Raw genomic sequence first — 57,671 nt, forward strand, 5'->3', positions numbered from 1 at the left:
TGTTGCAACTCTTGCAGCAACTGATGTTGACGGCGATGCCCTTACATACACACTCTCAGGCGAAGGCTCTGAGAACTTCACTGTCAATGAGAACGGTGAAGTGGTTGTGGCTGAAGGTGCTGACATCAACTTTGAAGAAGTAACAGAGTTTACCTTAAACGTTGAGGTTACCGACGGAAACGGCGGCACAACATCTGGCGAACTTGCAATCGACGTCACAAACGTCAACGAGACACCAATCGATCTTGTAGCAACTGGCGGCGATGTTGCTGAGAATGTTGAAGCAGGCACTGTGGTTGCTAACCTATCAGTGGGCGATACAGACGCAAACGACACACACACATTCGAACTTTCTGGCGAAGGCTCAGAAAACTTCGCAATCGTGGATGGTCAAGTGGTTGTGGCTGAGGGTGCAGACATCGACTTTGAAGATACTTCTTCATATGACCTTACGATCACGGCGACAGATGCTGGCGGCTTGTCAGTAGATACATCGCTGGTTGTGAACGTAGGTGACGTTGATGAGAACGTTGTTCCGATTGCCCAAAACGATACGGTAAGCGTGGATACGCCTGACAATGGCTTCTTCTTCGTGAACTCATCGCAATTTGGTACATTCGACCCGGAAACTGGTACATCTGAAGTATTGGGCGACACAAATGGCCAAGTATATAGCGATGTGGCAGTCAACAGTGATGGTGAAGTCTTCGCCCTCGTCTTCCCAGCGGGTGACTTGGTAGAGCTTGACCCATCTAATGGTGATATCATTCAATCAATCCCGTCAGATCTTCCATTTGGTACAAACGCTCTCGTGGTTGCACCAGACGGTGAGGTTTATGCAAGTGCCTTCAACAGCACTGAACTGTTCAGTGTTGACCTGGAAACCGGTGAATCGACTGTGGTCGGCGATGTAGGAGCTCAATCGGGTGGTGACTTAGCAATTGTTGATGGTGAGTTATATCTTGCAACTCTCGATCAAGAAATTATCCGCATTGACCTGGACGGTGCAGAAGGTGGTTCAATCCCAACTGAGGTCGTTGCGAGCGATTTCACTAACGGCGAGAACATCTTTGGTATCGCGTCAAATGGTGATGGCGAACTGATTGCAATTGATACAGAAAACCGCGTTTACGGAGTTGATATTGAAACAGGTGAAACTGTTGAAGTACAAGACCTGAGCGACGCTTTGGCTGGTGATGTCTTTGGCATTGCAGGTCAGTCAGAAACAGCAGGCTTTACAAGCGGCAACGTATTGGCAAACGATACAGATGCTGATGGCGATGCTCTGACGGTTACAGCAATCGAATTTGATGGCCAATCTGTTGAGGTTGGTTCTGAAATCGAGGGCGAATTTGGTACCTTCACATTGGAAGCAGATGGTTCATTTACTTTCCAAATCAATGAAGAAGCTGATGCATTCGCAGCGCTTGATGGCGGTGAAATTGCTGGCCAATCATTGACATACACAGTGACTGATGCTGCTGGCGAATCCGCTACAGCAACCTTGACTGCAAATGTTACTGGTGACAACGACGCTCCTGTGGACATCAACTGGTCTAACGACACAATTGCTGAAAACTCAGCTGCCGGTACTGTTGTTGCAACAATCAACATCGTGGATGTAGATGCAGGTGACAGCCATACAATTGAATTGTCAGGCGAAGGCGCTGATCAGTTCGAGGTGGTTGATGGTCAATTGGTTGTCGCAGAAGGTGCAAACCTCGACTTCGAAACGGCGACATCACATGATTTGACTTTGACGGTTACAGACGAAGGCGGCAACGTTATCACTGAGACTGTTTCGATCAATGTCTCAGATGTTGTTGAAAACCAAGCGCCAGTCGATCTAGTTGTAACCGGCACTGTACAAGAGAGCCAGACCGGCCAAGGCGAAAACCTTCTAGTCAACGGCAGCTTCGAAGCTGACGATGTTCGTGATGGTGGCTTTGCTCAATTCAACGACATTGAAGGTTGGCAGGCCTCTGACAAAGCCGAAATCTGGGATAGCTTGCAAGGCCGCGAAGGCAGTGAAGGCGAGCAGTTCTTGGAGCTTGATGGCCGCGCTGGTGAGCAAAACAGCATATCACAAGATGTTCAAACGGTTGACGGAGAAACATATACTCTGACATTCGACAGTGCATCACGCAGCACAGACTATAGCAACGAAGTTGAAGTTTATTGGAACGGTGAATTGGTCGACACAATCGATGCTAATTCAACAGAGTGGCAGAACTTTAGCTTCGAAGTTGAAGGCACTGGTGGACTTGATACGCTTGAGTTCCGTGAGCCTGCTGATGATACTGACTCTGTTGGTGGCTTCCTCGACAACATCTCATTGGTAAGCAACAATACGCTTGTTGAAAGCAGTGAGGGTATTCAGGTTGACGAGAATGCAGTGGCTGGCACTGAAGTTGCTGATCTTGCAGGTATCGATCCAGATGCTGGTGACACCCTCACCTTCACTTTGGTGGATGGCGAAGGCAATCCAGTTGAAGACGATAACTTCGAAATCGTTGGCGACAAGATCGTTGTCAAAGATGGTGCAGATATCAACTTTGAAGCAACTGAAAGCCTATCACTCAACGTTCAAGTTGCTGACCAAGATGGCGCCACTCATGTGGAAGAAGTTACAATCGACGTCAATGACATCACTGAAGTAGCAACAACGATCACGCTTTCATCTAACGATGTTGATGAAAATGCTGAAGGCGCTGTGGTTGGTCAGTTGAGCACTGATATTGGCGATGCGGGTGTAACGTTCCAAGTTTCAGATGAGCGCTTTGAGGTGGTTGACGGTCAACTACAAGTCAAGAGTGATGTATCATTTGATTTTGAAACAGAACCAACCGTTGATGTGACAGTCTCTGCTGTTGAAAGCGCGGGCCCTAGCACTTTGTTCACTGAAGATTTCAGCGAAAACAATAGTGGCACTCAAGACTTTAGCCGTGTTGGAAATGATCGTACATCGGAGTTCAAAACCGAAACGATTGATATTTCAAATGCTGAAGGTGTGTCGATCTCGTTCGAACTGTCTGGCCAAGGTGGTCTTGATGAAAGCGGCCGAAATGCTGACAACATCACGGTTTATGCCAACGTCGATGGCGAGCGTATCGAACTTGTCAATGACAACGGCACAATTGATAATGGTCCATCTTTCACCTTCGATAATATTCCTGAAGGGTCAGAGCTCACCATCGAAATTGAAACCGATGTATCATTCAGAGGTGAATCTTACAGCGTCGACAACATTAAAGTTGAAGCCCAAGATGTTGTGCAGGAAGTACTCAGCGAAACATTGACTATCGACGTCAATGACATCGAGGAAGCGACTGCTGCGACAGTTGAAGCACCATCGATTGATCTTGGTCAGTTTGATCAAGCCGACGGTGGCCGTGTCTTCGACCTCGACAATGGAAGCAACCAGCGTAACTTCTCGACTGAAAATCAAGAGACTAACCTTGATGGATCACGGACAGTTGGTGGCGAGCATTCAGGTGCTGGCGATGACACTATCCACGGCAATGGCGGCGACGATCTGTTGTTTGCTGGAGCTGGCAACGATGACGTTCGCGGTGGTGAAGGTAATGACGAACTGCACGGCGGCGAAGGCAACGATACGCTAGAAGGCGGCTTTGGCGACGACCAATTGGTTGGTGGCGAAGGCGTAGACCGTGCATTGTTCGATGGCAACCGTGAGGATTACACTGTCGCTGAAAACGAAGATGGTACTTTCTCTGTCACAGACAACCGTGACAACAACAACGAAGGTACGGACACAACGCATGGTGTGGAAGTCTTCCAGTTCGACGATGTAGCACTCGACACAGAAACTGTTGTTGATTACGACGCACCATCTATCGAGCCAACAATTGCAGATCTTGAAATTCAAACCGACAACACCATCCAAGGTGACCAAGGTGGCAATTTCTTGAACTTCAACAATTCAGGCAACGAGCACTTCGAAGGCCGTGGTGGCAACGATACAATCTTCGGCGGCAACGGCGATGATATTATCGATGGCGGACTTGGTAACGACACGCTTCATGGCGACGCAGGCAATGACCTGTTCACCTTTGAAGCTGGTGATGGCAACGACACTGTTCACGGTGGCGAAGGTGGCGGTTGGACCGATGCAATTGAGCTGGAAAATGTACCAGACTCAAGCTTCGGCAACTCATGGACGCTCACTCTCGATCAAGGTGAGATCACAGGCCAAGATGCTGGTGCGCTTACATTGTCAGATGATAGTGCTGGTACCATCAACTTCGACGATGGCTCATCTATCGACTTCTACCAGATCGAACAGATCCAGTGGTAATCGAGCAAACCACAAAATAACAAAGCGGCGCCTTAGGGCGCCGTTTTTATTTTGTCTGCCGGACAAATGGAGAGTAATCAGGCGCGTCTTTTAGCAGCCTATTTGTCTCATCAAAGTCGGTGTCAGAATTGTAAGGAACAAAGGAACGGTCACCCAACGAAGAAATCGTCCCACTCCAACGCTTTTCATAAGAATCAATAAAGGAGTTGGCCCCATCGTGCCCTTCGATGAAAGATACACCGCCAACCCCGTAAAACACTTCAGGCTGGTATACTTGAAAGCCAAGATAGCGAAACGGAAACAGAACGGGCCATAGATGCATCATGGTGTCGCCTTCTCGCCCGTTGTGAGAACATGACGCCTCACTCGCACCAGTGGTGACACAGGCAATCATTTTCTTACCCGCACAGATGCCGCGATCATAACGCTCTAAGCTCTTGTACATTTTGCCATAAGCAAAAACGCGGTCCATCCAGCCTTTTAAAATGGCGGGAGGACCAAACCACCAAAGCGGGAAATGAACGACCAGTAGGTCGCAGGCCAGAATATTATCAATTTCCGCCTGAACATCGGCAGGCAATGTACCCTCACCCGCATTATATCGCTGTTCTGTTTGGGCGTGAAATACCTCATCATTCGACCGATTGGTGAAATGCTCTGCTTTTTCACACGGGTCAAAGCCGATCTGGTACAGATCTGATTGGGTGACGCTATAGCCTTGTTGCTCAAGACTTCGAACAGTCAAATTTGCCAAGAGGCCATTGAATGATTTCACCTCTGGATGCGCGAGTACGATATGGGCTTTCATATGTTCCACTTTCTCAAGACATCGAAATAGAACCCTTAACCAGCCGCTTTTTCCATTTTTGCTTCTTGCGGAAAAATCAAAAGCTCATCTTCTGGCTTCCAAGGGTTTTGCTTGATCATAATGTCGGCAAATATTTTGGACGTTAAATGCCGCTCTAACCACGCTTGCAAATGTGGCAATTCGAGACCGTCAAACCAATCACGTTTCACATTGGCAAATTGGCGGACGAAGGGAAATATTGCATAGTCAGCAAGGCTGGCTTGTTCTGCTAGGAGGTTTGCATGGTGGGCCAAATAGCCGTTCCATTTTGTTAAAATCTCGACAGCAGCATCCCGACTTTCTATCGCATCAACACCCTCATAGCGGTTAGGGTATTTATAGCGATCAAGATGATGCTTAAAAGTTGTGTCGCACTCTTCGATCAGCTCATTAGAACGCTGGGTCATTTCAGCACTTAGCGGCAACCATGCATGTGGGTCATTTTGTTGAAGTGCCCACAGCATCACATCGAAGCTCTCATCGATCACCTTGCCATCAGGAGTTTGCACGACGGGGACGGTGGCCTTTGGTGAAATTTCCACCATATGCTCTGGCTTATCGCGCAGCACGAGTTCGCGCCATTCCATCTTGATGCCAGACGCATAAATCCCCATCCGCGCGCGCATCGCATAAGGGCAGCGGCGGAAGGTGTAGAGGACGGGTTTGTCTGTGGCATCAAGCATGAGAGTCAGGACCTAGCGACCAGTTTTCTTTTGTCCAAGATGCTCTTCACCGCGCAATTGAGCAAGTTCAATTTGTTTTTGGCGATCTGCAAAGCGTCGTTTTTGTTCATCGCTTTGTTCATCATGACAACGCGGGCAAGCGACACCCGCAATATAAAATTCAGATGCTTTCGCCTCTTCATCAATGGGATGACGGCAGGCATGACACATATCATAGTCACCCACTTCCAAGCCGTGGCGCACTGATACCCGCTGGTCAAAGACAAAGCACTCGCCTTCCCAAAGGCTCTTTTCTTCCGGCACATGCTCCAGATATTTCAAAATACCACCCTTGAGATGGTAGACTGTGTCAAAGCCTTCATTGAGCATGAAAGAGGATGCTTTTTCGCAGCGAATGCCGCCGGTGCAAAACATGGCGACTTTTTTGGTTTTCGCAAGCTCAGGATTTTCGCGCACCCACGTTGGGAACTCACGAAACGATGTCGTCTCAGGGTCAACAGCCCCTTTGAAGGTTCCGATTGAAACCTCATAATCGTTGCGCGTATCGATGACGATCACATCAGGATCTGAAATAACATCGTTCCAATCTTGCGGGTCGACATATTGGCCGACCGCTTGATTGGGATCGACACCCTCAACACCCATGGTGACAATTTCCCGCTTCAATCGCACCTTCATGCGGTAAAACGGTTTGTCATCTGCCCAGCTCTCTTTGTGATCGAGATCAGCGCAACCGGGTATCTTGGTTTTGATATGCCCAAGCACCGCATCAAGCCCCTCGCGTGAACCTGAGATCGTGCCGTTAATGCCTTCTGATGCCAAGAGCACAGTGCCCATTACATCATACGCATCACACACAGCTTGCAACGGCTGTTGATGGATTTCAAAGTCGGGGAGCGACGTGAATTTATAAAGGGCGGCAACGATAAATTGGGTCATGGGGCTGGTTTAATCCTGAATGACCCAATTTTCAATCGGTTAAACAACAAGGCCCAACACATCACGCAAACGATTCACGGTGCGATCGACATCAGCAAGCTTATCAAGGCCAAACAACCCGAGGCGGAACGTTTTAAAATCATCAGGTTCATCACACTGCAAAGGCACGCCAGCAGCCGTCTGCATGCCGTTGGCTGCAAATTTACTACCGTTTTGGATGCCGTCATCTTCTGTATAACTCACCACCACACCGGGTGCCTCAAAACCAGAAGCCGCAACGCTTTTAAAACCGTTGTCCGCAAGCAGTGCCCGCACACGACGGCCCAACTCGAATTGGCGTTCTTTAAGAACGTCAAAACCAATGTCACGGGTTTCAACCATCGTGTCACGAAAGCCGCGTAGTGCATCCGTTGGCATAGTGCTGTGATAAGCATGGCCGCCATTGATATAGGCTTGCATGATCTGGTGCCATTTCGCGAGATCAACAGCAAAGCTTGTGCTTTTTGTGTTTGGCAAAATCTCAAGCGCCCGCTCATTCATCATCACAAGACCAGCAGATGGTGAAGAGCTCCAGCCCTTTTGTGGTGCGCTAATCAACACATCCACGCCGATCTCTTTCATATCAACCCAGATGGCGCCTGATGCGATACAATCAAGGACAAACAGTGCACCAACTTCGTGAGCTGCGTCTGATAATTGTTTCATATAATCATCTGAAAGGATGACACCGGATGATGTCTCAACATGCGGCGCAAAAACAACCGCTGGCTTTTCTGCCTTGATGCGGGCAACTACCTCGTCAATTTCCATTGGAGCGAAAGGCGATTGGTGTTCATCGGCCAAACGCTGAGCCTTTAGAACTTCAGCAGAAGCTGGGATATCACCTGCTTCAAAAATTTGCGTCCAACGAAAAGAAAACCAACCATTACGTATCACCATAACTTTTTTGTCGGTCGCAAATTGGCGAGCCACAGCCTCCATTGCAAAGCTACCCCCCCCTGGGACGACGACGGCTGCATCTGCATTATAGGCTTCGTTTAAAATCGCATAAATGTCGCGCATAACACCTTGGAACGCCTGCGACATATGGTTGAGGGATCGGTCAGTAAAGACGACGGAATACTCAAGAAGTCCGTCGGGATCGACAGCACTAAAAGGCTTGTTCATAGGATTTTCCATTCTTGGATGTCAGGCTATTTGGGAGGTGCCTGCTGATGGAGCGTAATAAAATGATTAGGGTATGATGAGTCAAGGTTCCTATGAAGAATAGTGACGTAATAAATTCACAATTACCTTTTGTCGCAAAAAGCCCCGCACGAATGCGGGGCCCTGTATTGGATGTCATTCGACGTTTTCTTAAAGAGTGCCTGAACCCATTTCTTTTGCGATGTAGTCTGCCTGTCTAATGGCGAGCGCTACAATCGTGAGTGTCGGGTTTTCAGCGGCACCTGTGGTGAACTGGCTACCATCAGACACAAACAAGTTCTTGATGTCGTGCGTCTGGCCCCATCCATTCACCACACCGTCTGACGCCTTCGCACTCATTCGGTTTGTACCGAGATTGTGCGTTGAAGGATAAGGTGGCGTTGGGAAGGTACGTGTTGCCCCAACAGCATCATAAACCGCGGCCCCTTGCTGATAAGCATGGTCGCGCATGGCAATGTCATTTGGGTGATCATCAAAATGCACATTGGCAACGGGAAGACCGTGCGCGTCTTTCACGTCTCCATTAAGCGAGATGGCATTGCTTTCTTGAGGCATATCTTCGCCCACAAGCCACATGCCCGCCATATGGTCATAGGCATCGAGAGCTGTTGTGAACTCTCTGCCCCAACCACCTGGGTCAAGGAAGGCCGCCATAAATGGCAAACCAAGCGCCAATGTTTCCATCTCATAACCACCAACGAAGCCGCGTGATGGGTCATGACCAGCTTCATCGGTGATGATGCCAGCCATTGTGGTACCGCGATAGAAGTTCACCGGCTTATCAAATAGGCCATAAACTGAACCTGTCATGTGGCGCATATAGTTTTTGCCCACTTGACCAGACGAGTTCGCCAATCCATCAGGGTACTTGCTAGAGGCTGAGTTGAGCAGAATGCGCGGGCTTTCAATTGAGTTACCTGCAACGGCTACAACACGCGCTTTTTGACGATGTTGATTGCCGTCTTTATCTGCATATAGAACGCCTGTTACCTTGCCACTGTCATCATGTTCAATTTTGAGAACATGCGCATTGGCGCGTACTTCCAGTTTGCCTGTTGCTTCACCTTTTGGAATTTCCACATAAAGCGTCGACCATTTAGCGCCCCACTTACAGCCTTGAAAACAGAAACCTGTTTGTTGGCAGGCTGTGCGGTCATCACGGTCTTGGCTGTTAATCGCCATACGACCTGTGTGACATTCCTTATAGCCAAGCTTATCGGCACCCGCCTTCATGATTTTGAAGTTGTTATTACCCGGCAATCCCGGAATGCCGTTGGTGCGCGTCACGCCCATTTTGTCTTCGGCTTTGGCGTAATATGGCTCAAGATCTTTTAGACCAATTGGCCAATCAAGCAGGCTTGCCCCTTCAACTGCGCCGTAAGTCGTGAGTGCTTTGAACTCATGTTCTTGAATACGCAAAGATGCGCCAGCCCAGTGCGTGGTTGATCCACCGACCGATTTCACGATCCATGCAGGCAAGCCCGCAAAGTCTTTTGCAACCCGCCAAGAACCAGATGTGGTGCGTGCATCGAGCCAAGCAAGTTGACCGAAACTATCCCACTCGTCGTTGATGAATTCATCATATTCGTGCCGACTACCTGCTTCTAGGATTACTGTGTCGATACCCTTTTGTGCCAGCTCATTGCCGAGTGTTCCGCCACCCGCGCCAGAGCCGATAATGACGACAACGTTGTCATCGTTTAAATCATATGGTGCTGCCATGTTCGCCTCCTCTATAGCCACTCAATGTCGTCAAAACCGCGTCCTAAATAACCACCCTTGGAATAGCTCTCGCCTTCATATCCAAACAGGGGCCAAATCTCTTTCTGGTTATAAAGCGCCACCACAAGGCCGCCTCTTACCGCTTGAAAGAAACCGCTCTCTTCAATTTCACGAAGAATGGCGACACGGTCAGCTTCCCAACCAAGGCCGCGATAAGAACCGCCAGCTCGTTTATCGAGATCAGCAATACCTGCTTCGATCATGTCTTTATGGGCTGCATCCGTTGCCGCCTTTTCGTCATGGCCTTTAACGGCAATCGCGTAATATTTGTCTTGAAGGCGATCATGCGGGTAAACATCACGTGCCATCTCAATGAGAGTTGCCATCGTCTCAGGCTTCAAGGCTTTTGTCTCAAGTCCCCAAGCACGATCAGCGCTCAACACAGCTCCGCCACTTACAATAAGAGCGGCACCAATACCAAGCGTCGAACCACGGGTGAGAACATCGCGCCGCGATAAGCCCTCCCCAGATTCTCCTCGTTGGTTTTTATAAATCGTTGTCATATTCACCTCCTCCTCAAAATGAAAAAGAGCACCTCCTCAAGTGCGCTTTATTGAAATCTTCCGTGCCGCTGTAAAATCTCGATTTGATAACCATCAGGATCGGCCACAAAAAAGAACCGTCCGAACAAAACGCCGTCGCGTTCAAATTCAACAATTTTGCGTGGTTCTAATCCAAGTTCCGAAAACCGCGCATGTTCAGCGTCTAAATCATCAACGCAAAAGGCGATGTGGCCGTAGCCGTCACCAAGGTTATATGGCTCGGTCTGGCTTTTGTTGACGGTGAGCTCCAGCTCAAAATCAACCTCGTCATTGCGCAAATAATTCAGCGTAAAATTCTCAAAATCAAAGCGCCCGCAAGACTTTAGATCAAATGCTTTGTCATAAAATTCAACTGATCGCGCTTCATCCAGAACACGGATCATCGAATGGATTGCCTTTGCCAAATCGTCCTCCCAAACAATCAAACACAAAAATATAGGATCGATTATGACCTGTGTAAGCGGGACGTGGTGGCAGCGGACTACCACACTTATTTATCCAAGCTGTTTGTTGGCGCGTTTTGTCTCAGCCTTAATTACTTGCAAATATTACGTTTTTCCCCGACACTGACTTGGCAATGAGTGGTCTGCTTGGGAGGGCAACCATCAAACTGCACGAGGTAGGGAGGAAGACGAATATGTGTAACGTATTTTCAGGCCAAGACCCCGACGGATACAAAGCAATCAATCGATCTGTGCGCATTGGGGGACATTCAACATCGATACAGCTTGAAAGTGCCTTTTGGGATTTGCTTGATGAAATCGCCTTGTCGCAAGGGCTAACAACATCGAAATTCATGTCGACGCTTTACGACGAAGCCATTGAAAAGCAAGGAAAAATTCCAAATTTCGCATCCATGCTGCGAACTACCTGCGTTTTATATTTGCATGGTACAAGACCAGAAGAAGCAGAACTTCAAGCCCTTCATTCTTAAGGACAAATAGCAATCAAACTTATTGCTTTTTATCGGTCTTCAAGTTCATCAAACCAACCGTAACGCCTGTTGATTTAGAAACGATTTTGTAACTGCCATCAAATTGACGGTAGATTTTCGCGCATTTTGTTTTGCCTTGAGCCGCTTTTTTCCAAGTGGTGCAAATGCTGTCGCCTTGCACTTGCCAACGCCCGTCATCTGCCCCTTTACCGGTCACACGCAAAGAAGCTGTTGCATCAGGCCGTAGCGTGACTTCGCCCGAAAAGCCGATGCCTGTCCATGAGAAAGTTCGTTCAATCTTCAAGCTTTGCTCGAGAATATCTTTGGTTTGTAGCTCGCCATTGTTTGAACAGGCTGCGAGCGAAACGGTAACGAGTAAGACAAATGACCAGCGCAACAAGACGCACTTATTTTTAAGCAACCCAACCAAGCTCTAATCTTTCTGCTTGCATGATTTCGCGTTCTTCATCGGATGCAAGTTCTTGCTCCCAATAATGCAACATCGGCTCCACCTTAGCGTGCCAAATTGGTGGGATTAACGCGATGATCAACATGGTGAGATAGCCATGAGGCATGGTCGGCGTACCCTCCAAATTCTCCAATTGCCAAAACGGTTTATTCGCAAATTGATGATGATGTGAATGACGGGGCAAATTAAACAGCATCAAATTGGAAACGAACCGATTGCAGTTCCATGAATGGCGAGGCTCTATCCTTGTGCCGTGCATTCTGATCAGGCCGTAATGCTCGACGTAATTGACGAGTTCTAAAAATAACTTTCCAATCAAGCCGATGACAACAAAGAACAAAACACCCATCCAACCCGCGATAAGGTAGTGAGCGACTATCAAAGCGAGGGTCATGAATTGGCCACGGATTGCTCTATTTTTCCATGACATAGCCTTGTAACCACGTCTTTTGGCCCGCTCTTCTTCGATATCGAAAGCCCCTAAAAACGCACCAATAGTTGAGCGAAAAACGAAGCCCAACACATATTCGCCACGCCGAGCTGTTGCCGGGTCTTGCTTGGTGCCGACATTGCGGTGATGGCCATGCACGTGCTCAATCGCGAAGGTGGTATCAAGCGTGAAGGCAAGCAACCAGCGGCCCACAATGAAATCGCGTGCATTAACACGGTGAGTCAATTCATGCGCAACATTGGTCGCCCCCGCGCCCATCAACATGCCAGCGCCCAACACGCCGATTGTAAAATGAAAAGTGTTTGTGGCCGCTTTGTTAGCAGCAATATCGATGCCGATTGTCGCAAAAGCAGCTTCGATCGAACCGCTCAACGCGCCAACACCTGCATAATAACCGAAGACAATGGACAAGAGTGCAATCAGCGGCAAGCAGGAGAGCAGATAGAAATTCAACAAAGCAGTAAGATAAGGATGGTCTTTCTCTTGCTCACCGGCCAATTCATCGACGAAGGTTGCCATGATTGTTGGCAGAGCCAAAACCAACAGCATCCATGCACCGCCTGCAGCGGCTGCAAAAACACAAAATACCATGATGATTGGCAACAGTGCATATTGAATATGTGGCGTAAGCTTTGATGACATAACCGTCTCCGTTTCGCCTAGAACTTTAAGAACGAAATCAAAACTGTCAAAGGTAAAATTCAATACAGCTTCGCTGGCGGATTTTTACAATCCGTTCTGGCAGGCTCTAAGACAGACTTTAAAGTTCAGCCCAATCGCGGCATTGAGATGGTGCTATAACCCGAATCCACAAAGTGAATTTCACCGGTAACGCCAGAAGACAGATCAGACAGCAGGTACAATCCCGTGCCACCAACCTCAGAGATGTCCACTGTTCTGCCGAGAGGCGAATTCTCTTTTTGGTAATTAAACATCTGTCTCGCATCTGCCACACCGGCACCTGCAAGCGTTCTAACCGGACCCGCCGAAACGGCATTAACGCGAATGTTGTCGCGGCCATAATCTGATGCGAGATAGCGCACGGACGATTCAAGCGCTGCTTTTGCGACACCCATAACATTGTAGTTCGGCATCACGCGTGTTGACCCGCCATAGGTCAATGTGATCATGGAACCACCGTCTGGCATCATTTCTGCAGCACGCTTTGCAATCTCAGTGAAAGAGAAGCAGGAGATCACCATTGTGCGGGAGAAGTTCTCACGGCTTGTGTCTGCGTATTTGCCTTTGAGCTCATTTTTGTCAGAAAATGCGATGGCATGAACGAGAAAATCAATCTTGCCCCATTTTTCTTTCAACGTATCAAAGACCGCATCAACTGTTTCAATGTCTTCCACATCGCATGGCACCAAAATATCAGAGCCAACACTGTCAGCAAGCGGCTTCACGCGCTTACCAAAAGCTTCGCCTTGATAGGTGAAAGCCAATTCTGCGCCTTGGTCTGCCAATGCTTTGGCAATGCCCCAAGCAATCGAGTGATCGTTAGCTACCCCCATAACGAGGCCGCGTTTTCCTGCCATTAAACCAGACATGAAGCCTCCAGCCTTAAGATGAGAGTTTTTGGAAGACGAGCGTCGCGTTCGTTCCGCCAAAGCCAAACGAGTTTGAAAGCGCAACGTTCACGTCAACATTATCAATGCGGGCGCGGGCAATTGGAACACCCTCAAATTCAGGGTCCAACTCAGTAATGTGCGCACTTTCGCAAATGAAGGAGTTTTCCATCATCAACAATGAGTAGATCGCTTCTTGAACCCCTGTTGCACCAAGCGAGTGGCCTGTCAGAGATTTTGTCGCTGAGATATGCGGGATTTTGTCGCCAAACACTTCTTTGATCGCGCCAATTTCTTGCTTATCGCCAACAGGTGTCGAGGTGCCGTGTGTGTTGATGTAAGTGACATCTTCATTCACAGTTTCAAGCGCCATCTTCATGCAACGGATCGCGCCTTCACCAGATGGAGCCACCATATCGTGACCATCGGATGTTGCGCCGTAGCCAACGATTTCGCCGTAAATTTTCGCACCGCGTGCTTTTGCGTGTTCTAATTCTTCAAGAACCAAAACGCCCGCACCACCTGCAATAACGAAACCATCGCGGGATGCATCATAGGCGCGAGAAGCGGACTCAGGTGTTTCATTGTGCTTGGATGTCATTGCACCCATCGCATCAAACAAGTTCGACATTGTCCAATCGAGATCTTCACTACCGCCTGCAAAAACAATATCTTGCTTACCCATTTGGATCAGCTCGTAAGCATTACCAATACAGTGGTTTGACGTCGCACAAGCAGACGAAATTGTGTAGTTGATACCATGAATTTTAAAAGGCGTTGCAAGGGTTGCAGAGGCCGTAGAAGACATAGCCTTTGGCACAGCAAACGGGCCGATGCGCTTTGGAGAACCATTTTTCTGAGTTACCGCAGCCGCTTCCACAACCACGCGGGTTGATGGACCACCAGAACCCATCACAATACCTGTGCGTGGGTTTTGCGAAACGTCGCCCTCTTCTAAGCCAGCATCTTTAATGGCTTCTTCCATTGCAACATAGTTCCAAGCAGAACCTTTGCCCATGAAACGAGTAACGCGGCGGTCGACGACTTCGAACGGGTCTAGTGTCGGTGCACCCATAACCTGGCAACGGAAACCATTTTCCGCAAAGTCTGGCGCATGGCTTAGACCAGATTTTGTATGAATGAGGCTATCGAGAACCTCCGGTAGATTATTACCAATTGAGGATACAATCCCCATGCCGGTCACAACAACACGCTTCATTTTTTACTTTTCCTTCAATTCACCAAGATCAGGATCGAGTGATGCAGCGGGCTTTTAAGCCGCTTTTTCTTTTGATAGGCCAACCTTCAAATCTTTGGCCGTATAAATTTGTTCGCCGTCTGCTTTTAGCCAACCATCAGCGATGCCCAGCACGAGACGACCTCTCATAACACGTTTAAAGTCGACGCCATATTCAACTTGTTTGGTTTTTGGCGTGACCATGCCTTTAAATTTCACTTCGCCTGTGGAGAGCGCCATACCATATCCAGGTTCGCCGAGCCATCCAAGATAGAAACCTGTGAGCTGCCAAAGAGCATCTAGCCCCAAACAACCAGGCATAATTTCGTTGCCGATGAAGTGGCAAGGGAAGAACCAAGCTTCTGGATCTACATCTAATTCCGCGCGAATGAACCCTTTGTCATAGGCGCCACCCGTTTCGCTTACCTCTGTGATGCGGTTAAACATCAGCATTGGCGGCGCAGGTAGTTGCGCGTTGCCCTGCCCGAACAATTCCGAACGGCCACAGGCCAAAAGCTCTTCATAAGTAAAACTCGATTGACGGGGATCCATGTCTACTCCTAAAAATTCTCATATGCGCGGTGGTGCGCAGTGCCGCACTCACAATCGCCGTTAAGCGTGTACTTAACGAGTTTTTCTGCCAATGCCAATCTGATTTCGTTCACCAAACGACAACAACAGCTTTTGCAATGTACAATTTGTGGTGTTATAAGGTTTTCGATAGCAAAAGTTATCCATGGTTTTGACGTTGTCCTTAGGGGTAATGTGGGTCAAAATTGAAGAATAATAGTGGAAATGGTCATTTTATGATGATGCAGACGTCAACAGTTGAACAATTGCGCGAGGCAGGCCTTAAGCCTACACGCCAACGCATTGCTATTGCCGACATCCTTTTTAAGGACGGTCACAAGCATATTTCGGCTGAAGATCTTTATAGTGTGATCGAGCGTAGCGATATGCCTGTGTCACTCGCAACTGTGTACAACACCTTGCACCAATTCACGAAAGCGGGCCTTTTGCGCGAAGTGAGCGTTGATGGTGCGAAGACATATTTTGATACCAACACCCACGAGCACCAGCATTTCTTCGTTGAAGATACGAACGAAGTTTTTGATGTGGATGGCATTCAATTATCATCTGAAGACATTCCAAATGTCCCAGATGATATGGAAGTTGTCCGCGTGGACGTCGTTGTACGTCTTCGCAAGAAAACTGCTTAAGGCTAGTTAGCTTACAATTTGAAGATTTGAGATTAGCTTCTAGCGAATCGCATGACTGATTAATCGTGCGATTATTTTACTTTTTCACCGGGATAAACACCGTAAAGCTCTGCTGCTGGTACCCAGCCTGCATAGTTGCGGCCTTCAAGCTCGCACCAACTACCTTCACAGCTTACAATTTCAGCATATACGCCAGATTGTAGCTTGGCAGTCTTAGCTGCATTGCGAAGTGGATTTTTATGGACATTCACATAAGATTCGCCCTTAGACCAAGGAGCAACGATTGCAACGCGATTAGATGACAATAGCGCTTTATGAACCCAGCCTTCTTGATTTTCAGCGTCGCGAATCAAACGCCAAACTTCAAATTCTTGGATGACCTCAACTGGAACACCCGGTTTAACAAACACCCATGAGATGCGGTGATCGAAACTTGGACCAACACGCATATTCGTCCGTTTTGCTTTCAAACTCACAAAACGTGGGAGCGGCAAGCCCGTTTCTTTGCCCTGAATGGCACCAGCAATCAGCCTATCGATGCCACTTGCATCTTGTGCGTTTGCTATTGGCATAATTAATATGGACAAAGCACATAAAATTGAGGAAACAATTACAGGAAACCGAAAAGACGAAAACATTAACACGAGCAACAAACCACTAACTTGAATTTCACCGAACAACTTTCCCAGGAGTGGGATAGCGCTTGGTAAAGCTGCCAGACTGAGGTTAATGTCACCTCAATGAGAAAGGTTAACCGGTTATTAAATGACGAAAAAGAAGAAAATCATCATTGTAACGCGGAAGCTTCCACTCGAGGTTGAGTCTCGAATGCAGGAGCTGTTTGACCCGCAATTTAACGATACAGAACAACCGCTTAGCCAAGAAGAAATGATCAAAGCTGTTCAAACAGCAGAGGTTCTCGTTCCCACCGTTTCCGATAAAATTGATGCAGAATTAATTTCTCATGCTGGCACACAACTTAAGATGATTGCGAGCTTTGGCACGGGTACTGATCATATTGATGTTGCTGCAGCCTATGAAAAAGGCATCATCGTTACATCAACCCCCGGCGTTTCAACCGACGATACGGCTGATATGGCCATGGCTCTGATTTTGGCCGTGCCGCGACGCATCGCGGAAGGGGCCGCTTTGATGCAATCTGGCGAGAGCTGGCCCGGCTGGTCACCCACTTGGATGCTAGGACGTCGTCTAAAGGGCAAGAAGCTTGGCATTATTGGTCTTGGACGTATCGGGCAAGGTGTAGCAGAACGCGCCCGCGCCTTTGGCCTGTCGATCCATTATCATGGTCGCCGCCCTGTCGCCAAACAGGTTGAGGAGCAATTGGGCGCGACCTATTACGAAAATCTCGACGATATGTTGGCCGAAATGGACATCATTTCAATCAACTGCCCTTATACGCCGGAAACCTATCACCTGCTCTCAAAAGAGCGCTTAGCGTATATCAAACCGGAAGCTTATATCGTCAACACCGCGCGTGGTGAGGTGATTGACCAAGAAGCGCTGATTGATAGCTTACTAAAGCGTAAAATTGCGGGCGCTGCCCTTGATGTCATTGAAAATGCGACGGACGTTGATCCACGCCTCATTAAGCTCGCGCAAGAAGGCCGCGCAGTCCTCGTGCCTCACATGGGGTCGGCGACCATCGAAAGCCGGATTGAGATGGGTGAGAAAGTAATCATCAGCATTCAAACTTACGCCGATGGCCACAGACCACCAGACCGCGTGTTGCCGCCGAGCTTTAACGGTAACGCCTAGCTGCATGCCGCATCGCGTACAGCCTTAATCACATCAATAATATCTTGCTCACTCGTGCGGTGATTGACGATGGCTGCCCGCAGACAGTTTTCACCTTCGACCGTAGTAGTCGAGAAAATCACATCGCCACTGAGCTGCAATTGAGCGGCGACTTTGCTGGCGTCTGCCTTTTCCAAAGCGATGCAACACAGGTTTGAAACAACGGGATGAGCAAGACGCAGGCCCTCTGTTTGGCCTGCCAGTTCGCCCATAAGTTTAGCCTGTTTGCAATTATCCGTAATGACATCACCGAATGTCTTCGTGCCATAGCCCTTGATTGCCGCCCAAACTTTCAGCGCTTTAAAGCCGCGTGAAAGCTCCAAGCCATAATCACAATACCAAAGATCACCACCGCCAATGCCTGCGTCTTGCGGCGCAAGGTAGCTTGGGCGTTCTGCGAAGGTGGCGCGGTGCAAATCATGGTCGCGGATTAAGCACGCGCCGCAATCGTAAGGCACAAACATCCATTTATGGAAATCACACGCAATGGAATCTGCTTTTTCAACACCGTTGGAAAGCAAACGCCAAGGCTCATCCGCCAAACGCGTCCAAAACCCAAAAGCGCCATCAATATGGAGCCAAATATCTTGCTCGCGGCAATAATCGGCAATTTCATCAATCGGGTCGAAAGTACCCAGATTGACCGATCCAGCTGTTGCAACAACAGCAAGCGGAACACAGCCTGCCGCGCGGTCTTCTTCCACCATCGCCTTGAGTGCTACCAAGTCCATCGCATGATCAATTGTCGGCACCGAGCGAAGCGCGTCACTGCCGTGGCCCATGACATCAAGTGCCTTAGACATGCACGAGTGAGCGCCTTTGGCGGCATATACTTTTATGTCTGGCAGAGAACGGATGCCCTTTTTGCGCACATCTGAGCCAAAACGTTTTACGCGAGCAGCAGACAGGGCGAGGATGGTGCCTTGCGATGTGCCTGTCGTGAGTATACCTGACGAACCATCAGGAAAGCCTGCCACAAGCCTCACCCAATCAATAACAGCACGTTCAATTTCAACGGCCCCATGATCACGCCCACCGCAATTACTGTTCATGGTGCTTGCAACAAGATCAGCGCCAACACCAAGCGGCAAACCTGTGCCATGAACCCAGCCAAAAAACTTTGGATGCGTGTTGCCTGTGGCATAGGGCATGATGTTTTGCGTGAGGTTTTCGAATAGGTCGGCAGACGTCATGCCCGGTTCATCAATGGAGAGCGCGACCGATGGCCCCATGTCCTCAGGCTTCGGCTGCCAAGGAAAATCACGCGCCGACTTCATTCGCTCTAAGCATTGATCAAGGAGCGCATGAAAGTCTTGGGAAAACTGGTCCCAATCCTGCGGGTCAATGCGCTGCCCTTGATTGCCCATTTAATGATCCCCGTTTAATGGGTTTTTCGGGTCACGTTTATATTTGATGGTTTCAAACCGCATGGAGAGACTATCAACCAGCAACAAACGCCCCACCATATTGTCACCAACACCTGCAATGAGCTTAATAATTTCGAGCGCCTGCATCGTGCCAAGAACGCCCGTTAAGGCACCCAGAACCCCCGCCTCCGCGCATGTTGGCACCGCCCCTTCCTCTGGCCTGTTTGGAAACAAGCAGCGATAGGTTGGGTAGGCATTACCTGCATCGTCGCTCAGATGAGGCATTAAGGTGGTGAGCGTTCCGTCAAATCGACCAACGGCTGCTGTCACCAGTGTCTTACCTGCATGGTAGCAAGCATCAGATACGAGGTAGCGCGTGTCGAAATTATCAGAACCATCGGCAACGATATCGTAGCCTGCGATCAAGTCTGCCGCGTTATCACTATTAATGCGCGCGTTGTGAGCGTTGAAGGTCACATGAGGATTAATGCGTTTAATCGCGCTTGCTGCACTTTCAACCTTTGGCTCACCGACATTTTCTGTGTCATGGATCACTTGGCGTTGAAGGTTAGAAAGGCTGACCTCGTCATCATCAACCACACCCAGCGTACCAACACCTGCGGCGGCTAAATATTGCAACAAGGGCGAACCAAGACCACCTGCCCCGATGATCAAAACCTTTGCTGCTTTTAATTTTTGCTGCCCAGCACCGCCCACTTCTGCCAAAACAATGTGACGGGCATAGCGTTCAATCTCTTGAGCATCCAACATCTAAGCAACACCTGTTGAGCCGAAACCACCTGCGCCGCGTTCTGTATCGCTCAATTCATCTGCGGTCGTAAATGTCACCTGCGTTACGGGTGCAATCACCATTTGAGCAATGCGCATACCGCGTTCAACAGTGAAAGGCTCTGCACCGTGGTTGATCAAGATCACCTGAACTTCGCCACGATAATCAGCATCAATTGTGCCGGGCGAATTAAGCGCAGTCACACCGTTCTTAATCGCGAGGCCAGAACGGGGGCGGATTTGTGCTTCATAGCCCTCAGGAATTTCCATCGCGAGGCCCGTTGGGATCAATGTCCGCTCACCCGATCCAAGCGTTACGGGTGCACCTTCAGCCACAGCGGCGCGAAGATCTACGCCTGCGGAGTTTGCCGTTTCATAGGCGGGCAATTCCAAGCCATCAAAATGAGGAAGAGTTTTAAGCGCAACCTGCACCATTAGTTTGCGCTCCACTTAACAATCGCTTCAACCAGCAGATCAGCCACTTCAGACTTTGGCATCTTGTCCCACGTATCAACGCCGGCTTTTGAGACGATGTGAACGATATTCTCATCACCGCCCATAACACCAATGCCGCCTTTTTCTTCTGACGAAACATCATTGGCCACAATCCAGTCAGCACCCTTGCGTTCCAGCTTGGCGCGGGCGTGCTCGGCCACTTTTTCAGTCTCGGCAGCAAAGCCAATCACCAAGTCAGGGCGACCATCGCTATGGGCCAATGTCTTCAAAATATCTGGATTTTCTTCAAAGTTGAGCGCTGGAATATCGCCAGAGCCATCTTTCTTGATCTTCTGACCACTTGCCCCTTTAACCCGCCAGTCAGCAACCGCTGCGGCCATGATGGCAATATCTGCAGGCAAGGCATCATTCACGGCTTGCTGCATCTCTAATGCAGTTTCAACCTGCACAACGGCCATGCCCTGCGGTTCAGCCAAATTGGTCGGCCCGCTGACAAGCGTCACCTTGGCGCCCGCCATCACGCATGCATTGGCAATAGCGTAGCCTTGCTTGCCCGATGAACGGTTCGCGATATAGCGCACAGGGTCGATTGGCTCATGGGTTGGGCCTGCGGTAATCAGAACATGCTTGCCAGCTAAGGGGCCCGTTGAAAGCAGACGCTCGGCTTCTGCAACAATCTCAAGCGGTTCGCTTAAGCGCCCACGCCCTGCTTCATTGCGTTCTGCCATTTCACCTATATCTGGCCCAATAAATTGCGCACCGTCGCCGCGAAGTTTTTCAACATTGCGTTGGGTCGCGGGGTTGTTCCACATATGTGGGTTCATGGCGGGCGCGATAAGCACGGGTTTGTTGTTGGCAAGCAACACGGCGCTTGCCAAATCAGGTGCAAGGCCATTTGCCATTTTCGCGAGAAAATCAGCACTTGCTGGCGCAATCACAACCAAATCAGCAACGCGGGATAATTTAATGTGCCCAATCTCATCTTCTTGTGTGAGATCGAAGAGATTATCAAACACAGGCTGCTCTGATAGAGCTTGCACAGACAAAGGCGTCACAAACTCTTTCGCGCCGTCAGTCATCACACACTGAACCGACGCTCCACGCTCCCGCAGGCGGCGAATAAGGTCGAGGCATTTATAGGCGGCGATGCCACCAGTTAAAATCAATAAGATGCGTTTATGATCAAGCATGGTTTGTTTTACCCCTGCCACATCACCACGGCAAGCGCGCCAACAGCAATGGCAATCGCCCACAGACCATAGGCCGTTACTTTTGCGCTTTTGCTCTCATCACCGCTAAAGGCTTTCAAGGTTTCAGGATCAAGCCGCAAACCCTTTTCGCCCACCGCAGCCATTTCGGCAGATAACTTCTCTGCGCGGGCGGCAAGTTCTGGCAGATCACCTACCAACTTACCCAGCGCATTAACGCCATTGGCAGCACGGCGAATATGCGCGGCAGGTCCCACTTCGCGGCCAATCCAACCTTTGATCACAGGTTCAGCTGCTTTCCACATGTTGAATGATGGATCGAGTGAACGGGCCACCCCTTCAGCTACCACCATAGTACGTTGAAGGAACATCAACTGCGGCTGCATCGGCATATCAAACAGGTCCGTCACATCGAGCAATTGCTGTAAAAGCCGTGCCATTGAAATATCGTCAGCCTGCGCTCCGTGGATTGGCTCACCAATCCCACGCAATGCTTGTGCAAAATCTTCAACCTTGTGGCGAGCTGGCACATAGCCCGCTTCAAAATGAACCTCGGCAATCCGCATATATTCGCGGTTGATGAAGCCCCAGAGGATTTCAGCTAGAAACCTGCTTTCGCCCTCATTGATCCGCCCCATAATGCCGCCATCAATCGCGACGATCTTGCCGCCTTCTGTGACAAACATATTGCCTTGGTGCGGGTCGGCATGGAAAAAGCCATCGCGCACGGCTTGGGTAAGAAACGAATTGATCACCTCATTGGCAAGCTCTGGGAGATCGTAGCCAGCAGCTTCTAACCCCTCAAGGTCTGAGAGCTTCAAGCCATCAATCCATTCCGTCACTAAAATATCGCGGGACATGAAGTCCCATACAACGTCAGGCGTGCGGTAATTAGGGTTGTCTTCCATATTCTCGCCAAGCTCAGACAAAGCTGCCGCTTCTAGGCGAAGATCAAGCTCTAACTCAGCAGAACGTTCCAGTGTTTCAACGGCCGCAACGGGGCGCATGCGTCTTAATGACGGGACGAAAAACTCCGCCCATCGCGCTGCGATAAAGAAGGCATCGAGATCATTTTTAAATCGTTTGCGAATATCAGGCCGTAAGACTTTAACAGCCACTTCGCGTGTGGTGCCATCTGCATTGCGACGGGTTGCCTTATGAACTTGGGCAATGGAGGCTGCGGCAATTGATTCTGAGAAACTCTCGAATAATTCGTCACACGGCTTGCCGAAGGCTGCTTCAACTTGTGCTTTAGCAATTGCCGTATCGAATGCTGGTAAGCGATCTTGCAAAAGCGAAAGGTTGCCTGCGATTTCTTTGCCCACCATATCAGGCCGCGTTGCGAGGAACTGACCTATTTTGATGTAGCTTGGCCCCAATCGGTTGAGCGCTTGGGTTAGTCGCTCAGCATTGTTGGCTTTTTTAACCGAGCCTTTTTCAAAAATCCGCAATACTTTGATTGCGAATTGGCCAGATGGCGGCAATTGCTCAGGGTCGGCCAGCCGCGTTACGCCTTCGCGCATCAGCACCCAGCCAGCTTTGACCAATCTAAAGTAAGACGAAATTGCCATAAGGTGCCTTTAGAGATTCCAGCCAGAATGAAGGCAAACAGCACCGCCCGCATAAACACGGTGGCTTACTTGGTCCATGCCTGCTGTTTTCATCATCGCTTCAAACCGCATTGGGTTCGGGAATTTACGGATTGATTCAACAAGATATTGATAGGATTCACGGTCACCTGTCACAGCCTGCCCAACACGTGGGATAACATTGAAGGAATAAGCGTCATAGATTTTATCAAAGCCCGCAACATCCACTTGCGAAAACTCTAGACATAAAAAGCGTCCGCCGCGCTTTAATACACGCCGTGCTTCTGAAAGAGCTTTGTCGATCTTTGGCACGTTACGAATACCAAAAGCGATTGTATAGGCATCAAAGGAATTGTCTTCAAAAGGAAGCTCTTCGGCATTGCCTTCTTGAAATTTGATATGGGAAAACCCGCGTTCTTCTGCGCGTTCTTTGCCCACTTCAAGCATAGAGCCGTTGATGTCGAAAACCGTTGATTGCACGTTGCTGTTAGACCGTTCTGCAATACGAAACGCGATATCGCCTGTTCCGCCTGCCACATCAAGGTGCGTGTAATCACTTTGTGATTTTGACGGATTGAGGCTTGAGACCATCGCATCTTTCCAAACACGGTGCATGCCCATCGACATGAAATCGTTCATCACATCATATTTTTTGGCAACAGAGTGGAAGACTTCATCCACCATGCCTTGCTTTTCGCCTTCTTCGACCTTTTGAAACCCGAATGATGTGGCATTATCCACTGTCATGATCCAATCGCCTTTATTCACGCGCAATTTTCTTGCTGCTGTACTTATTTGAGCGGACACTATTATAAGACACAATGTCTGTCACCCGATCTCTCTTAATATAGTTATGCGTGAAGAACTATGCCTGAGCTTCCTGAAGTAGAAACTGTTCGCCGTGGTCTTGCCCCTCATATGGAAGGCGAGACGATCATCAAGGTTGAACAGCGCCGCCCAAATTTGCGGTTTGAGTTTCCAGAACGGTTTGTTGAGCGGTTGGAAGGCCAAAAACTCATCTCAATGGGCCGTCGTGCGAAATATCTGGTCGCCGACATGGAAGACGGCACCGCTCTTATTATGCATCTTGGCATGTCTGGCTCATTCCGCGTGGAAGGGTTAGACGACGGCGACCAATTGGTAGACTTTCATTATGATAGAAACAAAGCCGCCAAACATGACCATGTGGTTCTTCACATGTCTAATGGGGCGCAGGTTATCTATAATGACCCGCGACGCTTCGGCTTTATGGATCTGGTCGCCCGTAATGAGCTGGATCAATGCAAGCATTTTCATAAAATGGGGGTTGAGCCGACGGGTAACGCGCTTTCTCCTGATTATCTAGCCCAAGTTTTTATTAACAAGACGACGCCGCTTAAGGCCGCTCTGCTTGACCAGCGCATGATTGCGGGACTTGGTAATATATATGTATGCGAAGCTTTATGGCGCGCGCATCTGTCGCCAACTCGTGCCACGGGCACACTTGTGACCAAAGCTGGCAAACCGACGGTAAAACTTGAAGAGCTGACTACGCATATTAGAGAAGTAATCGCAGACGCCATCAAAGCAGGCGGCTCATCGCTTAAAGACTATGTGCATACAGATGGCTCGCTTGGTTATTTTCAACATTCTTTTGCAGCCTATGACCGCGCAGGCGAAGACTGCCGCAAAGAAGCGTGTAAAGGAACGATTGAGCGCATTGTTCAAAGTGGGCGATCCACCTTCTATTGCCCAACGTGCCAACGATAAAGAGCGTTCATTAACCATTACTGCGAAATAACTTTGCAATCCGGCCTTGAAACTAAGAGGTGAAACTGCTTTCAAGATCTTATAAAGTTAACATTTAATTCATCATGAAAGAGGGCGGCTATGGGTTACGACACAATTCGCAAAGAAGTTAAAGGTGAAGTTGGTATTGTTACTCTGGACAGACCCAAGGCACTCAACGCTCTCAATGCACAATTGATCGAAGAACTGCTGGATGCCGTTGTTTCCCTTGATCAAGACAGCAAAATTGGCTGCATCGTCATTACAGGCTCAGAAAAAGCTTTTGCAGCTGGTGCTGATATTAAAGAGATGCAAACACGCGGTTTTCCTGATGTTTATCTCGATGACCTTTTCGCTAAAACAGAACGCTTAGCCGCATGCCGCAAACCTGTAATCGCGGCTGTCGCAGGCTATGCACTAGGTGGCGGTTGTGAGCTTGCCATGATGTGCGACTTTATTATAGCAGCCGATAACGCGAAATTTGGCCAACCTGAAATCAATCTAGGTGTGATTCCCGGCATTGGCGGCACACAACGCCTCACCCGCGCCATTGGCAAAGCAAAATCAATGGATATGTGCCTTACCGGCCGCATGATGGACGTAAAAGAAGCCGAAAGCGCTGGTCTTGTGTCTCGTATCGTTCCAATTGCAGATTTGATGGATGAAGTGATGACCGCTGCTGCAAAAATCGCAGATCAATCACTCACCACCAATATGATGTTAAAAGAAGCGGTCAATCAAAGCTTTGAAACCACGCTTGCCGCTGGCCTTTTGTTTGAACGCCGTAACTTCCATTCCTTGTTTGCAACCCAAGATCAATCTGAAGGAATGCAAGCATTTATCGAAAAACGAGCCGCTCAATTCAAAAACAAGTAGTAATGATGCCATTTTTCGCGATTTCGCCAATTGACGAAATACAGTCGAGAGATTATAAGCCCGCTACTTAGAGATTTCGTCGTAATCTGTGGGATGCATGCCTGTGGCAACACAGAATGGTTTTTTCCGACTCGCGACACCCGAAAAACTTGATCAAGGATGACAACAATGGCGAATACGCCTTCCGCCAAGAAAGCAACTCGTAAAATTGCGCGTCGCACAGCAGTTAACAAATCACGCCGCACAAACATGCGCTCTTTCTTACGTACAGTAGAAGAAGCAATTACCTCAGGTGATGCAGGTGCTGCAAAGACTGCTTTGAACGCAGCTGAGCCAATCGTAATGCGTGCCTCACAAAAAGGCATTTTGCATAAGAATACAGCTTCTAGAAAAATCTCACGTCTTACAAAACGTGTTAAGGCATTGTCTGCATAAGACTTTTTTACAGAGCTAGAATTTAAGGCGCCGCAAGGCGTCTTTTTTTTTGCCTTTTGCATTATTTTTTCACACTGCGAACAAAGGTTTGCATGCAAACCTTTTCCACATGCGTTGAGAAGTCAGTATAAACGTTTACTTTCAATAATTTACGCTACAACCCTAGCGCCACGTGGCCTCAAAAAGCCTGATCAAAATTTTTAACGCGCCCTCACGTAGCAATAAAAATGCAGGAAAGCGTTCCTAAAAAAATCATAAAAAATGTTAACCATTTGAATTTTTAACGGTTTTAAAAACCCGCCGTGGATGCTGTTTTTCCTGAACTGATGTCAAGCAAATTTTAATTTTTTATTTCGCCTGAATCGCTTGTTTGGGGCTAGTCCACAGCACGGCATTTATGATAGCTTAATTTTGTCTTAAGGGGTGCTCTGGATGCCCCATGATACCAAAGTACAAATCACATTTGCCCCGTAAAAAGGGCAACGGTTTGGCTTCTTCTAATGGGGCCATATCGGCGAAGCTGTGCCTGCCAAAGAGCGAGGTACATAAGATCAATATGACGGTCTGACTTTAACAGATCGCGCACGAAGGATGAGGGAAGTATGTCAGAGTATGCTGGGGATGTTGAATGCTCAACGGCCTGGGAAAATCTTGCGAACAACAAAAATAGCATTCTGGTTGATGTGAGAACATCTGCTGAATGGAATTTTGTTGGGCTGCCAGATCTTAGCAAGCTGCAAAAAGATATTGTTCTACTAGAGTGGCAGCAATATCCAGCAATGAACGTGAACTCTGCTTTCATTTCCGACTTATCGTCCTCAATCGAAAAGGCCGGCGGCGGCCCAGACACGGAAATTTATTTTCTGTGTCGCTCAGGTGTTCGAAGCCAATCGGCGGCGATTGCCATGACGAATGAAGGTTATAAGAACTGCTTTAATGTGGCTGGCGGCTTTGAAGGCGGTCACGACGGGCAAAAACATCGGGGACTGGTAAATGGCTGGAAAGCCAGCAATTTACCTTGGCATCAAAATTAAAAGAACGGAGTCGATACGACTAAGACAGGGAATAGACTGAGCAAAAAAACGAACGAGGACGCGTCATGAAATGATGCCAACCTTTCGCTACCGGGCTTAAACCCCCGGACTGTGCATCGGAAACTGAAATAATCAGCACCGATAAGCAGGAGTAGGAATACAGCTTTAAAAAAACAGCTTTATGCGGCCAGGACAGATGGGGGAATACTAAAATAATGCCTAAAGACGGAAACAAACTACCAGGAATACACTTCGACATCACGGATGAATCGAATTTTGTTGAAGAGTCACACGTTGTCCTCTCTGTAGAAGAACAGAAAGAAATGTGGGATCGAATTAAAGCTAAATTGAGAGTGCAGCTTGGCGAAGATGTATACTCAAGTTGGTTCAAAGGATTGGCTCTTGAAAACCTCGATAAGAATACAATTTTCTTGTCCGTGCCAACATTGTTTCTGCGTCAGTGGATTGATACCCACTACGGTGAGCGGATCCTAACGCTCTTACAAGAAGAGCAAGCCGATATTAAAGCCATTTCAGTCTCAGTGAGGGGAGCTGCGCGCAATCGTAATCGCCCTGCCCCAAAAACAGAGAACGAAAAACCTGTCCATCAAAACACGACACCAATGAACCCTGTTGGGTTTCGCAATGATGATCAAATGTTCCGCCGTATGGGCGACATTGAAGGCCCTCATGGTGGTGCACCCCTAGATCCAAAGTTTACCTTTGCTAATTTCTGCCCAGGTCAAGGTAATAATATGGCCTTTACCGCAGCCAAAGCGATTGCCACTGGCGACCGCTCCGTAACATTCAACCCTATGTTTGTTCATGCGAAAGTTGGCCTTGGTAAAACGCACCTCTTGCAAGCAATTGCTTGGGAAAGCCAACGCAGCAAATTACCGCGCCGCGTTTTGTATTTCACGTGTGAGCGCTTCATGCAGAAATTGCGCGAAGGGTTTGCCAATAAAACAATTGCCGAAATCAAAGATCGTTTGCGCGATGTTGATGTCATGATCATCGACGACATTCAGTTTTTGGCTGGTGATAAATTCCAACAGGAATTCAGCCACCTTCTGATTGCACTCGTAGAAGCCAACAAGCAGGTTATTTTGTCAGCAGACAGACCAGCAGCAAGTTTGGAAACTATTGATGAGCGAGCCCTTTCTCGCCTTCGTGGTGGTATCACCTTGCAGTTGGAAAGCCCTGAGCCTGATCTTCGCCGCAAGATTTTGGAAAGCCGCCTGAACGCTCTTCGCGCTGCTGATCCAAATATCATCATTTCTGATACGATTTTGGATTATGTGGCACAGGCAGTCACCACCAATGGCCGTGATCTTGAAGGCGCGTTAAACCGTCTTGTGGCTCAACAATGCTACACGGGTGCGCCTGTAACGCTTGAATCAGCTCAACTCGTCCTTCGTGACCTCATTCGTTCAGATGAACCACGCAAGGTGATGATTGAAGACATTCAGCGCATGGTCGCAAACCACTTCAGTATTTCTAAATCTGATCTGGTTTCACAACGCCGCACACGGGCAATTGTTCGTCCGCGTCAGATCGCTATGTATCTTTGCAAAACCATGACACCGCGTTCACTGCCAGAAATTGGCAAACGCTTCGGTGGCCGCGACCACACAACCGTTATTCATGCGGTTCAAAAGGTTGAACAACTGATGGGTGAAGATCGTACGTTTTCTGATGACGTAGAGCTTTTGAAGCGACTATTAAACGATTAGTAATCGCCTCAAACTCCCGAGCAACCGAGCACGGCAGATGGCAACATCGCTGGCTCGGTTGTTTGTTTTTTGAGCACCATTTGTGCCTGACATCTATTTTCCTGACTTATCCCTCAAAATATTGAGGACGAAGGGGCATACAAGCGCCCACAGACTTGCGTTTTTGTGCCAGCAAGGTCAAACATTTGATCCCGACGGAACAATCCGTTCGGTGACCCTTTTCGTTGTTTGAAACAGGTATCTAATCTAATGCGTATTACAATCGAACGTTCAACTCTTTTGAAATCCCTAAACCACGTTCATCGTGTGGTGGAAAAACGCAATACGATACCGATCCTTTCCAATGCCCTTTTGCGCACTGGTGAAGGTGAGCTGATGCTCAAAGCAACCGACCTCGACCTTGAAGTGGTTGAGCGCATTCCAGCTATGGTCGAGACACCGGGCGGCACGACAGTTCCAGCCCACATCCTTTTCGACATTGTTCGCAAATTGCCAGACGGTGCTGAAGTTCTGCTTGAAACCGACGAAGGCGGCGCGACCATGCGCGTTCAAGCAGGCAAGTCAGAGTTCCGTTTGCAAATCTTGCCAGAAGATGATTTCCCTGAGCTCGCTGCAAACGAGTTTTCTCATCAGTTTAATTTAGCGGCAGGTGACTTGCGCAAGATCGTGGACCGCACGCAGTTTGCAATCTCTACCGAAGAAACACGCTATTACCTCAACGGTATTTATCTTCATGCTGTAGAAGTAAACGGTGCAAACCTACTTCGTGGTGTTGCGACAGATGGGCACAGACTTGCTCAAATGCAGCTCCCTGCCCCAGATGGCGCGCCCGGCATGCCAGGCATCATCATTCCGCGTAAAACCGTTGGCGAAGTTCAAAAGCTTCTCGATGATCCAGAGCAAAACGTGGTGATCGACCTTTCAGCCAGCAAAATTCGCTTTACCGTTGGCAATATCGTTTTGACCTCAAAATTGATCGACGGCACCTTCCCTGATTATTCACGCGTCATCCCACAAGGCAACGACAAAGAGCTACGTGTTGACCGCGACACATTTACTGCAGCCGTTGACCGCGTATCAACGATCTCATCAGAACGTGGACGCGCTGTGAAGCTTGCTCTTAGTTCAGGCCAAATGGTGCTTTCTGTCGTGAACCCAGAATCAGGCACTGCGGAAGAAGAACTGGCTGTTGAATATGATGCAGACGACATCGATGTAGGCTTTAACGCAAAGTACCTGCTTGATATTGCAAATCAACTTCAATCAGACACCGCCATCTTCCGCCTTGCTGATCCAGGCTCGCCAACATTGGTTGAAGAAAACGGCAATGAAGATGCGCTTTTTGTTTTGATGCCAATGCGCGTTTAATTGAGCGATAATTTTGCCATGGATCAGGTCTTTCCAACGCGCATAACAGCGCTGAAATTGACCAGCTTTCGAAACTACAAAAGCCTCAATCTTGACCTTGAGCCGAAGTCGGTTGTTCTTGCTGGCCCCAATGGGTCTGGCAAAACCAATCTACTGGAAGCCGTCTCCTACCTCTCCCCCGGTCGCGGGTTGCGCCGTGCGCAATATGTGGATGTGGGATTGACGCCAGAAAAGGGCGGTGATGGCCTTTGGGCTGTTGCAACAAGCCTTGAAACAGAAAACGGCGACACGGAGATTGGCACTGGCCTTTCCATGCAAGATGGGGTGCCAGATAAGTCGCGCCGCATCCGCATTGACCGCCAACAAGTCAAAAGCGGCGACGCCTTAACCGAATATGTGCGCGTTTTATGGCTCACACCCGCCATGGACGGCCTCTTTACAGGGCCAGCGGGTGATCGCCGCCGTTTTCTAGATCGCCTTGTCCTAGCGCTTGATCCAACCCACGGGCGACGAGTGAATGATTTTGACAAAGCCGTCAGGAACCGAAACAAGGTTTTAGAAGAAGCCTTCGACAATTCATCGTGGCTTGATGCAGCTGAAATGCAAATTGCTGAACTTGGAACCGCGATCACCGCCGCCCGTCACGAAATTCTGGCACTGCTTTCGACTGAAGTTGAAAAATCAAGCGCCATGACAGAGCATTTTCCTCAGGCGCTCCTAGAACTTGAAGGCTCAGTGGATGATTTGGTGCGCACGCATTTGGCAACTGACGCAGAAGACGCCTACCGTTCGCTGCTGCAACAATCCCGCCGCCGTGACCGTGCTGCAGGTCGCACACTTGAAGGGCCACATCGCTCTGATTTACTGGTGCGCCACGCTGAAAAAGATATGGCCGCACGGCTATGCTCCACCGGAGAGCAAAAAGCGCTTCTTATCGGGATTGTATTGGCACACGCCAAGCTGGTCGGCACGATCGCGGGCATGGCTCCTATCGTCCTCTTGGACGAAGTTGCTGCCCATTTAGACCAATTTCGCCGTGCAGCCTTGTTTGATGTGTTAGAAGCACTCAATTGCCAAGCCTTCATGACGGGAACTGACCGAGATTTATTCGCTGATTTAGGTGATCGCGCCCAATTTCTGCATGTCGAGAACGGAACCATCTCTTAAACCGTTGATGACCCATAAAAAACGTCGATTTATCGGGCATTTAGAACGCGTAAGTGCTATAAAAACACCGTGATTCTTGTGTTTTGTATTCACAATAGCAAAACCCCACGTGGATCGTATTTATTTCAAAGATACATCCACCCAATGACGAGCCAAATCGACCATAGACTTGGCTAAACCTAAGCGAAACGGCTTCTAATGAGCGACCCTGTAGAAAACACTCCTGAAGAATATGGTGCAGACTCGATTAAGGTCTTGAAAGGCCTTGACGCAGTGCGCAAACGGCCCGGCATGTATATCGGTGATACCGATGACGGCTCAGGCTTGCACCACATGGTTTATGAGGTGGTTGATAACGGTGTTGATGAGGCGCTCGCCGGACACGCTGATATTGTAACCGTGACGTTGAACCCAGATGGTTCCGTGACGGTGACAGATAATGGTCGCGGTATTCCAACAGATATTCACGCTGAAGAAGGCATTTCAGCGGCTGAAGTGATTATGACCCAACTTCACGCTGGCGGTAAGTTCGACCAGAACTCCTACAAGGTTTCTGGTGGTCTGCACGGTGTTGGTGTTTCTGTGGTGAATGCCCTGTCATCAAAACTATTCTTGCGCATCAAGCGTGCGGGTAAGCATCACGAAATGTCGTTCACTCACGGTGTTTCAGATGGCCCCCTTAAAGTTATTGGTGAGTGCGGTGATGAAACAGGCACTGAAGTAACCTTCCTGCCATCGACAGAAACCTTCACGCAGGTCGAGTTTAACTACGAGACGCTGGAAAACCGTTTGCGGGAACTCGCGTTTTTGAATTCAGGCGCGCGCATTGTTCTAACTGATAACCGCACATCAGAAACACGCTCGGAAGAAATGTATTACGAAGGTGGCCTTGAAGCCTTCGTTCGCTACCTCGACCGCAATCGCAAACCGCTTATTGCTGGCCCGATTACGCTTAAGGGCGAGAGAGACGGCATTACCGTTGAGTTGGCAGCGTGGTGGAACGAGAGCTACCAAGAGCATGTGCTTTGCTTCACCAACAATATTCCACAGCGCGACGGCGGCACACACCTTGCTGGCTTCCGTGCAGCGTTGACCCGCCAAGTAACAGGCTATGCAGATACCTCAGGCATCACCAAAAGAGAGAAAGTCTCACCAACCGGCGACGATTGTCGTGAGGGCATGACTTGTGTGCTTTCAGTGAAAGTACCAGATCCGAAATTCTCCTCCCAAACAAAAGACAAACTCGTATCATCAGAAGTGCGTCCTGTTGTTGAAGGCTACGTCAATGAGGCGCTTAAAGATTGGTTTGAAGAAAACCCATCTGAAGCCCGCACGATTGTTTCCAAAGTGGTTGAAGCCGCTGCTGCCCGTGAAGCGGCCCGCAAAGCGCGCGAACTCACACGGCGCAAAGGCGCACTCGATATCGCCTCCCTCCCTGGCAAGCTTGCTGACTGCCAAGAGCGCGATCCGTCGAAATCAGAAATCTTCCTCGTCGAGGGTGACAGTGCGGGCGGCTCTGCCAAGCAAGGTCGTGACCGTGGCAATCAAGCTGTTCTGCCTTTGCGCGGTAAAATCCTCAATGTGGAACGGGCGCGTTTTGATAAGATGCTCTCATCAAACGAGATCGGCACGCTGATCACGGCGCTTGGCACAGGCATTGGCCGCGAAGAGTTTAATCTTGAAAAACTGCGCTACCACAAAATTATCATCATGACAGATGCGGATGTGGATGGCGCACACATTAGAACGCTGCTCCTCACCTTCTTCTTCCGCCAAATGCCAGAGCTGGTAAATGGTGGTCATATCTACATCGCGCAACCGCCGCTTTATAAGGTGTCACGTGGTAAGTCGGAGCAGTACCTCAAAGATGAGGCAGCGCTTCAAGACTACCTAATCGACAACGGCTTGAGCGATACAGTCTTGCAGCTTGGCTCTGGCGAAGAACGGGCTGGCGAAGATCTTCGTTCGATCATCGAAGAGGCTCGCTCTGTACGCACCTTCATTGAAGGCGTTCACACACGCTATGACCGCATGGTTCTTGAACAAGCAGCCATTGGTGGCGCGCTTGATGTTGAGATGGTGCAAGACGACAGCAAAGCCAATGCTGCCGCCGCCAACGTGGCCAAGCGATTGGACGCAGTATCGGATGAATTCGAGCGCGGTTGGAGCGGTTCGTTTAATGGCGAAAGCGGCTATCTGTTTGAGCGTACCGTGCGCGGCGTTAAAGAAGTTGCCCGCCTTGATATGCCGTTGATTGCTTCTGCGGATGCGAGAAAACTGCTCACCTTTGCCACATCGTTACAAGAAATTTATGACACGCCAGCAACCTTGAAACGCAAGGAAGTTGAAACGGTTATCTTCGGCCCACGCACCATGCTGGACCAAGTATTCATGATTGGTCGTAAAGGCCTCGCACTTCAGCGCTACAAAGGTCTTGGTGAAATGAACCCTGACCAGCTTTGGGAAACCACACTGGACCCGAATGTACGCACGCTCCTGCAAGTTAAAGTGCATGAAGCGCTTGCCGCGGATGACATCTTCTCCAAGCTCATGGGCGATGATGTTGAACCACGCCGCGACTTCATTCAGCAAAACGCGCTGACGGTTGCCAACCTCGACGTTTAGTCATCGACCAAACATCTTGACGCTTGCCTGATGGTCCCCCACACTCATTTTTGAGACTATGGGGGACTTATAATGACCGATGCTGTTCTCAACTTTTCAAGAGATGAATACGCCCAGCGGATCGCGAAAACGCGGGTCGCAATGGCTGCTGCCAATGTTGACGTGATCGTCGTCACCGACCCTTCCAACATGGCATGGCTTACCGGCTACGATGGCTGGTCTTTTTACACCCATCAAGCCGTTATTCTTTCCATGGAAGGCGATCCGATCTGGTGGGGCCGCGGCATGGATGCTTTGGGCGCTAAGCGTACCGTTTTTATGCCCCATGAGAACATCGTTGGTTATGACGACACCTATGTTCAAAACGCTGAAAAACATCCCCATGAAACGCTGGCCATACTGATCAAAGAGAAAGGTTGGGCGAAGGCTACTATTGGCGTTGAGCTTGATAATTATTATTTCTCCGCTGCCGCCTATCAAACGCTCACCAACAATCTAAGAGATGCCACTTTTCAAGACACAACAGGATTGGTGAACTGGCAACGGGCGATCAAGAGCGAAACCGAAATCACCTATATGCGGCGGGCGGCTCGTATTGTTGAGAAGATGCACGCGATGATCGTCGAGCGGGCGGAACCGGGTTTGAAGAAGAACGAACTTGTCGCTGAGATTTATCACACTTCCATCATTGGTGCAGATGGGCATTGGGGCGATTACACGTCAATGGTCCCGATGACGCCGTCAGGCATGAACGCTACCGCACCGCATCTCACATGGGATGATACGCCGTTTAAAACTGGAGAGAGCACCTTCTTTGAAATCGCGGGTGCCTATCGTCATTATCAATGTCCGCAATCGCGTACCTTATTTTTGGGCGACGCGCCGCAAAAATATCTTGATGCCGAAAAGGCGGTTTTAGAAGCCGTGGAAGCAGGACTTGAACAAGCAAAGCCCGGCAATCGCTGCGAAGATATTGCCAACGCTTTTAATGCGACATTGAACAAGCTTGGCTTTGAAAAAGATAGCCGCTGCGGTTATGCAATTGGGCTTTCTTACCCGCCAGACTGGGGCGAGCGTACCATGTCATTTAGACGCGGCGATCAGTCTATTTTGCAAGCTGGTATGACCTTCCACTTCATGCCTGCCTTATGGCTGGATGATGGTGGGTTAGAAATTACCGAACCGCTTTTGATTACGGAAAACGGTTATGAATGCCTATGCAACACACCGCGCGAAATGACGATAAAACGCTAGGGACCTGACCCTAATCCAGTTTCGCGCCCAGCGCATCGACCACCATGGATTGAAAGTGATGGACTGCATGTTCTGAAAGTTCCGTCTTGCCATGGTCAACGATAAAACGGCCTTGGTTATAGGCCTTTGATGAAAGCCCACGCTGAACACTTTCGCAAAGGCCAATGTCTTCCGGCTGCAAAATGTCTTTTTGATAATCTGCGGCTTCCTTCAACTGCGGCGAAAGCTTCCCGCCTTTTGTGAACCAGTCTTGATATTCAAGGGTTTGGGTGGGTGCTGTTGGGTTCATTTGCAGAACCGATAAATTGGCCTCGCCTGGGTAAATCCATATCGTGAAATTTGGCCACACGAAGAAACCAGCATACCCAAAATCAACATCACCCTTTTCAAAACTAAACGCCTTAGACGTGGTTGTTCTGGGTGCCGCCGCGCATTGCGACGAATAACGCTTATGGGTGATGGTGCGATAAGAATCCATATCGACCAAATCGACAAAATCTTTATGGGCAGGTGCGCAGTGGTAGCACTCTAGGAAATTATCAACGAGCACCTTCCAGTTTGACGCCACATCAAACGTGTCGCGCTGGGCAAATTCCAGCGTATCAACTGAGGGCATATACTGACGGATCTCATCTTCAAGGCCATCAAATTGCTCTGCGAATGGTGTCGCGTCAGGATCAAGGTTGATCATGATCATGCCGCAGAAAATTTCCATACGAACAGGTTTCAGCGAGAAGTCACATTTGTTAAAGCCTGCAACATTTTCAGAGTTTCGCGCATTAACAAGATTGCCCTCAAAATCAAAAGCCCATGCATGATAAGGGCATGTGATCACGGATTTACGGCCAGCGCTTTGAAGAAGTTCATGCCCGCGGTGAGCACAGACATTATAAAACGCACGGATTTCATCATCCTGTCCGCGGGTGACAAAGACATTTTGCTCATGAATTTTTGTGGTGAAATAAGAGCGCTTTTCAGCAACTTGGCTGACGTGACCTGCATAGTGCCACGTCTTATAGAAGATCGCTTCTTTCTCCATGTCGTAGATATCAGCACTTACATAAAATCGCGCTGGCATGGTGTAGGAAACAGACGGGTCGGCAGTAAATGGCGCATCGCCATTTTGCCGTTCCAGCAAATTTGCCGAATTACTCATTGATCAACTCCCCCCATATTCCTCGAATAAAGAGACTAGTCGGAAATCTTACGAGCGCAATGGTTTTATGAAGTCTTACAATCCGCACAGAGCCCTTTAAGCTCAATCACGGAACTGTTGAAAGTGAAATTAGCCCGATCAGCAAGAGTCGAAAGGGTTGCAAACAAGTTGGGACCCGTTTCTTCCTGCACCCGACCGCATTGTTCGCAAATAGCAAACAGAACAGTATGCGGTGCATCCTCATCACAGCCTGAATGACGACAAGCAACAAAGGCGTTGAGGCTTTCAAGACGATGGACATAGTCGCCTTCTGTCAGTTTTTCCAAGGCACGATAAACCTGCAATGGCGCACGAAAGCCATCATCACGCAGTTGATCGAGCAAAGCATAAGCACTGAGCGGCACGTCTGACTTCATCAAAGCATCCAAAACAATTTTCTGCTTATCTGTAAGAGGACGGCTATTTCCGTGCGAATGACCCATTATTTAACTCCCGTGCTTTTGGTCTTTGCCACATGATTCTTTTTTTTCATAATATTAGCAAATGGCGTCATGGCAATGATGAACCCTAGCAAGCTTGCGACAACAATGCTTGGGCCGGTCGGTGTATCCCATTCCCAAGAGCCATAAAGCCCCGCAATGACTGACAAAGCGCCAATAATCATGGCAATTATCACCATTTGTTCAGGACCAAGCGCGAAACGTCTGGCGGCGGCGGCTGGTATAATCAGCATGGCGGTTATGAGCAGCACACCAACAATCTTGATTGATATGGCGATGACGGCGGCAAGAAGCAGCATGAAGATAATATTCGCTCGCTCGTAAGGCATGCCTTCGGCAACGGCGAGTTCTCGGTTGACAGTGCCTGCAAAGAGTGGCCGCCAAATCTTAGCTAAGATGACAAGCACCGCAGCACCGCCCGCCCAGATGATGCCTACATCCATTTTGGAAACGGAAAGAATGTCGCCAAACAACAACCCCATCAAATCAAATCGTAGCCATGTTAAAAAGGCGAGTAAGACCAGCCCGAGAGCCAGAGCCGAATGAGACAACAGCCCTAGCAAAGCATCCGCAGATAGCGGGGCGCGCTTTTGAAGAAGCAGCAACGACATCGAAACGCCAACAGAAACAACGAACACAGCAAGCGTTACGTTCACTTCAAACAACAAGGCTAAGGCGACACCTAACAAGGCTGCATGAGAAAGCGTATCGCCAAAATAGGCCATACGTCGCCACACCACAAAACACCCAAGCGGGCCAGCCACCAAAGCAACACCAATACCTGCGAGCAAAGCGCGGATGAAAAAATCGTCAAGCATTGGACGCCTCCTCAGCTGTTTCTGAACCTTGCTTAGAATGACTGCGATCATGATCGCATGTATCGCTGATCGTGCCGTCTGCGTGCTCCACCCGACCATCTGGCAAGTGAGTGTGATCGTGGTGATGTTCGTAAACAGCAAGTGTTGAGGTTGCGCGTGCACCAAACAAGGCTTGGTATTCTGCACTAGAGGCAACGCTTTTCGGCGTGCCTGAGCAACACACATGGCCGTTCAAACATAAAACACGGTCTGTTGCAGCCATCACCACATGTAAATCGTGAGAAATTAAGAGGACACCGCATTGCAGGTCATCGCGGATTTTCTTGATCAAATCATAAAGCGCAATCTCACCGCTGAAATCGACACCTTGCACAGGCTCATCAAGCACCAGCAACTCAGGCTTTCGCGCCATCGCTCGCGCTAACAAAACCCGCTGAAATTCGCCACCAGATAAGGTGCGCACTTCGTGATCTGCCAAATGAGAAACACCTGTTGCCTCCATTGCTGAAGCAACTTCCGACGCGGGCACGCTGCCCGTTAACGTCATGAATCGTTTAACAGTTAAAGGCAGCGTCCAATCAATGGCCACTTTTTGCGGCACATAGGACACCCGCAGGTTTTTACGTTTTTCTACGCGACCTTCATCTGGCTTCGTAATCTCTAACGCAATTTTTGCAGTGGTTGATTTACCGGAGCCATTGGGGCCGATAAGCGTCACTATTTCGCCAGCGTCAACGTGCAGGTCAACACCTCGCACGAGCCAGCGGTCATCTCTAAAAACTCCCGCATTAGTGAGTGCGATGAGAGGTTGATTAGTTTGAGACATCGTCAAAATTCATTTTTCTTAGCAGCAAGTTTGGACTTGTATTGAATGTTATGTTATTACATATTCCACCCCATCCCATTTATCAATACGAGTTTCAAAATCAAAATGCCAGTATTTCGTCTCCTAAAACCCACCTTTATCTCCGCCCTCGTTTTTACTTTGCCAACAATGGCTGTCGCCCAGCCAAAGGTGGTCGCGTCTATAAAACCAGTGCACTCCCTTGTTGCGAGCGTAATGAAAGGTGTTGCAGAACCTAGCTTGATTGTGAAAGGCGCGTCCTCTCCCCATGATTTCTCCCTGCGCCCGTCCCAAGCAAAAGATTTGGCCGCAGCCAATGTCGTCTTTTGGATTGGCCCAGGACTTGAGACCTTTTTGCCAAAATCTCTGGAGACGATTGCGAGCAAAGCAAAAAGCGTCGCACTGATTGAAACAAAAGGCTTGGTGAAATTCGAATTCCGCGAAGGCGCAACATTTGAAGGTCACGGAGATCACGGCGGCCATGGCGGTCACGATGATCATGACAAGCACGAAGAACATGCCAAGCATGAGGATCATGACAAGCACGATGATCACGACAAGCATGATGATCACGACAAGCACGATGATCACGACAAGCACGATGATCACGACAAGCACGATGACCACGACAAGCATGATGACCACGACAAGCATGATGATCACGACAAGCACGATGATCACGACAAGCACGATGATCACGACAAGCACGATGATCACGACAAGCACGATGATCATGACAAACATGAAGACCATGCCAAGCATGAAGACCATGCCAAGCATGATGATCACGAAGGGCATGGCGCCCACGCTGTAGACCCGCACATTTTTCTTGATCCGGTCAATGCGCAGAAAATGGTTGTAAAAATCGAGAAAACTCTGATTAAGGCAGACCCTGAGCATGCCAAACAATATGCGGCTAACGCAAAAGAACTAATTTCAAAGCTTGATCACTTAACCCATGAGATTGAAGAAGAAATGGCGCCGCTCAAAGATGCACGTTTCATCGTTTTTCATGACGCCTATCGTTATTTCGAAGCGCGTTTTGGTATCGAAGCAACTGGCTCAATCACACTCAGTCCTGAGACAAGCCCAAGTGTTAGCCGGATCAAAGAAATTCGCACAACTCTTGATGAAACCAAAGTTAGTTGCGTGTTCAGCGAACCACAATTCCCAACTAAACTTGTCGATACAGTGATAGCTGATACGAAGGCCAAGAAAGAGACACTTGACCCACTAGGCGCAGAGCTAGAACCAGGTGCTGGACTTTACAGCAAGCTGGTTACGAACATGGCGACAGCCTTTAAAAATTGCCTAGGTAGCTAAGGTTTAGACCTTAAATCACAAATCCAAGTCGCGCGATTTCAACCAAACTGTAACCGCGCGCAAGGCCTCGCTTCACAACCACATCAAATCGGAAATGCGTCTTCAGGCTTATAGATTTTGAAGCTTTCCAGATATTGTGCATTGGCTTGATCTTGCCATTTCGTTCCCGGTTGAATAGCCGAGATGCACGGATATTTCTTACGGTATTCGGCCGTACGCTCACAATCTTCAATCACAACGGCGACTAACCCCGCGACCTTGCCTTGCTGCTGCTCAACCAATTGCATGGCACCATGCATAGAGCCGCCGGTTTCTACCCATTGATCAACCAGTAGAACTCTTGTGCCAGCGGCGAAAGCAGGTTTGCGCATTTCCATGTCTTGGGTGCGACCTGAATAATTAGTGAAGCTTGCGCTATCTGTATCGACGCATAATTTGCCCGCTTTACGGATCGGCAAGAACCCTTTGCCAATGCGCGTTGCTATGGCTGCACCAAGCACAAAACCCATGGCATCAAGCCCTGCTACAACATCACAGCTATCAGGTTCGATGTCAGCACATAGATCATCCAGTAGATCGTGGAAGGCCTCGCCGTTGATATAAATTGAAGTTGGATCAAGCCAAGCGAATTTCTCGCCCTTAGTGTTGGGTGCCATAAGCGGGAAATACCAACGGTCATCCCTTGGTCCTTTATCGCGCGTCGTCATGCCCTATTCTCCCCATTTTCCAAATTCGCAAACAATCGTGCCAAACGCACAGGATCAATATTATAAAAATCACCTTCGACGTTAATGCCGGTTGCAACCATGATGCAATCAATCGCTTCTGCATAGTGGTGAACATTTTCAGGCGTAACGCCAGATGCAATGGCGAGCGTCTTGTCGCCACAGGCCTTTCGAAACACATCAATTTTGGAAAGGTCCGCCGCCTTGCCCGTTGCAACGCCTGATGTGCAAACAGCATCCATATAGTCGCAAGCAATGGTGGCGCTGGTGGCATAGTCTTCAGGTTTTACGTCTCGTTGTTTTTTGAAGGCCGTGCCGCCGAGATAAAAACCATCCCATCCGGCCTCTTTCTTCGCCTGTAAAATAGCGCTCGCCTCTGGCTGATCATCAATGGACCGCGCTTCATCAATGCGCGCATCATCGCCCCAATACCCATCAATGCGCGTACCACCGCGTTCTAACTCGCCCAAAACGGGAAAAGCATCTTTACCCGTAACAGATAGGAAGTTAATGCCAATCCAAGCAGAAGGAAAAGTCGCGCGTGCATCTTCGATAATCGGCAAAAATTGCTTCACACCAAAATCATGATTGATCAGAAAGACACCTTTGCAGCCGCCATCAAGCGCCAGTTTTATATTGCGCCGCGTTTGCTCTTCGTCGATCACATGGATCACCGGCAAGACAACTGCCTTCGTGGTACCAAACTTTTCTTTAAACGCCTGCCTATTCATCACCCTGCCCTTAAATTCCGCAAATCTTCCTCGCTGCACACAACGTTATCAACAAGCAAAGCCCAATGCGAGATTAAAAATAGCTTCACTATGGACTCCTCCTCAAACCTCAAGATAGGCTCCAATCTGAAATTTTATGGACTACATTTTAGGGGAGCCCCGTCATGACCGACCAGAAGAAATCTTCCAATATTTTAAAGCCAACAAGGCGTGAATTATTGAAATATACGGGAGCTGCTGCGCTCTCTATGCCATTCGTCAACCGCACTTGGGCGCAAACGGTGGAACTTAATATGTTGGCTTGGTATGGCCACGGCGAGAGCGACATTGTTGGTGAATACGAAGCTGCGAACAACGTAAAATTCAAACCGAAATATTATGCTGGTGGCGACAATATGTTGGCGCTGATTGCTCAATCACCTCCAGGCACATACGACGTAATTTTGTCAGATGCGGAATTCGTACAGCAGCTTAACGCGGCTGGCCACATCGAGGAGCTAAACGCTGCAGACTATAACTTCGACGACATGCTGCATGAAGACTTCACCAAGTTCCCGGGTCACTGGGCAGATGGCAAGCTTCACTCTGTCATGGTGCGCTGTGGCCACCTTGGTGTTTCTTATAACAAGAATGCCATTACCGCTGAAGAAGCGGCAAGCTATTCATGCTTCTGGAAAGAAGACGTGAAAGGCAAAGTTGGCCACTTTGATTGGCACCTACCAAGCCTTGGCATGATGAGCCTTTATAATGGCAATGGTGCTGGTCTTTGGGATCTTGATGATGCTGGATGGGCCAAGGTTCAAGAAACAACCACAAGCCTACGCCCACAAGTTGGCGGTTACTTCGATTACGGCGGGACATTCAACTCATTGAAAAATGGCGAAATGCTTGCAATGTGTGGCATTGGTGACTGGATCACAGGCGTTCTCGAAAAAGACGGCGCACCCGTTGCCTCTGTCGTTCCAAAAGAAGGCGGCATCCAGTGGACGGAGAGCTATTGTATCGGCAAGGGTTCTGAAAAAGCAGACCTCGTGAAGAACTTCATCCAGTACATGCTTTCGCCACAAGGTCAGGTAAAATCTGCACAAATGGCAGCTTACCCAGGCTTCGCGATTACCAAAGCAGGCCGCGCACTCTTGAACGAAGTGGACAAGAAAGAAGCGGTCCGTACAGGTCAGGTTGATGGTCTTGCCAATGACCCAATCACGCTTGTGAAAGAAGGCCGCATCCACTACCGCGACATTCCAAAACAACAGTCTTTGGAAGATTGGAACGATTACTGGTCTGAATATAAAAACGCATAGACGACGCGTAAAGTTCCCCTCGCCAACATTGCGTTGGCGGGGGCATTTCTATTTTAGTATCCGGCATAGTTCATGGCGTCACAAGCACGGCAAAATCGTTGGTCTGTCTATAAACTGACATGGCGGCTGCCGATTATCATTTGGCAATTTTTATTCTTCATCGGCCCTTTGGCTTTGATGGTAGCGATGTCGTTTTTCCTCGTGAAAAACTACCGCATGGTCGAAGCGTTCGAGATGAAGAACTGGGTCAAAATGTTTGGCCGCAATTATTTCTGGGATAGCTACTGGTTCACTTTCGGCCTAGCAGGTGCTGCGACAATCATTTGCACGCTGATTGCCTTTCCCGCCTCTTACACTCTCGCTTTCAAAGTGTCGGCCACCGTGCGGCGTTGGGCGATCTTCTTTTTAATCATCCCGTTTTTCACAAGCTATCTGGTGCGCACCTTCTCTTGGTACGTGATCTTGGCCGAACAAGGCATCATCAATGCCATGCTGGGCTTTGTCGGGCTTGGTCCTTACACCATGTTGAACACGACATTTGGTTCAACGGTTGGCTACCTTACGCTCACCCTGCCGCTTGTGGTGATCTTGCAAACCATCTCCTTGGCGCAGGTGGATCGCTCGCTGGTAGAGGCCGCGCACAATCTTGGATGCGGACGTTTGCGCACAGTGTTCACCGTGGTGGTGCCTCTTGCAAAGGTCGGCCTGATCATCGGCGCGGTGTTCTGCTTTATTCTGTCCTTCGGTGATTTTGTCGCGCCCTATTATCTGGGCGGCTCTAAACCGCCGACCTTGCCGATCCTCATTATCGATCAGACCAAATCCGGCCAACAATGGCCACGGGCCGCTGTGGTTGCGATCACCATGATGGTCACGCTCTTCACCATTGCCTTTGCCGCCATTTATGCAGCTTATGCGAAGCGAGGCAGAGCATGAATTCGCTCTTAAACAGACAGACACTCAAATGGTTCTTATGGGCCTATGTCGGCGTGATTTTTATCTTCGTTTTCGCGCCGATTGTCACGAGTTTGATCTTCTCGTTTAACTCACAGCGCTTCCCAACCATTCCACTTGGGTCGTTCACAACCCAGTGGTATGAAGCGGTATTAAGCGACCCTGAGTTTTGGGAATCCGCCACCCGCAGTTTGATCGTTTCGGTGTGCACAGCCGTGCTTGCGACCATCATCGGCTTTGCAACGGCGTACACAGATTTTCGCTATAACTTCCGCTTCAAAGGCGCCTACCTAGCGCTTGCTCTTTTGCCACCAACCATCCCGCTCATCATCATGGCGCTTGCTATGCTCGCATGGCTCTCGCGCATTGGGGCATCGGGGCAAGTTTGGTCGATCATCGTCGCGCACACAGTGCTCACCGCACCCTTTGCCATGGCCATCATTCGCCTGCGCCTCTCACAGATGGATGAAAGCTTGGAGGCTGCGGCATGGAACCTTGGCGCGAGTGAATGGGCTGCCATGCGCCATGTTATATTTCCTTTCGCCAAGCCTGCGATTATCTCCGCTCTCTGCCTCACGGCGGCAGTCTCCTTTGATGAGTTTGCGGTCGCGTGGTTCGTCTCAGGCCTCAACAAAACCATCCCCGTGATGATCCTCGAAATCGTGCAAGGCAACATCGATCCACGCGTCAACGCCATTGGTAGCTTCGTCTTCATTATCTCCATGACGCTAGTGATTGCAGCACAGCTGTTTTTCATGGCTAAATCCAACAAAGAAGAAACGTCATGACGACCAACCCCCTTGTTCAGTTTAATTCGGTCACAAAGCGCTTCGGTGATTTTACTGCCGTCAATGATGTGAGTTTCGAAATTGACCGCGGTGAATTTGTGGCGATCATGGGTCCATCTGGTTGCGGCAAGACGACAAGCTTGCGGATGTTGGCAGGGCTAGAAACGCCTGATGGTGGCGACATCATCATCGATGGCAAGCGCATGAATGATGTGTCCGCCCATGAACGCGACACGCCGCTTGTTTGGCAATCACTCGCGCTGTTCCCGTTTTTGAATGTGCGGGCCAATGTGGAATTCGGCCTAAAAATGCGCGGCATGGATGCGGCCAATCGTCGGATAAAATCTGATGAGTGGCTTGAGAAAATGGAAATTGCAGAATTTGCAAACCGCGACATCGCCCAACTTTCAGGTGGCCAACGTCAGCGTGTGGCCCTTGCTCGTGCTCTTGTCACCGAGCCGGAATTGCTGCTGCTCGATGAACCACTTTCAGCCCTTGATGCACACCTTGTGATCCGTATGCAGCAAGTGCTGACACGGCTTCAAAGAGAACTTGGCATTACCTTTGTGTACGTCACCCACTCCCAATCTGAAGCCTTCGCCATGGCTGACCGTGTAATCATTATGGGGCAAGGCGAGATTGCACAAGCTGGACCATCAAAAGACATCTACCGCGCACCACGCACGCGGTTTGTGGCTGAGTTTGTTGGACGCAACAACATCATTGCAGGCAAAGTGACAAAGGCAACAAAGAGCCTTGTCCATTTAGAGGCATCATTCGGCCCACTTACCATCCAGCCATCTAAAGAGTGCGATTTAAAAGAAAGCGACGCGGTGGAATTTGCGATTGCTGCTGACTTCGTCAATCTGCATGAAGCAAAACCGAAAGCCAAAGCGGGCACCAATGTCGTGCCTGTCACCTTGATCTCAGAAGAATTTGTCGGCTCAGTCGTGACGCTGTTTTTGGAAGCAGAAGACGGCAGCGAATTTAAGACCCAAATACAAGAGCGCGATTTGGCCGATATTGATCTTAAGTCAGGACGCGCCTTCTACCTAAGCTGGCCTGCCGACCGCACTCATTTGCTGGAGGAATAGAGATGATTGCCAATCCAATTCCGTGGCCAAATGGTGCAAAATGCGCGTGTGCCATTACCTTTGATATGGACGCTGATAGTCTCATCCATATCGCAAGACCCAAAGATAGCTATGACCGCCTCTATCCAATCACGATGGGGAAATATGGCCCGACAGTCGCCGTGCCGCGCATCTTGGAAACGTATAAAAAGTTTGGTCTAAAACAATCCTTCTTCATCCCCGGTTGGTGCCTTGAAGAATACCAAGAAACCGTGGATTTGATTTTGAAAGACGGCCACGAAATTGGTCATCACGGCTGGATTCACGAAGACCCGATTGTGACAAAAGGCAATCAACGCCACTGGGTTGAAAAAGCACTCGACAGCTATGGCCGTATCGTTGGTGGCAAACCACGTGGCTACCGCGCACCAGTTTACAACGTCACCCAAGAAGTGATCGACTTATTGATCGAACATGACTTCAAATATGATTCATCACTCATGGCCGACGACATTCCTTACCGCATGCAAACAGCGGCGGGTGAGCTTTATGAGATGCCCGTTCATTGGGGCACAGATGACTGGCCGCCTTTTGCTCACTATGATGAGATTGGCTACATGATGCCCGTACGCGGTCCTTCTTCTGGCCTGCAAGGGTTTTGGGAAGAGTTCGACGCGCAATATGAGGCGGGTGGTTTCTTTATGCTCATCGTCCACCCATTCCTAACAGGCCGCTTGGCCCGCTGGCGCTTGGTTGAACAGTGGTTAGAAAAAACCCTTGAGACCAAGGACGTCTGGTTCGCGCCTTTGGAAGAAATTCAAGCGCATGTTGAAAAGCTTGCCCAATCAGGCGACTATCAACCGCGCACAGATCAACTACCATATTACGAAGGGCCCGTTGCATGAGCGATGCTATGACCGAAACCGACAAACGCTTTTTGCGCCTTGCTTATGATGAAGCTCTCGGTGGCTATGAAGAAGGTGGTTGTCCCATAGGGTCCGTACTGGCCGAAGGGGATCGACTGATTGCACAAGGACGCAATCAACGGGTTCAAAAAGGCGACCCGATTGCCCATGGTGAAATGGATTGTTTGCGCAAAGCAGGACGGCAAAAAAGCTATCGCAACATGACGCTTTATACCTCACTCAGCCCTTGCATGATGTGCTCTGGCACCATCGTACAGTTTGGCGTTTCACGCGTGGTGATTGGCGAAAACCAAACCTTTGGCGGCAACGAAGAGTTTTTGCGCGAGCGCGGCGTTGAAGTGGTGCTGGCACAAGACCCTGACTGCATTGCATTGATGACAAAATTTATTGAAGAACAGCCTGAACTTTGGAACGAGGATATAGCGGAAGAATGACCCATAAAAATGTAACCCACGTCAATCATCCGCTCATTCAGCACAAACTCACCTTGATGCGTGACAAGCACACATCATCCGCTGTTTTTCGCCAGTTGCTGAGAGAGATCTCAACGCTGCTGACTTATGAGGTGCTGCGCGATATTCCGTTGACGACACAGACCATTCAAACGCCAATGGAAACAATGGAAGCACCCGTTCTGGAAGGTAAGAAGCTCGCGTTTATTTCTATTCTGCGGGCAGGTAACGGTCTGCTTGATGGTATGTTGGACCTTGTCCCTTCTGCGCGTGTTGGACATGTTGGCCTTTACCGCGACCATAAAACGCTGGAACCAATTGAATATTATTTCAAAGTACCAAAGGAAATCGAAAAGCGCCTAGTGATTGCCGTTGATCCAATGCTTGCAACAGCCAATTCAGCATCAGCCGCGATTACACAGCTTAAAAAAGCGGGCGCCAAAAACATTCGCTTTGTGTCTTTGCTCGCCGCGCCAGAAGGGATCGAAGCCCTCACAACCGCACACCCAGATGTCCCAATTTTCACAGCGGCGATTGATAGCCACCTCAATGAACTTGGTTACATCATGCCAGGTCTTGGTGATGCGGGTGACCGCATGTATGGCACTAAGTAGCAAGGGTCAGCACGCTCCCGTAACAATCTAACCTAATTTATCCATTTGACGCTGACGGCACACACATTTCCCCTCAGCGCCGAACGGGTAAATTCGCCCTTGGCAGTCGCAACTTTCAACAGCACATTTGCCTCAATGACGCGGACAATCAGAGCGGTTACAAAAATAATTTCAAAAAAACGACATAGCCCCCTTCTCAATCCGAAACTTAATGTCTATAGACGTGTTTCGGACACGCTAAGTGTTCAGTATCGCGGGGTGGAGCAGCCCGGTAGCTCGTCAGGCTCATAACCTGAAGGTCGCAGGTTCAAATCCTGCCCCCGCAACCAATCTTTCGAAAATCATCGAATACCGTCGCTGACGTAAAAGCTTCGCTTTTACGGGCGAGTAGCTCATCGTGCCAAAGCACCATAACCTGAAGGTCGCAGGTTCAAATCCTGCCCCCGCAACCAATTTTTTGAAAAATTGAATGATCCAGTCGCTGCGACACATAAAGCAACGGTCCATACAAAAAACGCGGCCTTTGCAGGCCGCGCTTGAAAAGTAAAAATCGCTCAGTTTTCTATTGAGCTTTTTTCTTTGCTCTACGTTCTGCATGCTTTGCTTTGCGTGCTTCGCGAGCGGCTTTTAGTTCTTCTTTAGTTAGCTCGCCGTTGTTGTCTGCGTCAATTTTTGCAAACCGCTTTTTAGCGCGTTCCAAATACTCAGCTTGTGAGATGGTGCCGTTACCGTCAGTATCCATTTTAGCAAAATGCTTGCCACCCTTGCCGTCCTTTGCAAATGACGGAGCAGCAACGCCTGCTACCAATACAGCGAGAGCAGAAACTGCAACAATTGTTTTATTTTTCATAATTCTTGTCTTTCATAAAAAGGTATGGATTTTTACAAATCCAATCGTTTAAGCATTCCATATGGACTATGAGGATGCGGGAGGTATGCATGAAAGCAAGGTATAAAAGAAAACCAAGCTTTAATGCGTAGATGACAACTTACAGCTGTCTTTGTTTAAAATTAGACAGCACTGTGACTTTAGTTGTCATAATTTAATTTTTTTTGAATTTACTTGTTTTTATTACAATATATAGGAATTATTTCAATCACCCACGCCCAACGAAGGGCATGTTCGTTGCCATCACTGTCATGAATTGAACGTTAGCACTGAGCGGCAAGTCCGCCATGTAGCGGATGGCATCACCCACATGCACGAGGTCCATCAAAGGTTCTGGCTTGATAGAACCATCAGGCTGCTTCGCGCCTTCACCAAGCGGTATCGCCATGTCAGACGCCGCATTGCCTATATCAATTTGTGAGCATGCAATGTCGAACGGGCGCCCATCCAATGAGAGCGTTTTGGTCAAACCAGTGATTGCGTGTTTGGTCGCGGTATAAGGCACAGACCCAGGCCTTGGCGCATGGGCCGAAATAGACCCGTTATTGATAATGCGTCCGCCATGCGGTTCTTGACGGCGCATCAAGGAGAACGCCGCGCGGGCACATAGAAACGAACCTGTTAGATTGACGTTGACCGCGTTGGTCCATTCTTCAACTGAAATCTCATCAATCAGCTTGCTATGAACAATAACGCCCGCATTGTTGAAGAGGACATCAATGCGGCCATGACGTTCTTCGATTTGGGAAAACATAGTCTCCACAAAAGCCGCATCACTGATATCGCCCGCAATTATTTCGCCCGCGCCTCCGTGTTCAGCAACACACTCACTTAGCGCTTCTTGCAAGACAGTCTCGCGGCGACCATTGAAAACCACATGATAACCACCCGCCACTAGCGCGTGAGCAGCGGCTTTACCGACACCCGTTCCAGCACCTGTTACAAGGGCGACTTTGGTCATCATGGTTTCTTTCAATAACGATTTTAGCAAAGACGCTTAAAACGGCAATTTCATTCCCGGCGGCAAAGGAAGACCCGCGGTCATTTCTTGCATTTTTTCTTGCATCGCCGCTTCAGATTTACCCTTGGCATCATTATGAGCTGCAAGGATCAAGTCTTCCATGATTTCTGCTTCTTCTTCCTTCAAAAGCGACGGGTCAACTTTAAGACCACGCATCTCGCCTTTGCCAGAAAGCGTCACAGTGACCAAGCCACCGCCTGCTGTGCCAACAACTTCTGCGTTGGCTGCTTCTTCTTGCATTTCCTGTATTTTCGCCTGCATTTCGCCGGCTTTTTTCATCAAACCCATGATATCTTTCACGGTGTTTCTCCATCGTTGTCTATGTCATCATCTTCAGGCACAGCTTCCAATATCTCTTCATCTTCTTGGAATGAGATATTGACTATTTTCGAACCTGGAAATTGTTTTAATACGGCTGCAACCGTTGGATCTTCTTCTGCTTCGCGGGTGCGCTCTGCTTCTTCTTCCGCGCGCTGAATTTTAAGTGGCACCTCGCCGCCTTCGCGCGCGACGATCACTTGCCAATCTTGGCCAGACCAATCTTTCAAACGCGACTTTATGTCGGACGCTAGATTACGCGGTGCTTGTGGGGTCGGTGAAAATTCGATGCGACCATTTTCAAAGGCAATCAAACAGACACACGCTTCAAGCGCATGACGAAAGGCAAGGTCGCGCTTTTCTTCGGCAATCGCCACCAAATCTTCAAAGCGATTAATCCGCACACTTTCAGCCGCTTTTGCTTCTGGAACGGGTTCGGCCTCAACTGGCTGTGGATTTGGGTTATTGGTTGCCAAAACGGGGCGCGGGCGCTGCATTTCAGGCGCCGTCTGTTGGGCATCCAACATGACAGGGTCGCCTGATGGCATTGGCTGGCTCATCTGCCCACCACCATATTGTGCAACAGGCGCACCACCGTTGCCAGATGGATGAGGCGCAGCATTCGTCGCAGGTGCTGTTTGCCCGCTTCCTGCACCTTGTTTGATAAGCTTAATTGCCTCATCAGGTGTTGGCAGATCGGCAACATAAGCAAGGCGCACAATCACCATGTCTGCTGCGGCTAAGGGCTTGCGGGCAGTTTGAACTTCTTCAATGCCTTTTAAGAGCATTTGCCAAGCCCGTGATAAAACACGGATGGAAAGGTTTTCAGCAAACTCTTCCGCTTTTGCTTTTTCAAGATCAGACAAAGCCTGTCCGCGTGGCACGCCATCTGCAAGTTTTGCCGTTGTGACCAAATGGGTAAATTCGGCCAAGTCAGATAAAATGACGAAAGGGTCAGCGCCCACATCAAATTGTTCTTTTATCTCAGCCAGCGCTTCCTTCACGCGGCCAGACATGACGTGGTCGAATAGATCAATAATGCGCGTGCGGTTGGCAAGGCCCAGCATGTCACGCATTTGATCAGCGGTTACACCACCGCCGCCGTGGGAGATGGCTTGATCAAGCAGAGAAAGCGCATCGCGCACAGACCCTTCTGAGGCACGAGCAACGAGCGCCAGCGCATCATCACTCACTTCAACATTTTCTTTTTGGGCCACGCCCTGCAAAAACGTCACCATGGTCTCGCCTTCAATCCGGCGAAGATCAAAGCGCTGGCAACGTGAGAGCACCGTTACCGGTACTTTACGAATTTCGGTTGTGGCGAAGATAAATTTCACATGCTCTGGCGGCTCTTCGAGCGTTTTCAGCAAACCGTTAAAGGCTGCTGTTGAGAGCATATGCACCTCATCGATGATATAAACTTTATAGCGCGCTGCCGCAGGCTTGTATTTCACCGCGTCGATGATCTCGCGAATATCGCCAATACCTGTATGAGAGGCCGCATCCATCTCCACCACATCAATGTGGCTTGAATTGATGATCGCATCACAATGGGCGCCATGCTCCGCCATCTCAATGGTTGGCGCGTCAATCCCGTCTGCTTCATAGTTTAAAGCGCGGGCTAAGATACGAGCTGTCGTTGTTTTACCGACACCGCGAACGCCTGTTAGCATATAGGCTTGGGCGATACGGTTGAGTTGGAATGCATTGGTGAGTGTCGTGACCATCGGCTCTTGACCGATCAAGTCTTCAAAGGTGCTTGGGCGGTATTTTCGAGCCAGCACGCGATAGGCTGTCTGTCCGTCTGTCTCGTCCATAACCCGCATCCTCATTAACGATCTTCGCGGAATTTAGTCCTCAGACTACCCCGCTCTCTTGTGAGTGACAAACCATCATGCCAGTACTATGGCACAATTCCACAGCATAAGTGCTGGGCCTGTCTCTGAAAATGGCGTGGTAGATAACCACGGCCATTTTGAGAGTGACGCGAAAATAGGAGATTGGACGTTGACCCGAGCCTAAGCTCGTTAGGGCTGCTTCCTTCCGGATCTGACCCGGTTGGCGAGTGGCACGTCCATCGCCAACCTCCCAACCGCATCATATCACAGGGCTGACGCACTTTTGCAAGTACAAATCTCATGATCTTTCACAAGATGATGAGATCATAGGGCAAAGAGACGATAATGAACGCATTAAAAACAGGTTTTTCGCTGTCAGACAGACTTGAAGCAGATACCTTTCCCGTCGTCGATTTACGCCTTTGCACCGTTCGCTTGATGAATGACACGCGTTATCCGTGGGTCGTTTTGGTGCCGCGTGTGGCTCATATCGAAGAAATTTTTGAGTTGAGCCGCGTTGAGCAGAGTTTTTTGATGGAAGAAATGTCTGCTGTATCCCGCGCAGTTAAGGCCGTGACCAACCCAACAAAGATGAATGTCGGCGCACTTGGCAATATTGTTCGTCAATTGCATATCCATGTGATTGCCCGTTTTGAAACAGATGCCACATGGCCAGGTCCCGTATGGGGACAAGGCGAAGCTAATCCTTACATTGATGAAGGGGCTGCATTCTTGTCACTGCTTCGCCCACAAATTGCGCAAGAGATGGATCGCAAATAGCGCTCTAAAATTTAGTCTTACTGCTTTGAATTCATTCTTGTTAATGGACAAAGCCTTGCCATCTAAAACCATGCATGCTCCCATGAGTGCCACCTGTGCGCTTTCCTTGAGGAGATGAGATGTCGACTGACACACCCCATTTTTCACCGCTAGACCCAACTTATGCAGACCTTGGTAATGAGATCCGCCAATTTGTGATTGATCGCTGCATCCCTCGTGAGCCGGAATGGAAAGCAACAGGGAAAGAGATTTCCGACGAGCTAAGGTTAGAGCTTGTGGCCGAAGCAAAAGCGGCGGGCATTTATGGCCCTCACTTACCTAAAGAATATGGTGGCAAAGAAATTACCCATCGCGGTTCTGCCGTTGCATTTGAAGCAGCCGGATACTCCATGCTTGGTGCTATCTCCATTCATTGCAATGCGCCGGATGAAGGCAACCAGCACCTTCTCAACAAAGTTGCAACACCCGCCCAGCGCGAAGAGTTCTTAAAGCCGCTCTGCGAAGGTGCTCGCTCCTGTTTCATGATGACGGAACCGGGTGGTGCGGGTGCTGACCCGAACCAGATGACGAGCCGCGCTATTCGTGATGGTGATGACTATCTGATCTCTGGCCGCAAATGGTATATCACCGGCGCTGTAGGTTCTAAGTTCTCCATCATCATGGCAAGGGATGGTGCAGCCGATGATGCGCCACCAAGCATGTTCCTCGTGCCGACCGATGCACCGGGTATCAACATCATCAAAGAGATGGATGTGATGGCGCACGATACACCCGGTGGCCATTGCCAAATTGAGCTTGATAATGTGCGCGTGCATAAAGACAATGTTTTAGGAGAAGCTGGCAAGGGCTTTCAATATGCCCAAGTGCGGCTTGCACCTGCACGCTTAACACACTGTATGCGGTGGTTGGGTGCTGCACAGCGCTGCCATGATACAGCCCTTCACCATGCAGGTCATCGCACGTCTTTCGGTAAGCGGTTGGGTGAGCACCAAGGTGTTGGCTTTATGTTGGCTGACAATGAAATTGACCTGCACACCGCGCGCATTTCCATCGACCATGCCTGTGCCATTCTTGATAGCGGCGCAAAAGGGCGGCACGAAACGAGCATGGTGAAGGTCTTTGTCTCCGAAGCACTTAGCCGCGTGGTTGATCGTTCCATGCAAATTTTGGGTGGGCTTGGTGTTACGGGCTATACGCCAGTTGAGCATATTTACCGCTCCATCCGCGCCTTCCGCATTTATGACGGCCCATCTGAAGTGCACCGCTTCGCCATTGCTCGCCGCGTATTGCCCGGTGAAAATGAGGCAAACCGTATCGAGGTCGATTGGACGAAGGAAAGCTAAGAATGAGCACGCCAAAGACGCCCCTTGCTGGTCTCAAAGTGGTCAGCATGGCGGAACAATATCCAGGCCCCTTCTGCACCATGGTTTTGAGCGACCTTGGCGCGGAAGTGGTGCAGGTGGAACGGCCAAACAGCGGCGACCCTGCCCGTCATTTCAAAGCGTTTTATGAGGCAATCAATCGTGGCAAATCTTCCGTCGCACTGGATGTGAAAGAAAGCGGTCAGCGCGAGCAATTGCTATCCCTGCTTAGCGAGAGCGACGTTTTCCTTGAAGGGTTTCGACCGGGAAAATTGGCGAAAGCGGGCCTCTCCTATGAAGACGTAAAAGCCCACAACCCGCGCATTATCTATTGCTCCATCTCAGGCTTTGGACAAAGCGGCCCTTACCGCGATCGCCCTGCCCACGACCTCACCTATCAAGGGGTGGCGGGGGCTTTGGATGAGCGCATTAAGGGCGATGTGACAGGCTTGCCCTCCACCTTCCTGCTTGGTGATACCATGTCGGCACTTTATGCGACCATCGGCATTTTAACCGCCCTCAACGCGCGCGAACGAACCAAAGTAGGCACCTATATTGATGTCTCCATGACAGATTGCGTTGCCTCCGCCATGGCAGCCTTCACCGCGATGAGCGACCAAGATGACGGGATCGCGCCGCCGCAAGCAGAACCTGCCTTCGACCTTTTTCAATGCAAAGATGGCCAATGGCTCACCCTTTCAATCGCCCATGAGGATAGCTACTGGACAACCCTTTGCAAAACGCTGGGCCTCGATCATGTCGCAGACCTAAAACGCACCGAGCGCGTGGCACGTCGCGGTGAATTAAAAGGCATGATTGAAGACCGCATCGCCCAAGAACCGCGCGATGCATGGGAGAGCGTGTTTAACAACAGCGGTCAAATGTGGGGGCCAGCTAACCGTCTCAACGAAGCACCGCATGATAAAGGCTTGATGGCGAGGAACCTCTATCACCGCATAAAACGGTTGGATGGCATAGAGCAATGGGTGACGCGCCAACCGCTCGTTTTTTCAGATTATGAGAATGCACCCCTTAGCCCTGCGCCAGAATTAGGCGCAGACAACGAGAAAATTTTGGGCGAAATATAAGACCCCAGCCAGTAATTCTCGAAATTTATTCAACGATATTGTCGCATTCTTTTTCTTGCGTGTCGTTTTCTTCTGGTCGAACCAGAATTTAGATTTGATCGTTCAAATGCTTACTTAAGGTAAGGAAAAATATCCCTTCCCAAGCATTCAATACTCCACTAAGGTTTTACTACTTTTGTCGTATACTCGGCAAAAATCGACGTAGGATTTGGGACCTACAGATAAAATAAAACTGCTTGGGGAGAGCAAGAATGGCCATCAAACCACCTTTACGAAGCCTACCAATAGATACTGCAGAAAGCGGTTTTTATGCGGGTTTCAATCAAATTGTCACCGTCGGATCGAAGATCTTGATTGGCGTTTTAATTCTTTGGGCTGCGGTGTGGTCCGAACAGGCCGGTAACGTGCTGAAAAGCATCCGCTCGGCTGTCGATGCGAATACGGGCTCTTGGTATATGTATGTGATGACCTTTTACATCCTCGTATGCCTTGCCTTGGCTCTATGGCCTGCAACGGGCAAGCTGAAGCTTGGTAAGCCAGAAGACAAGCCGGAATTTTCCAGCTTCTCGTGGTTCTCAATGATGTTTGGTGCTGGTATCGGCATTGGCATGTTGACCTACGCGACAGGCGAACCGCTTTTCCATTTTGGAACCAACCCAGAAGTTATTCAGGGCATCACGGAAGGCAGCGCAGAAAACAACGTGCGTTCGGCTTATAAGTGGTCGTTCCTACACTGGGGTTTTTCAGCATGGGGCTGTTATGCAATCGTCGGTCTTTCACTTGCCTTTTTCGCATACTCACGCGGCTTACCACTAACCATCCGTTCTGGTCTTGTGCCTTTGTTCGGCAAATCTTTGTCTGGGCCTTTGGGGCACGTCATTGATATCGTTTCAGTGATCGCCACAATTCTGGGTGTGTCTGTAACAATTGGTTATGGTGTCTCGCAATTTGCGTCAGGCATGTTCAATATCACAGGGGCAACATGGATGATGGATGCTGAAGGTTCACCAACCGTCTCAGCGATGTTGTTTGCTTTGATTGTTGTGATGGTCGCCTCCACATTGTCTGCGCTTTCGGGCGTTGGTAAGGGCATTAAATGGTTGTCCAATATCAACATGGGCTTGTCGTTCTTCATCTTAGCTTTCTTCCTTGTTTTCGGTTCTACCTTCTTTGGCTTGAAAGCATTGGTTGTTGGTATGTGGGATTACATCCTTGCTCTACCGTCCATGTCTGTGACCGTGTGGTCAGGTGATGGCGATGCGGAAAGCGTGGCGAGCAAACTTGCTGGATGGCAAGGTGGCTGGACAATCTTCTATTGGGCTTGGTGGGTAGCATTTGCACCATTCGTTGGCCTGTTCCTTGCCCGCATATCCAAAGGCCGTACGGTTCGCGAATATGTTCTTGGCGCCATGATTGTTCCATCGGTGATGTGTTTTGTCTGGTTTGCCATTGTTGGCGGAACAGCCATTGACCTAACCCTCAACGGCGGCGCTGGTGATGCGATTACGGGTGCTGGTTTATCGTCGCAACTCTTCGCGATGATCAACTTCATGCTGTCGCCTTCATTGGCAACGATCATGTCCATCATCATTGTTATCTTGTTGTTGACCTATCTCGTCACATCAGCTGACTCGGCGGTCTTGATTATCAATACAATCGCTGCCGCAGGTGATGCGCGCCAGAAGCCAAAAGTACATATCATCTTTTGGGGTGCAGCCCTCACCACGGTGATTGGGGTGCTGTTGGTTGCTGGTGGCCTTAGCGCCATCAACACGGCGATGATCATCGCAGCCTTACCGTTCTCTGCGGTTATGGCGTTGATGGGTATCGCATTGTTTAAAGCGCTCATCCGCGACGGTATGCGCGAGAAAGAAGGCATGGCGGCAGAACAGCCTGCTGAGTAAATTTAAACCAAAACAACATTCAAACCTCCGGTGCTTGCATCGGGGGTTTTTCTTTTAAAACATGGATGGCGTCACACGATGAGGAACGCTATAGCTTGACCATGACAGATACATTACCCCCTTGCCCCGCCTGCGCCAGTGTCTACACCTACCAAATGGACGCCCTACTGGTGTGCCCCGAATGCGCCCACGAATGGTCCGCCAACGAAAGCGAAGACACCGCCCCCGTCATACGAGACAGCGTCGGCAACACGCTGCAAGACGGCGACACGGTGACGGTGATTAAAGACCTGAAGGTTAAGGGTTCATCGTCTGTTGTGAAAGTGGGCACGAAGGTCCGAGGCATCCGACTGGTGGAGGGTGACCACGACATTGATTGCAAAATATCGGGCATCGGACAGATGGGGCTGAAGTCTCAGTTTGTTAAGAAGGTTGGTGGGTGATAACTCTGAGTACCGATCTACAAATACTAATTAATAAAACCGTCTTCTTTGAGTCTCGCTAACGCAGCGGTTACAACAGGCTCGGAATAGCTCTGATCATTCGCTCAATTACACATCTAACCGACATCTTTTGGATTGTTTC

55 protein-coding genes, 1 tRNA gene and 1 other RNA gene are annotated in these 57,671 nt (G+C 49.3%); 27 read left to right on the plus strand and 30 right to left on the minus strand.

From position 1 onward, the window contains the following. Positions 1-4,318, plus strand: a 4,318-nt coding sequence (locus tag ABJO30_03230; GenBank protein ID MEP3231824.1) for a cadherin domain-containing protein, incomplete at its 5' end; no start/stop codon positions are given. A 46-nt stretch (positions 4,319-4,364) separates the two neighbouring features. On the opposite strand, the gene ABJO30_03235 is transcribed toward ABJO30_03230, so the two are convergent. From ABJO30_03235 to ABJO30_03265, 7 genes are all read right to left on the minus strand, one after another. Continuing rightward, a complete protein-coding gene (locus ABJO30_03235; protein MEP3231825.1) occupies positions 4,365-5,126 on the minus strand; it encodes an NAD(P)H-dependent oxidoreductase in 762 nt (253 codons plus the stop codon). Positions 5,127-5,161: 35 nt separating this feature from the next. Next, the gene (locus tag ABJO30_03240; GenBank protein ID MEP3231826.1) at positions 5,162-5,848 is read right to left on the minus strand and encodes a glutathione S-transferase; all 687 of its coding nucleotides are present in this window, start codon (positions 5,846-5,848) and stop codon (positions 5,162-5,164) included. A 12-nt stretch (positions 5,849-5,860) separates the two neighbouring features. Next, positions 5,861-6,787: a rhodanese-related sulfurtransferase gene (locus ABJO30_03245; GenBank protein MEP3231827.1), complete on the minus strand. Its 927-nt coding sequence runs from the start codon at positions 6,785-6,787 to the stop codon at positions 5,861-5,863. 39 nt (positions 6,788-6,826) lie between these two features. After that, positions 6,827-7,954, minus strand: coding sequence for an aminotransferase class V-fold PLP-dependent enzyme (locus ABJO30_03250; protein MEP3231828.1), 1,128 nt, complete (start codon positions 7,952-7,954; stop codon positions 6,827-6,829). Positions 7,955-8,143: 189 nt separating this feature from the next. Next, a complete protein-coding gene (locus ABJO30_03255; GenBank protein ID MEP3231829.1) occupies positions 8,144-9,715 on the minus strand; it encodes a GMC family oxidoreductase in 1,572 nt (523 codons plus the stop codon). Between the two features lie 11 nt (positions 9,716-9,726). After that, positions 9,727-10,278 (minus strand): gluconate 2-dehydrogenase subunit 3 family protein, encoded by a 552-nt coding sequence (locus ABJO30_03260; GenBank protein MEP3231830.1) that lies wholly within the window; start codon positions 10,276-10,278, stop codon positions 9,727-9,729. Positions 10,279-10,325: 47 nt separating this feature from the next. Then, a complete protein-coding gene (locus ABJO30_03265; GenBank protein MEP3231831.1) occupies positions 10,326-10,721 on the minus strand; it encodes a VOC family protein in 396 nt (131 codons plus the stop codon). Between the two features lie 233 nt (positions 10,722-10,954). On the opposite strand from ABJO30_03265, the gene ABJO30_03270 reads away from it, so the two are divergent. Then, complete coding sequence (locus ABJO30_03270) at positions 10,955-11,251, plus strand: ribbon-helix-helix domain-containing protein (GenBank protein MEP3231832.1); 297 nt, start codon at positions 10,955-10,957, stop codon at positions 11,249-11,251. A gap of 19 nt (positions 11,252-11,270) precedes the next feature. On the opposite strand, the gene ABJO30_03275 is transcribed toward ABJO30_03270, so the two are convergent. The 5 genes from ABJO30_03275 to fabA form a co-directional block, all read right to left on the minus strand. Continuing rightward, positions 11,271-11,648 carry a hypothetical protein gene (locus ABJO30_03275; protein MEP3231833.1) on the minus strand — a complete coding sequence of 126 codons (378 nt, stop codon included), beginning with the start codon at positions 11,646-11,648 and terminating at the stop codon, positions 11,271-11,273. A 16-nt stretch (positions 11,649-11,664) separates the two neighbouring features. Next, on the minus strand, positions 11,665-12,813 hold the full coding sequence (locus ABJO30_03280; GenBank protein MEP3231834.1) for an alkane 1-monooxygenase: 1,149 nt from the start codon (positions 12,811-12,813) through the stop codon (positions 11,665-11,667). Positions 12,814-12,938: 125 nt separating this feature from the next. Beyond that, positions 12,939-13,721, minus strand: coding sequence for an enoyl-ACP reductase FabI (fabI, locus tag ABJO30_03285; GenBank protein ID MEP3231835.1), 783 nt, complete (start codon positions 13,719-13,721; stop codon positions 12,939-12,941). A gap of 13 nt (positions 13,722-13,734) precedes the next feature. Further along, complete coding sequence (gene fabB / locus ABJO30_03290; protein ID MEP3231836.1) at positions 13,735-14,958, minus strand: beta-ketoacyl-ACP synthase I; 1,224 nt, start codon at positions 14,956-14,958, stop codon at positions 13,735-13,737. A 54-nt stretch (positions 14,959-15,012) separates the two neighbouring features. Further along, a complete protein-coding gene (gene fabA, locus ABJO30_03295) occupies positions 15,013-15,528 on the minus strand; it encodes a 3-hydroxyacyl-[acyl-carrier-protein] dehydratase FabA (GenBank protein MEP3231837.1) in 516 nt (171 codons plus the stop codon). 254 nt (positions 15,529-15,782) lie between these two features. Between fabA and irrA the strand changes: the two genes are divergently transcribed. Next, positions 15,783-16,196 (plus strand): iron response transcriptional regulator IrrA, encoded by a 414-nt coding sequence (irrA, locus tag ABJO30_03300; GenBank protein ID MEP3231838.1) that lies wholly within the window; start codon positions 15,783-15,785, stop codon positions 16,194-16,196. A gap of 71 nt (positions 16,197-16,267) precedes the next feature. Here irrA and ABJO30_03305 read toward each other — a convergent pair whose 3' ends face one another. Beyond that, positions 16,268-16,768, minus strand: a complete 501-nt coding sequence (locus ABJO30_03305; protein ID MEP3231839.1) for an SH3 domain-containing protein — start codon at positions 16,766-16,768, stop codon at positions 16,268-16,270. 193 nt (positions 16,769-16,961) lie between these two features. Here ABJO30_03305 and ABJO30_03310 point away from each other — a divergent pair, with 193 nt between their 5' ends. Further along, positions 16,962-17,972 carry a D-glycerate dehydrogenase gene (locus tag ABJO30_03310; GenBank protein MEP3231840.1) on the plus strand — a complete coding sequence of 337 codons (1,011 nt, stop codon included), beginning with the start codon at positions 16,962-16,964 and terminating at the stop codon, positions 17,970-17,972. On the opposite strand, the gene ABJO30_03315 is transcribed toward ABJO30_03310, so the two are convergent. The 6 genes from ABJO30_03315 to ubiE are packed head-to-tail and all read right to left on the minus strand — an operon-like array spanning position 17,969 to position 24,167. After that, the gene (locus ABJO30_03315; protein ID MEP3231841.1) at positions 17,969-19,378 is read right to left on the minus strand and encodes a pyridoxal-dependent decarboxylase; all 1,410 of its coding nucleotides are present in this window, start codon (positions 19,376-19,378) and stop codon (positions 17,969-17,971) included. The two genes, ABJO30_03310 and ABJO30_03315, sit on opposite strands and share 4 nt — an antisense overlap. Continuing rightward, positions 19,379-20,149 carry a molybdopterin-synthase adenylyltransferase MoeB gene (locus ABJO30_03320; protein ID MEP3231842.1) on the minus strand — a complete coding sequence of 257 codons (771 nt, stop codon included), beginning with the start codon at positions 20,147-20,149 and terminating at the stop codon, positions 19,379-19,381. It lies immediately after the preceding gene. Then, a complete protein-coding gene (dut, locus tag ABJO30_03325; protein ID MEP3231843.1) occupies positions 20,150-20,602 on the minus strand; it encodes a dUTP diphosphatase in 453 nt (150 codons plus the stop codon). It abuts the gene before it with no gap. Next, positions 20,602-21,813 carry a bifunctional phosphopantothenoylcysteine decarboxylase/phosphopantothenate--cysteine ligase CoaBC gene (gene coaBC, locus ABJO30_03330; GenBank protein MEP3231844.1) on the minus strand — a complete coding sequence of 404 codons (1,212 nt, stop codon included), beginning with the start codon at positions 21,811-21,813 and terminating at the stop codon, positions 20,602-20,604. Before coaBC ends, dut begins: the two co-directional genes overlap by 1 nt. An 8-nt stretch (positions 21,814-21,821) precedes the next feature. Next, on the minus strand, positions 21,822-23,402 hold the full coding sequence (gene ubiB / locus ABJO30_03335; GenBank protein MEP3231845.1) for a 2-polyprenylphenol 6-hydroxylase: 1,581 nt from the start codon (positions 23,400-23,402) through the stop codon (positions 21,822-21,824). Between the two features lie 9 nt (positions 23,403-23,411). Next, on the minus strand, positions 23,412-24,167 hold the full coding sequence (gene ubiE / locus ABJO30_03340) for a bifunctional demethylmenaquinone methyltransferase/2-methoxy-6-polyprenyl-1,4-benzoquinol methylase UbiE (protein ID MEP3231846.1): 756 nt from the start codon (positions 24,165-24,167) through the stop codon (positions 23,412-23,414). Positions 24,168-24,287: 120 nt separating this feature from the next. On the opposite strand from ubiE, the gene mutM reads away from it, so the two are divergent. From mutM to doeA, 9 genes are all read left to right on the plus strand, one after another. Continuing rightward, positions 24,288-25,169: a bifunctional DNA-formamidopyrimidine glycosylase/DNA-(apurinic or apyrimidinic site) lyase gene (gene mutM / locus ABJO30_03345; GenBank protein MEP3231847.1), complete on the plus strand. Its 882-nt coding sequence runs from the start codon at positions 24,288-24,290 to the stop codon at positions 25,167-25,169. 120 nt (positions 25,170-25,289) lie between these two features. After that, positions 25,290-26,063 carry an enoyl-CoA hydratase gene (locus tag ABJO30_03350; GenBank protein MEP3231848.1) on the plus strand — a complete coding sequence of 258 codons (774 nt, stop codon included), beginning with the start codon at positions 25,290-25,292 and terminating at the stop codon, positions 26,061-26,063. A 168-nt stretch (positions 26,064-26,231) separates the two neighbouring features. Then, a complete protein-coding gene (gene rpsT / locus ABJO30_03355) occupies positions 26,232-26,498 on the plus strand; it encodes a 30S ribosomal protein S20 (GenBank protein ID MEP3231849.1) in 267 nt (88 codons plus the stop codon). Between the two features lie 602 nt (positions 26,499-27,100). Beyond that, a complete protein-coding gene (locus ABJO30_03360) occupies positions 27,101-27,532 on the plus strand; it encodes a rhodanese-like domain-containing protein (protein ID MEP3231850.1) in 432 nt (143 codons plus the stop codon). Between the two features lie 215 nt (positions 27,533-27,747). Beyond that, complete coding sequence (gene dnaA / locus ABJO30_03365) at positions 27,748-29,265, plus strand: chromosomal replication initiator protein DnaA (GenBank protein MEP3231851.1); 1,518 nt, start codon at positions 27,748-27,750, stop codon at positions 29,263-29,265. Positions 29,266-29,514: 249 nt separating this feature from the next. Then, on the plus strand, positions 29,515-30,633 hold the full coding sequence (gene dnaN, locus ABJO30_03370) for a DNA polymerase III subunit beta (protein ID MEP3231852.1): 1,119 nt from the start codon (positions 29,515-29,517) through the stop codon (positions 30,631-30,633). A gap of 18 nt (positions 30,634-30,651) precedes the next feature. Next, positions 30,652-31,800, plus strand: coding sequence for a DNA replication/repair protein RecF (gene recF / locus ABJO30_03375; GenBank protein MEP3231853.1), 1,149 nt, complete (start codon positions 30,652-30,654; stop codon positions 31,798-31,800). Positions 31,801-31,998: 198 nt separating this feature from the next. Next, positions 31,999-34,425, plus strand: a complete 2,427-nt coding sequence (gene gyrB, locus ABJO30_03380) for a DNA topoisomerase (ATP-hydrolyzing) subunit B (GenBank protein MEP3231854.1) — start codon at positions 31,999-32,001, stop codon at positions 34,423-34,425. Positions 34,426-34,497: 72 nt separating this feature from the next. Beyond that, positions 34,498-35,679 carry an ectoine hydrolase DoeA gene (gene doeA, locus ABJO30_03385; GenBank protein MEP3231855.1) on the plus strand — a complete coding sequence of 394 codons (1,182 nt, stop codon included), beginning with the start codon at positions 34,498-34,500 and terminating at the stop codon, positions 35,677-35,679. A gap of 10 nt (positions 35,680-35,689) precedes the next feature. On the opposite strand, the gene ABJO30_03390 is transcribed toward doeA, so the two are convergent. The 4 genes from ABJO30_03390 to ABJO30_03405 form a co-directional block, all read right to left on the minus strand. Continuing rightward, positions 35,690-36,835, minus strand: coding sequence for an aromatic ring-hydroxylating dioxygenase subunit alpha (locus ABJO30_03390; protein ID MEP3231856.1), 1,146 nt, complete (start codon positions 36,833-36,835; stop codon positions 35,690-35,692). A 65-nt stretch (positions 36,836-36,900) separates the two neighbouring features. Further along, the gene (locus ABJO30_03395; GenBank protein MEP3231857.1) at positions 36,901-37,317 is read right to left on the minus strand and encodes a Fur family transcriptional regulator; all 417 of its coding nucleotides are present in this window, start codon (positions 37,315-37,317) and stop codon (positions 36,901-36,903) included. After that, on the minus strand, positions 37,317-38,153 hold the full coding sequence (locus ABJO30_03400) for a metal ABC transporter permease (protein MEP3231858.1): 837 nt from the start codon (positions 38,151-38,153) through the stop codon (positions 37,317-37,319). The genes ABJO30_03395 and ABJO30_03400 overlap by 1 nt, the downstream gene beginning before the upstream one ends. Continuing rightward, positions 38,146-38,979, minus strand: a complete 834-nt coding sequence (locus ABJO30_03405) for a metal ABC transporter ATP-binding protein (GenBank protein ID MEP3231859.1) — start codon at positions 38,977-38,979, stop codon at positions 38,146-38,148. The genes ABJO30_03400 and ABJO30_03405 overlap by 8 nt, the downstream gene beginning before the upstream one ends. A 105-nt stretch (positions 38,980-39,084) precedes the next feature. Between ABJO30_03405 and ABJO30_03410 the strand changes: the two genes are divergently transcribed. Then, complete coding sequence (locus ABJO30_03410; GenBank protein ID MEP3231860.1) at positions 39,085-40,320, plus strand: zinc ABC transporter substrate-binding protein; 1,236 nt, start codon at positions 39,085-39,087, stop codon at positions 40,318-40,320. 83 nt (positions 40,321-40,403) lie between these two features. Here the strand turns inward: ABJO30_03410 and ABJO30_03415 are convergent, their stop codons facing one another. Together ABJO30_03415 and ABJO30_03420 are read right to left on the minus strand one after the other, a co-directional pair. Continuing rightward, complete coding sequence (locus ABJO30_03415) at positions 40,404-41,027, minus strand: phosphoribosyltransferase family protein (GenBank protein MEP3231861.1); 624 nt, start codon at positions 41,025-41,027, stop codon at positions 40,404-40,406. Beyond that, complete coding sequence (locus ABJO30_03420) at positions 41,024-41,776, minus strand: BtpA/SgcQ family protein (GenBank protein ID MEP3231862.1); 753 nt, start codon at positions 41,774-41,776, stop codon at positions 41,024-41,026. The genes ABJO30_03415 and ABJO30_03420 overlap by 4 nt, the downstream gene beginning before the upstream one ends. Positions 41,777-41,940: 164 nt before the next feature. Between ABJO30_03420 and ABJO30_03425 the strand changes: the two genes are divergently transcribed. From ABJO30_03425 to ABJO30_03460, 8 genes are all read left to right on the plus strand, one after another. Continuing rightward, positions 41,941-43,080, plus strand: a complete 1,140-nt coding sequence (locus ABJO30_03425) for a spermidine/putrescine ABC transporter substrate-binding protein (GenBank protein MEP3231863.1) — start codon at positions 41,941-41,943, stop codon at positions 43,078-43,080. Between the two features lie 72 nt (positions 43,081-43,152). Beyond that, positions 43,153-44,016, plus strand: a complete 864-nt coding sequence (locus ABJO30_03430) for an ABC transporter permease (protein ID MEP3231864.1) — start codon at positions 43,153-43,155, stop codon at positions 44,014-44,016. Next, positions 44,013-44,822 (plus strand): ABC transporter permease, encoded by an 810-nt coding sequence (locus tag ABJO30_03435; protein ID MEP3231865.1) that lies wholly within the window; start codon positions 44,013-44,015, stop codon positions 44,820-44,822. The genes ABJO30_03430 and ABJO30_03435 overlap by 4 nt, the downstream gene beginning before the upstream one ends. Next, a complete protein-coding gene (locus tag ABJO30_03440) occupies positions 44,819-45,916 on the plus strand; it encodes an ABC transporter ATP-binding protein (GenBank protein ID MEP3231866.1) in 1,098 nt (365 codons plus the stop codon). The genes ABJO30_03435 and ABJO30_03440 overlap by 4 nt, the downstream gene beginning before the upstream one ends. 2 nt (positions 45,917-45,918) lie before the next feature. After that, positions 45,919-46,800 carry a polysaccharide deacetylase gene (locus tag ABJO30_03445; protein MEP3231867.1) on the plus strand — a complete coding sequence of 294 codons (882 nt, stop codon included), beginning with the start codon at positions 45,919-45,921 and terminating at the stop codon, positions 46,798-46,800. Beyond that, entirely contained in the window at positions 46,797-47,255 is a 459-nt protein-coding gene (locus ABJO30_03450; GenBank protein MEP3231868.1) for a nucleoside deaminase, read from the plus strand. Before ABJO30_03445 ends, ABJO30_03450 begins: the two co-directional genes overlap by 4 nt. Further along, a complete protein-coding gene (gene upp, locus ABJO30_03455; protein ID MEP3231869.1) occupies positions 47,252-47,887 on the plus strand; it encodes a uracil phosphoribosyltransferase in 636 nt (211 codons plus the stop codon). The genes ABJO30_03450 and upp overlap by 4 nt, the downstream gene beginning before the upstream one ends. A 252-nt stretch (positions 47,888-48,139) precedes the next feature. Further along, positions 48,140-48,216 (plus strand) — tRNA-Met (locus tag ABJO30_03460). 233 nt (positions 48,217-48,449) lie between these two features. Here ABJO30_03460 and ABJO30_03465 read toward each other — a convergent pair. The 5 genes from ABJO30_03465 to ffs all read right to left on the minus strand — a co-directional run bounded on the left by ABJO30_03465 (position 48,450) and on the right by ffs (position 52,204). Beyond that, entirely contained in the window at positions 48,450-48,737 is a 288-nt protein-coding gene (locus tag ABJO30_03465) for an EF-hand domain-containing protein (protein ID MEP3231870.1), read from the minus strand. 247 nt (positions 48,738-48,984) lie between these two features. Then, positions 48,985-49,737: an SDR family oxidoreductase gene (locus tag ABJO30_03470; protein MEP3231871.1), complete on the minus strand. Its 753-nt coding sequence runs from the start codon at positions 49,735-49,737 to the stop codon at positions 48,985-48,987. 36 nt (positions 49,738-49,773) lie between these two features. Beyond that, the gene (locus tag ABJO30_03475; GenBank protein ID MEP3231872.1) at positions 49,774-50,097 is read right to left on the minus strand and encodes a YbaB/EbfC family nucleoid-associated protein; all 324 of its coding nucleotides are present in this window, start codon (positions 50,095-50,097) and stop codon (positions 49,774-49,776) included. Beyond that, the gene (locus ABJO30_03480) at positions 50,094-51,932 is read right to left on the minus strand and encodes a DNA polymerase III subunit gamma/tau (GenBank protein ID MEP3231873.1); all 1,839 of its coding nucleotides are present in this window, start codon (positions 51,930-51,932) and stop codon (positions 50,094-50,096) included. Before ABJO30_03480 ends, ABJO30_03475 begins: the two co-directional genes overlap by 4 nt. A gap of 175 nt (positions 51,933-52,107) precedes the next feature. After that, positions 52,108-52,204: signal recognition particle sRNA small type (gene ffs / locus ABJO30_03485), an RNA gene on the minus strand. A 94-nt stretch (positions 52,205-52,298) separates the two neighbouring features. On the opposite strand from ffs, the gene ABJO30_03490 reads away from it, so the two are divergent. From ABJO30_03490 to ABJO30_03510, 5 genes are all read left to right on the plus strand, one after another. Then, positions 52,299-52,733 (plus strand): HIT family protein, encoded by a 435-nt coding sequence (locus tag ABJO30_03490; protein ID MEP3231874.1) that lies wholly within the window; start codon positions 52,299-52,301, stop codon positions 52,731-52,733. 119 nt (positions 52,734-52,852) lie between these two features. After that, positions 52,853-54,076 (plus strand): acyl-CoA dehydrogenase family protein, encoded by a 1,224-nt coding sequence (locus tag ABJO30_03495; protein ID MEP3231875.1) that lies wholly within the window; start codon positions 52,853-52,855, stop codon positions 54,074-54,076. Between the two features lie 2 nt (positions 54,077-54,078). Continuing rightward, the gene (locus tag ABJO30_03500; protein MEP3231876.1) at positions 54,079-55,182 is read left to right on the plus strand and encodes a CaiB/BaiF CoA-transferase family protein; all 1,104 of its coding nucleotides are present in this window, start codon (positions 54,079-54,081) and stop codon (positions 55,180-55,182) included. A 251-nt stretch (positions 55,183-55,433) separates the two neighbouring features. Beyond that, positions 55,434-57,086 carry a BCCT family transporter gene (locus tag ABJO30_03505; protein MEP3231877.1) on the plus strand — a complete coding sequence of 551 codons (1,653 nt, stop codon included), beginning with the start codon at positions 55,434-55,436 and terminating at the stop codon, positions 57,084-57,086. A 101-nt stretch (positions 57,087-57,187) separates the two neighbouring features. Next, entirely contained in the window at positions 57,188-57,529 is a 342-nt protein-coding gene (locus ABJO30_03510; GenBank protein MEP3231878.1) for a zinc ribbon domain-containing protein YjdM, read from the plus strand. The last annotated feature ends 142 nt before the right edge of the window (positions 57,530-57,671 follow it).

This window comes from Hyphomicrobiales bacterium (genome assembly GCA_039973685.1).
GTDB lineage: Bacteria > Pseudomonadota > Alphaproteobacteria > Rhizobiales > JACESI01 > JACESI01.

Coding starts and splice junctions, on each gene's coding strand:
- ABJO30_03235 (MEP3231825.1), bottom strand. CDS start 5,126: ATGAAAGCCCATATCGTACTCGCGCATCCAGAGGTGAAATCATTCAAT.
- ABJO30_03240 (MEP3231826.1), bottom strand. CDS start 5,848: ATGCTTGATGCCACAGACAAACCCGTCCTCTACACCTTCCGCCGCTGC.
- ABJO30_03245 (MEP3231827.1), bottom strand. CDS start 6,787: ATGACCCAATTTATCGTTGCCGCCCTTTATAAATTCACGTCGCTCCCC.
- ABJO30_03250 (MEP3231828.1), bottom strand. CDS start 7,954: ATGAACAAGCCTTTTAGTGCTGTCGATCCCGACGGACTTCTTGAGTAT.
- ABJO30_03255 (MEP3231829.1), bottom strand. CDS start 9,715: ATGGCAGCACCATATGATTTAAACGATGACAACGTTGTCGTCATTATC.
- ABJO30_03260 (MEP3231830.1), bottom strand. CDS start 10,278: ATGACAACGATTTATAAAAACCAACGAGGAGAATCTGGGGAGGGCTTA.
- ABJO30_03270 (MEP3231832.1), top strand. CDS start 10,955: ATGTGTAACGTATTTTCAGGCCAAGACCCCGACGGATACAAAGCAATC.
- ABJO30_03280 (MEP3231834.1), bottom strand. CDS start 12,813: ATGTCATCAAAGCTTACGCCACATATTCAATATGCACTGTTGCCAATC.
- fabI (MEP3231835.1), bottom strand. CDS start 13,721: ATGTCTGGTTTAATGGCAGGAAAACGCGGCCTCGTTATGGGGGTAGCT.
- fabB (MEP3231836.1), bottom strand. CDS start 14,958: ATGAAGCGTGTTGTTGTGACCGGCATGGGGATTGTATCCTCAATTGGT.
- fabA (MEP3231837.1), bottom strand. CDS start 15,528: ATGGATCCCCGTCAATCGAGTTTTACTTATGAAGAGCTTTTGGCCTGT.
- irrA (MEP3231838.1), top strand. CDS start 15,783: ATGATGATGCAGACGTCAACAGTTGAACAATTGCGCGAGGCAGGCCTT.
- ABJO30_03305 (MEP3231839.1), bottom strand. CDS start 16,768: ATGCCAATAGCAAACGCACAAGATGCAAGTGGCATCGATAGGCTGATT.
- ABJO30_03310 (MEP3231840.1), top strand. CDS start 16,962: ATGACGAAAAAGAAGAAAATCATCATTGTAACGCGGAAGCTTCCACTC.
- ABJO30_03315 (MEP3231841.1), bottom strand. CDS start 19,378: ATGGGCAATCAAGGGCAGCGCATTGACCCGCAGGATTGGGACCAGTTT.
- ABJO30_03320 (MEP3231842.1), bottom strand. CDS start 20,149: ATGTTGGATGCTCAAGAGATTGAACGCTATGCCCGTCACATTGTTTTG.
- dut (MEP3231843.1), bottom strand. CDS start 20,602: ATGGTGCAGGTTGCGCTTAAAACTCTTCCTCATTTTGATGGCTTGGAA.
- coaBC (MEP3231844.1), bottom strand. CDS start 21,813: ATGCTTGATCATAAACGCATCTTATTGATTTTAACTGGTGGCATCGCC.
- ubiB (MEP3231845.1), bottom strand. CDS start 23,402: ATGGCAATTTCGTCTTACTTTAGATTGGTCAAAGCTGGCTGGGTGCTG.
- ubiE (MEP3231846.1), bottom strand. CDS start 24,167: ATGACAGTGGATAATGCCACATCATTCGGGTTTCAAAAGGTCGAAGAA.
- mutM (MEP3231847.1), top strand. CDS start 24,288: ATGCCTGAGCTTCCTGAAGTAGAAACTGTTCGCCGTGGTCTTGCCCCT.
- ABJO30_03350 (MEP3231848.1), top strand. CDS start 25,290: ATGGGTTACGACACAATTCGCAAAGAAGTTAAAGGTGAAGTTGGTATT.
- rpsT (MEP3231849.1), top strand. CDS start 26,232: ATGGCGAATACGCCTTCCGCCAAGAAAGCAACTCGTAAAATTGCGCGT.
- ABJO30_03360 (MEP3231850.1), top strand. CDS start 27,101: ATGTCAGAGTATGCTGGGGATGTTGAATGCTCAACGGCCTGGGAAAAT.
- dnaA (MEP3231851.1), top strand. CDS start 27,748: ATGCCTAAAGACGGAAACAAACTACCAGGAATACACTTCGACATCACG.
- dnaN (MEP3231852.1), top strand. CDS start 29,515: ATGCGTATTACAATCGAACGTTCAACTCTTTTGAAATCCCTAAACCAC.
- recF (MEP3231853.1), top strand. CDS start 30,652: ATGGATCAGGTCTTTCCAACGCGCATAACAGCGCTGAAATTGACCAGC.
- gyrB (MEP3231854.1), top strand. CDS start 31,999: ATGAGCGACCCTGTAGAAAACACTCCTGAAGAATATGGTGCAGACTCG.
- doeA (MEP3231855.1), top strand. CDS start 34,498: ATGACCGATGCTGTTCTCAACTTTTCAAGAGATGAATACGCCCAGCGG.
- ABJO30_03390 (MEP3231856.1), bottom strand. CDS start 36,835: ATGAGTAATTCGGCAAATTTGCTGGAACGGCAAAATGGCGATGCGCCA.
- ABJO30_03395 (MEP3231857.1), bottom strand. CDS start 37,317: ATGGGTCATTCGCACGGAAATAGCCGTCCTCTTACAGATAAGCAGAAA.
- ABJO30_03400 (MEP3231858.1), bottom strand. CDS start 38,153: ATGCTTGACGATTTTTTCATCCGCGCTTTGCTCGCAGGTATTGGTGTT.
- ABJO30_03405 (MEP3231859.1), bottom strand. CDS start 38,979: ATGTCTCAAACTAATCAACCTCTCATCGCACTCACTAATGCGGGAGTT.
- ABJO30_03410 (MEP3231860.1), top strand. CDS start 39,085: ATGCCAGTATTTCGTCTCCTAAAACCCACCTTTATCTCCGCCCTCGTT.
- ABJO30_03415 (MEP3231861.1), bottom strand. CDS start 41,027: ATGACGACGCGCGATAAAGGACCAAGGGATGACCGTTGGTATTTCCCG.
- ABJO30_03420 (MEP3231862.1), bottom strand. CDS start 41,776: ATGAATAGGCAGGCGTTTAAAGAAAAGTTTGGTACCACGAAGGCAGTT.
- ABJO30_03425 (MEP3231863.1), top strand. CDS start 41,941: ATGACCGACCAGAAGAAATCTTCCAATATTTTAAAGCCAACAAGGCGT.
- ABJO30_03430 (MEP3231864.1), top strand. CDS start 43,153: ATGGCGTCACAAGCACGGCAAAATCGTTGGTCTGTCTATAAACTGACA.
- ABJO30_03435 (MEP3231865.1), top strand. CDS start 44,013: ATGAATTCGCTCTTAAACAGACAGACACTCAAATGGTTCTTATGGGCC.
- ABJO30_03440 (MEP3231866.1), top strand. CDS start 44,819: ATGACGACCAACCCCCTTGTTCAGTTTAATTCGGTCACAAAGCGCTTC.
- ABJO30_03445 (MEP3231867.1), top strand. CDS start 45,919: ATGATTGCCAATCCAATTCCGTGGCCAAATGGTGCAAAATGCGCGTGT.
- ABJO30_03450 (MEP3231868.1), top strand. CDS start 46,797: ATGAGCGATGCTATGACCGAAACCGACAAACGCTTTTTGCGCCTTGCT.
- upp (MEP3231869.1), top strand. CDS start 47,252: ATGACCCATAAAAATGTAACCCACGTCAATCATCCGCTCATTCAGCAC.
- ABJO30_03465 (MEP3231870.1), bottom strand. CDS start 48,737: ATGAAAAATAAAACAATTGTTGCAGTTTCTGCTCTCGCTGTATTGGTA.
- ABJO30_03470 (MEP3231871.1), bottom strand. CDS start 49,737: ATGACCAAAGTCGCCCTTGTAACAGGTGCTGGAACGGGTGTCGGTAAA.
- ABJO30_03480 (MEP3231873.1), bottom strand. CDS start 51,932: ATGGACGAGACAGACGGACAGACAGCCTATCGCGTGCTGGCTCGAAAA.
- ABJO30_03490 (MEP3231874.1), top strand. CDS start 52,299: ATGAACGCATTAAAAACAGGTTTTTCGCTGTCAGACAGACTTGAAGCA.
- ABJO30_03495 (MEP3231875.1), top strand. CDS start 52,853: ATGTCGACTGACACACCCCATTTTTCACCGCTAGACCCAACTTATGCA.
- ABJO30_03500 (MEP3231876.1), top strand. CDS start 54,079: ATGAGCACGCCAAAGACGCCCCTTGCTGGTCTCAAAGTGGTCAGCATG.
- ABJO30_03505 (MEP3231877.1), top strand. CDS start 55,434: ATGGCCATCAAACCACCTTTACGAAGCCTACCAATAGATACTGCAGAA.
- ABJO30_03510 (MEP3231878.1), top strand. CDS start 57,188: ATGACAGATACATTACCCCCTTGCCCCGCCTGCGCCAGTGTCTACACC.